We start from the raw sequence: 57,671 nt of genomic DNA, 5'->3' as shown, positions 1-57,671 counted from the left end.
TATCGCTACCGAATTGAGGTTCCATCCAAACTTACTGACAAGGGGCTGATTAAATAAACTCCATGTATAAATTGTTCCAAGGCCAATTTGAACAATGATTGTACCTAGAACAATTAGTAACGGATTTATAGAATTTTGTTTCATACTAACTGTCCCCTTCTTTTATCATGACATGAATTTTCACAGTTAGTATATCCATCATAAATTGCAAGATACTGTACGGAAAATGGTAATTAAGTTCATATACACAAAAAGACACTCCATTATGAAGTGTCTTTTTGCAGGTTATATACAGATATATTTCAAGAAAGCTTTGTTAAGATAAGACATTTTCAAATGCTTATGTATATATATTACCAAATAATTTCTTACATGTGATGGGACTTAAGATGTATTTTTCATTCATTATATAGTCGGATAAGGAATTAATATTCGATTTCATCAAAGTCCTTCGGCTGAGGTACAGTTTGCATATTAGCTGCGTCTTTAGGATCGCTATAAATCGCATTTTGTTCTGTATTTACATCTTTAATGTCTTGTTTTTTGTTTTTATTTATTTTATCTTTCATTTTCTTTCACTCCTTTTCATTATAGGAGTAATTATGCCCTATTACTGTTACGAAATGTATCAGCGACTAAATTGCTAAATTCACGTAAATAATATAAATAATTATCACCGCCGTAGTTGTATCTTTTATTGTACATTTTCGCAACAACTACATTATATTCAGGTATTACTAAAATAGTCGGTCCTGTAATTCCTAATATTTGATAAGATTCTTTTGGAACTCGTTCACCAAGCTCACTTAAAAGCGCAGGTTCATTTTGAACAAACCAAAATAACCCGTTTTGTGGTAATTCATTATTTATAAATGTAGGACTCTGCAAACTTGTCGCAATTTCTATCACTTCTTTTGGAACAATTTGTTTACCGTTTATCACACCTTGATTTAAATGAAGATTGCCCCAATAAGCAAATTCTCTAGCTGAGACAAACAGATTTTTTTCAGTACCGTCATCTATTGTACCAATTTCGCTGATTGCGATTTTATTTGGATCATCAACAACTGCAACTAAATTGTCATCTTGCTGTATTCTCCATCCTGTTTCTTGGAAATTAGCAGGTTTAAACACACGCTCTTTTAACAACTCAGGAAAACTTTTGCTATATAGCTGATAAATAAGATGGGTCATCATTCTTACATTAATATCTCTATAAGCCCAAGATTGTCCAGGTTCAAATTCACGAAAAATTTTTCCGTCATTCGTTTCTCCTAAACCGTGCGAATGAGTTACTAAATGTCTTATAGTTGTTTTACCAAGTAATACAGGATCGAAGTCTTTAAAATACTTTATCGCTTCATCATCACTAGAGTTTATTTTCCCCTCGTAAAGCGCATACGCTATCATTAATCCTAAATAACTTTTTCTCGCAGAAGCAACGTTGAACTGTGAAGATGTGGTTACTTTTTTATTACTCGATGTATTTGAATGATAGCCACTATAATGCTCTAGTACGATTTTGTTATCTTTTATAATACAAAGTGCTGTTGCAGAACTATGATTTTTTTCTTTAATATTCTCTACCCAAGAAATCAACTTATCATATGTATACAAATAATTCCTCCTTAATACGCATAAAAATTACAACTTGAAAGAAAAGTGCAAAATAGTTCTCACACCTTTCTTTCAAGTGAAATAGCTTTAATTTTCAATACTTAAATGATCCACCAGTTCCAGCAATTAAAGCAACCGAAACATCCTGCACAGCCTACACAACCTCCGCAACGTCCCGCACAACCACCACATCTTCCGCCACATCCTCCACAGCGTCCACCACAACCTCCGCATCCGCCGCAACGACGTGCATCGTCTTGAATGTAGTAGTATGGATATTGACTTTGTTGTGGATCCCAATACACAACATTACCAGTTTGATAATCATTAAGGTTCAATGATTGTAGTTCTTGTTGAAACTGATTCATTATGAAACCCCTCCATTTATAAATATAAATTCCGTCCAAATATTGAAGTTGATAAGTTTTAATAAACAAAGTAGAAACAAATGGCTATATACTTAAATGCGTACATCAACAAAATATGAACTTACACTAGGTGATGTACCTTGTTTTTTAGCCTATTTTCTTAATCTCTTTTTACTGGACGAATTTACTATTAATAGAGGTTTTTAAAAATTACTTATCCAACAGTTTAGTAGTTCATCACTTAATTTTCTTTCTAGTAACTCTTTAACTAAAGGTGCTGGCATGATTTTATAAGTATGTAAAGCTTCTTGATTATAATCTATCCAGTGAAATGCTAAATGAGATTCTTTAGATTTTGGTACGAAATCAATATGTAACTCTTGTGAATCTATCTCAAAAATATGATTGATTTCATGGTGAAGAACTTCTCGATCTTGCCATTGGTTTTCTATGACTCCTAAAAATTGTTTTATACTACAATTTACTCCGAGTTCTTCTCGTAGTTCTCTTATTAATGCATTCTCAGCTGATTCGCCAACTTCAACATGGCCACCAGGTAAAAAATAATGATGGACAATATATTCAGCCACTAACAATTTTTTATCCTTAATCATTAATCATTACAGCTCGTACAATATGATGAAATTTATTTTTCAATTGCTATTCCTCCCATTCATTTATTTTATATTTAATTAAAAAATTCATTTCACACCTTTACTACATCATAGTTAAACGAATAAACGATATACTTGCTCACCATCATAATCATGTCCCAATGATTGAAAACCATAACGTTCATATAGCTTCTTTGCAGAGATATTATCTTTATGTACGGTTAATCTAATTTCTTTACACGCCTTAAACGTATTTTTTATTAAGTATATACTTTCTTGTAATGCCGCTTTTCCATAACCGTTACCTTGCTGCTTTCGATCGATAATAAATCCGTTTATCCAATACATATCAGTTGTTTCTTTTACAACAGCATGCATAACAAAACCAACCATTAGATTGCCGTTGTATATCGCAAATGGTTGGTATTCTACAGCGTCTCCATCTGGTTTTATATATACTTTAGCAAGTGAAACTGCTACAGATGGAACAAATTTCGTCTGATTATCTTTAACTTGTAGTTTTAAAGCATCTTCCCAATTCTCTCTCGTAACAACCTTTAACTGGACATTCAATATTTTAAACTCCTTTATTAAGAATATATTTACATATTCAACGCAGTGAAATAATTCCCTGTTTCTTGATTATAAAAAACAGGGAATTATCACTTCTAAATAGAATTTATCCAGTTATATCGCTGTACTTTTCACTTCGAATATCTTTCTTTAATGATACATGCGCTATTAAAACTCCAAGTATAGTAATTACTCCACCAACTACTGAAATAAAAGTAGGTACTTCACCTAACCATACCCAAGCTATAAAGCACGCAGTTACTGGAGTTAAATATAGGGAGCTCGTCGCCTCAGCAGCACCAGCATGAGATATAATATACGCTAATGCAATATACGGAAGTACTGTTGGAAATAAACCTAAATATATAACGCTCAAATTAACTTCAAGAGGAGCTGCTAGTATTTCTTGATACATTCCCGGTAAGAAAATAAGCATACATACAGTACTAGACAAAATTGTATATATGGTAAATGGTAAGAATCCGTACTTTTTTAAGTAAGATGATTGGAAAACGAAAAATAGGCTTTCTGAAATCGCTGCTAATAATATAAATAATCCCCCGCTATTAAATTGAATAGCCCCCCCTTGACTAAATGATATGAAAGCAATTCCTATAAAACTAATTACACCACCGATCCAACCATTTAATTTCATTTTTTCATTCATAAAAACAGAAGCAAGTATTGCCGTTACTATAGGTGTTACTGAAATAATTAAACTTGCAGATCCGGCATTTACTGTTTTTTCGCCGTAGTTTAATGCAATGTGATAAATAGTAAACCCTAAAGCACCAAATATAAAGATTGCTGGAATATCTTTTAAACCCGGTAGTCGTAGTTTGTATATACAGGAAAACACTAGAAGTATAAATGAAGCGATTAATAAACGTAGTAAAGTAAGATGCTCAGGTGTGTAAGATTCAAGACCCATACGAATCGCCGGAAAGGCAGTTCCCCAAATTAGAATTGTAAAAGCATGAGCACATATAATTCGATAATTCCATTTTTTATAATTCATATTTTCTCTCCCCCTTCAAACCAACCATTTGATAATTACCAATTATTTCTTTTCATCATATTTAATAGTTGATACAATGTCTTCAACCAGTTATTTATCGTAAAAACCAACCACTTGGTATTTTTAAAGTGAACGAGGGAGTTTTTTTATGACAATTAATAAAAAACCGCCTAAGTATCGGCAGATAATAGACTATATGAAAGAGAAAATTGAAAATGGAGAATGGCCAATCGGAAGTAAAATTCCTAGTCAAAGGCAGTTAGCAAAATTATTTCATGTAAATCGAAGTACTGTAATAACCGCACTAGATGAACTTATGGCAGATGGCTTAATTCAAGGTCAAATCGGAGCAGGAACAATTGTAACAAATAATACATGGTCATTATTAGCAACAAATCCCCCGCCTGATTGGAATGAATATGTAAAGGCTGGTATTCATAAACCAAGCAAGTTAATGGTGCGAGAAATAAATGAAGCAGAAGCAAATAAAAAACTTATCCATCTTAGTAAAGGTGAACTTGCGCCTCAGCTTTTCCCGCTAGAAACTATGCAGTCCATATTGACAAGCGTATGTGAGGAATTAGATTATTTTGGATACGAAGAACAAAAAGGTTTTTTACCGTTACGTGAAGCAATAAGTAAATACGTAAAATCATTCGGAATACATGCATCACAAAGTTCTATATTAATCGTCTCTGGTGCGTTACAAGCATTACAATTAATATCAATTGGTCTTTTGCATAGAGAATCAACCGTTTTACTTGAACAACCTTCTTACTTATACTCACTTCACGTATTTCAATCAGCAAAAATAAATCTGTCTGGTATATCTATGGATAATTACGGTATATTACCTAACGAGTTATTAAAACGAATAAAATATAGTCAGAAGAAAAACATTTTATATTCAATCCCTTGTTTTCAAAATCCAACAGGGATCTTAATGTCTGAAGAGCGAAGAAAAGAAATATTAAATATATGTGAAAAGGAACAGTTACCTATTATTGAAGATGATATTTACCGCGAGTTATGGATTGATGAACCACCTCCAGCTCCTTTAAAATCGAAGGATAAACATGGACATGTATTATATATTGGTAGTCTCTCCAAAACACTTACCCCAGGACTTAGAATTGGATGGATTATCGGACCTGAACCAGTTATTGATAGATTATCAGATATAAAAATGCAAACAGACTATGGATCGAGTTCATTATCTCAAAGAGTTGCTGCTGAATGGATAAATAAAGGTTTTTATGAAGAACATGTAGCGAACGTAAGAATTCAACTAAAAGAACGAAGACAAATAATGATACGAGCTTTAAATAAGTATTGCGCAGACGTTGCATCGTGGGATATACCTAATGGTGGAATTTTTATATGGCTAAAGGTCGTACCTAACATTCCGATGAAGAAATTATTTTCAGAGGCACTATCAAAAGGAATTCTTTTAAACCCAGGACGTATCTATGAAGAAGAATCCGATCAGTACATTCGTTTATCATATGGATATGCTTCTCCAGAACAAATCACTAACGGTATTAAATTGTTGAGTGAATTAATTCGTAAGCTAATGACATAACAAAAACTCCTCTTTTTTCTATAGAGGAGTTTTTGTGTATTTTATTTACCACAATCTCATTTCCTGCCCCAATAAAATCAGTTCTTCATAAGGATCTCCGTCAATGTGTAATACTTGAGCAAAAGCAGGTTCTGTTTTTAAACCTTTTTCTTTTAAATGAATAACTTCTTCCCTTATATGAGGATGCTGCATTAATATCATGTGCTCTACTATCATATGTCTATATGCATTTTGATTACGCACTGGCTTAGGCTGAGCGAATAATTCAAATTCAAAGCCTTCAAATTCAAAATTTACTTTTATCGATTCTGTATTTTTAATTTTTTTCTGTTTTATTTTGAATCCTTCATAAGAACCATATAAAGATCTCATTTCCTGTTCAAAAACATCAAAGTTATGTACTTCCATTACTATATCTAAGTCAGATTGAAGAGTATCAACTCTTATAGGGATTGTCCCGCAAAGAACGGGACTATACAAAACTAAATCCTCCATTATGTTTAATTTATTCAAAACATCATATACCTTTTGTTGCTTGGCATTCCCTGATTGTAAATATGTAATAGATGTAAACATGGAAGTCTCTCCTTCATTTCACGTAATACTTGACTCACTAAAAATTTGTCCGTTTAAACTCGTTCTAGGAGTACCTTTACTTCAATATATTAAGGTGAATAAACAATATGTTTCAACTTTTCTCCTACATTGCAATACTATAAAAATAAAAAAGGAGGAATTATTATGAGCATTTTTAACATTCTTTTAACCATTCACATATTATTTGGAACAATATGCTTAATCACCGGTATTGTAGCAATGGTTACTCAAAAGAAGAAAGGAAAACATACGGAATGGGGCGAAATATATCATGCATCCTACGTTGTCATCACCATTACTGCAATTATATTATCCATTATAAACTGGGATAAAATTGCATATTTATTTTATGTTGCAATTTTATCTTATGCATTTGCGATTTATGGTTACCTTGCAAGAAAAAAGCGTTGGAAAAATTGGCTCCATCACCATATTAGAGGTATGTTAGGCTCTTATATTGGTGCTGTTACCGCACTATTAGTAAACATCGGTATTCATATTCCTATTATTAATTTACTACCGCCTATATGGTTTTGGTTTTTGCCGACATTAATCGGTATTCCTCTCGTAGTCAGTGTATCAAAAAAATATAAAAAGCGTAGTTAAAATTCATTACATTTTCGTTACTTTCTAACTAATCTTATGAAAAATAACACTCAATATCATATTCTTTCACGTTTGGTTCATTAAACTAACAAAAAGAATCCAATATGTTTATTGGATTCTTTTTAATTTCTTTATCATATTTCATTTCAATTTCAGTTCTATGTATACAAAGATGTTACCATCTGGATGACGAACTATCATTTTCTTACTGGTGGGTACTTGTATTGGTTCAGTAATCATTACACCATTATAGTTTAAGATTATAATAATTAATGTAAAAGCAACTTTTTATAATTCATTCATTTTGCTCCTTTCATAAAAATTCGTATTCGAATCCTCCCGTATTAAATATAAGATATAAGAAATGTACCTATTTCTATAAAAATATTTCTTTAAATCACTCTTTGCACCCTAAAAGAATAAAAAATGATATAACGTTGTCGGAATGAAAAAAGTGGTATATAATAAATATTAACATTACTAGTAATTATTTTAGGTATTCCTAGAATAAAGGAGCGATACATATGAAAATTACTATTTATTTCGGAAGTCATGAAGATCAAGATGTTCGTACAATGGACTGTCATTTAGATGTAGAAGATACAGAAGAGATTGTTTCTGTATCATAATATAAATAATTGGGATGAACCCTCTTCCCTACAGTGTTTAAGGCACCTTTTACAGGTGTCTTTTTTATTGTTTTTTCGTCAAAAACCCTTTACTTTAGAGCGTTTTAATAGTAAAATATAAATATACGAACAAACGTTCTTTTAATTTTAATTGTACATGAAGGGATGATTTTTACAATGGCTCAAGCAAAGCGCAGAGGAAGAAAAAAGCAAACACCTATTATTTCAAATACAGGCTTTATCGGCTCTGTCTTTATTGATACATTGGAGTTACAAAAGAAATCCTATTATTTCGCCCGTAAAAAACTTCAAATTGTTCATCACGTACTAGATGCTCTCTCTGGGGCAACAAGTTCTCTATTTAAAGAACATAATATTTCAGCATATATGTCATGTGTGTATTTACATAAACAAAAGAAAATCGGCTTTGTTCTTTCAACGAAACCATTTGAACAAAGTGACGGTGTTGCTTATTTTGTAAATTATTTAATCGAAAAGAATTTTTACGGTAATCATGACGAAGACGTAGAATATCAAGAAGTATTTAATACTGGTTTTATCGGTGTAGTATTCGCCGATTTATGTAGTATAGATCGTTTTAATTTCGAATTTGAAATGGGTATGTTAACAAAATTAATGAAAGATATGATTATTCCAGTTAAAGAACTCTTTTTACGTCATAATGTTCCAGCCTATATCTCCACTTCTCATTTAGAGGAACAAAACAAATTAGGTTTCGTTCTATCTGTAAAACCGTATGATGAACGTGCAGAAGCAGATTTATATTTTGAGGCGTATTTAAAAGAGCGCGGGTTATTTATTGGTGATGAAGAAAATGATATTGATAAGATTGTTATTAGAAAAACAGCAGAATTACGATAGCTAAGCGCAGGATAATGATCCTGCGCTATTTCGATATTATTTAATTACCTTCAACACTATAACCTTTTGAATGGATTTCTAAATTCAACTTATTTGAGTAAGCCTTATTCAAAATAAGAAATACGATCCCTCCTCCAATTGGAAGCGTGTAGGCTGGAATATAATTTAATAATAGACCTGATAATGCGAGTGCTATCGGCTGCATCATTTTACCTATACTTAATCCAATACTAAGCACCCTTCCCCTATATTCATCTGGAATCTCTTTTTGCATAAAATAAATTAAAGGGATATCCATTAATGCTATCATTAGTCCTAAAAAGAACATAATAGCGCAATACATATTAACAAATACAATATTATTCACTTCAATACTTTTAAATAGAACAGGGACACCTGAAACTATCATAAAAATTGCCAGCATAAAACTTATTTTTTTCAATAGATAGGAATAAGAAAAACGATCAGTTATCTTTTTTACTAATATTGCACCAACTATCATACCTATCGGAAAAGTCCCTTGAATCATACCAAATTGTTTAGAACTAAGATTGAGAACTGTATTAATAATGTATGGCAATGGAACAGTTACAGCAAATCCTAGGAAAAAATTAAGTGAAATTAAAATACTAAACGTATTTTTTAAGCTTTCCCGCTCCATTAAGTAAGTGTATCCCTCCTTTATATCTTTAATAAAATTAATTTCTCTAATTGAACATTCCTCATTTATGTATTGCTCGCACAACTTAAAGTTTATAAACAATATGGATATAGCAGAAAGGATAAATGAAATACCGTTAATCATTATAAAAGTTTTCATATCAAAGACTGCAAAAACAAAGCCCCCTAACATAGGCCCTAGAATTAAAGATATAGAGTCGATAATTTTACTTATAGAGTTAAGACTCATTAGTCTCTCTTTAGAGACGATATTTGGTTTTGCAGCCTCTAATCCTATTCCAAAAAATGTTGTAAATACTGTCATAAGAAAGGTAGTAGTATAAATGATTAATAAGTTTAACCCATAATAGCTGTTTAATATATAAACCGTTATTAATAAGCATCCGCTTAGTACATCCATACAAACGACGAGTTTCTTTTTATCAATCTTATCAGCAATTACACCTGCAAATGGATTCATAACAATCATAGGAATCGTTCCTAAAATAAGCGTAATCGCGAAATTTAAAGCAGATCCAGTTATTTGTAAAACATATAATCCTAATGCGAAACTATAAATAGAGCTACCGGATATTGATACTGTTTTTGCAATTGAATATAAACAAATATTTCTTCGTTCTTGGTTGCTTTTTTTATTTTCTATATGTAATCGTAAACTTGCCATAACTTTTCCCCCTGCCTAATTTGTGTTACGTACATTGTAAGTTCTTGGGTCAACCCAATCGCAATATGTACTATTTGAATAGTTTTAAGGGAAAATAAATAAAAGATGGGGTTAACCCCATCTTTTTCCGAAAAATGAATATGTATAAATTTCTTCTCCTTGAACAAAGAAATTCTCGTACTTTCCGCCTCGTTTCAAATAATCTGAAGTACTTTCATCAATCGATTGAAACTGTAGATTTTGTATTTCTTTCGTTACTTTTGAAATTGTAAAATTTGCCCGAAAGTTATTTGTAATTTGGCTATTTGAGCTGAAATTTTTAAATAAAATAAATAAACTTAATAAATAACAATCCGTTTTAAAAAGCGGATTTAATTCGTGAAGTAAAAAATTCTCATGCTCAAAACTATAATTGCTTGTACCAGAGTGATCAATTACAATATCAACAGACCGATTTTGAATAGGGATGTTCAAAAAATCCGCACAGATAAAGAGAATATTTCTTCTCGGATTTCTTCTCGCTATTACATCTTTTAAAAATATAAGTTTATTGAAATCTCGATCCACTGCAATGTATAGGCAATCTTCTGGTAGTTCTTCATAAATGTTTCTCAAAAAGAATCCAAGTCCCGAACCTATATCCAGTATTAATTTGTTATTTAAATCTAATTCTATTAGTTTCTTTTTCGCCCATTCACCTTCTCTATGCATATTTTCCAAATATGCATTATCAGTTTCATAAATATAATCCGAAATAGTATCTTCAAGTGACGTTTGCTCATTTGCTTTGAATAATTTATCAGCAGTTATAATTCCTGAAGTAATATTGTATTCTTTACCACAATTACAAATTAACTTCCCCTCTGTAATTTGATTGTTATTAATAATTCCATCTTGAAGAATTAGTTTTTCATTACACTTAGAACATGTAAGTAAATGTAATACACTTAAATCTACCCCTATAATTGAATTAGAAGTTTCATTTGTTAATGATAAATCATGTAACACTCTCTTTAATTTATCCCGTTTCTTCTCCAAAATTTCTATTTCCTGTTCCATCTTGTCATATTTCAGTTTAAATAATGATTGGTAAAAAGTATCTTTTTCGTAATTCATAGATTTCGCTAAATTTTTATAAAAAAATAGTCCTTTAATTTCATTCAAGCTAAATCCTAGATCTTTGTAATGTAAAATAAGTTCTAAATCTGTTTGACAATACTCATCAAAAAAATAGTGTCCTCCCTTTTTTTCAGGAATAATGAGACTGAGATCCATATAATGTCTAATCGTATCAATACTTATGTTATTTACTTCTCCAAACTTACCGATTTTCATAATATCCCTACCATTTAAATATTTTTTTATATAGATTTCTATTTTTATCTTTAAAAATCCTTTCACCTTTTTTATCAACATTATTTACGGAATGAAAAAATGGTATTATTTATATTGGTGTGCCTAATAATATAACATGTAAATTTTGGTTTTATGCATGTCAAATTATGAGTATCAAAATTATTAAACCTCAATAGATTTATTATTTTCTACTTAATGAAATGTACCTATAAATGGACATTATAGCATTACTTTATTGAACTATTAGAGTAGGATTCTGTAGAAGATTACATAGGGGTAAAGTGATATGTTCTGTATTTTAAAGGGAACCTCCTTTCTTAGTTCTATCGACCTATGCATTTTTTTATACATTCCTATCCTGGCACGGTTTTAGGGTTCTTTTTTGTTGTTGAATCAACAAAAAACTGTATTAAATCTTGCATACTCCTAAGGGTCACTATATATGTGTTAAGTAATAATACAATTGTTTAATTACAAATAAAATTGTTACATTTACAATAAAGGTGTTTAAAAATGTCAGTCATTTTATTCGGTTAAAGGGACAGTTTCTTGAATAATAGAAAGGGATATTCATAAGTAAATCGAAGTTAATTCAGAAGCTGTTATTTAGTATAGCATCGGGACGTACTACTCAACATTAAGGAGGAAATCGATTATGAGTGACACACAGACATTACGAGGATTAACCACAGTCAGTTTTTGGACGGATGATCTAGCAGCGGCAAAGAAGTGGTACGCCGAACTGTTGGGCATCGAACCTTACTTCGAACGTCCAGGATATACCGAGTTTCGTCTTGGTGATTACCAGCATGAGCTGGGGCTGATTGATAGCCGCTATGCGCCCGATGGTCCAGCGACCGGACCGGCCGGTGCTGTAGTGTACTGGCACGTCGATAATGTAACAGAAACTTTCAAAAATCTGCTGTCTATGGGAGCGAAAGAATACGAGGCACCCACAGAGCGTGGCGAGGGTTTTATTACTGCTTCCGTGGTCGATCCCTTTGGGAACATCTTAGGGATTATGTACAATCAGCATTATTTAGAGGTTCTGGGTTCGACTAGAAAAACGTAACTTCACAGTTCACCGAGGCTTGGTAAGTTGCACTGTGGAGGATAGCGATTATTTATGCAGATATGCAGTTGCAGCTGTCTCGAGTTATGTGATGCTTACCTCAATTGTTCGAAATTCTGCTACTACTCTGGAGACGAAAAGAACAAGAAAAGTGAAAAGGGTTTCACGAGGTAATAGTAAAGGACTATTTTAGAATAGAGCACGTTTGTACAATAACACTTAGATTTAAACAACTTTATTGTTGCATTTTTAAGTGTAGTAAAGTATTTCACATCAAAAATTAAAAGACTTTATTTTAACCCCTTCTTAAAGTCAGAACGGGGTTATACGTGTTTTAGATATTAAAATTAAATAACGTTATTGTCATTTTACAATATGAACGCTACGTATTCGACTTTCTCAATGACCAACATTACTTAACGTGGTAAAATAGTATTCGGATGGGAATCCAATGTTATTAAAATTAAAGTGGTTATCAAGTCGGAGGAAGGCACCTTAGGGTGTCTTTTCTTTTTAAAATATATAAGCGCACCATCCCTTTCCTAATAGAGGCCTCCCCTCATACCTCCTTACAGGGAGAATGATAAGGCTTTTTTATTTACCCAATTACCAAGCTCTCATATGTTTTAAATAGTTACAATACATGTATTGCTTCAATAACATATGATTATTCTTAAGAATGTCATTGAAATGTACCAATAGATGTTAGTGCAGCAAAATAAATTGTGTTATGATGTGAGCAAATATAAAGCTATCTAACGGAGGGATTCATATGCCGCATGTTGTGTTTCGTGGAATTACTACTGAACAATTAAAAAGCATAAGCAAGCCATTAGTAGAAGAGCTTGCAGAGATTTGTGAGTGTGGTACGGATAATTTTACCTTAGAACTACCAAGTTCTACGTTTGTATTCAATGGAGAAGAAATAAAAGCGTTTCCTCTTATTGAAGTGAAATGGTTCGAGCGTGGACAGGAAATTCGTAATCGATTTGCCAAGGCCATTACTACATATGTAATGAATTTTGGACTTCCAGAAGTAGAGGTTGTATTTACGGTTTTCACAGAATCAGCGTATTATATTAACGGGAAGCATTGTGCAAGTTAGAGCTATTTGAAAGATTTTTGTAACATTTATAAGGGGTAGAACCACATCGCTATCAAGCTAAGCTTATGTAACTTCAATATATAAGCGAGATTGTTTCTTTTTTCGAAAGTCTATATGTAGATGCTTTAAAGATTTGCATACAAAATAAACCCTGATGGGTTTCCTTTTTTGAATTAAGCCGCTTGATTATCAGACACAGTACAATTGTAAACGACACCTAATATATCAAAGACTGTTTTCTTCTCATACCTATGAGATTTTCGCCCGTTTTGCTGTAGGAGGTTGAACAGACGAATTAGAATCTTTGATAGCTCTTGGGTGTCTTTCTGTATAGCTTGGAAAAGAAGAAGGAGTTTGTCCTGGTTGAAGAGAGTTCATTACAACCTCCATATCTATCTGGATATACTCTGTACCTTCCTTGATTCGGCCATCTTGAAAATAATCAGGGTTGGGATTTTTTTGATACATACGTGTATTTGATTTAATACGAGAGATATAGTAAGCCTTTTTATCTTGTATATGTTGAAGATCTTTCAAGTGAAAATAACCTAAATCACGGATACATAAATCATTCGCTGTCACAGTTGGGACACACAGGGAACCATAGGTTCGATCATGTTGTTTACCTGGACCTGTATGAATATGAAGGAACTGTCCACTTAATAAATCATACTCAAGCTGAATCTTTATTCCCGCTGTATGACTGCATCCTCCTGCACCTGGATAAACGAATGAAAAAGGATCTGGAAGTTGAAATGCAGTTGTATCTAGGATGCGAATACCCTCCTGGTAGCTTCATGAGATGTAATAATTGGCGTTTAAACTTAATTTCCAGTAAATAGCCTTTTTCAACTAACAGAGGCGTTAATTTAATATCCAAGTATTGTTCTAATTCTTCAGTGTTACCTTAATCTGTGTGCCAATTTCAATATTTTTTGTATATCCGAAAAATTATAACATATCATTAATTTATGTAAGACTATCACTCAAAAATCACCAGTCCAAAAAGGACGCTTGTGAGAACGTCCTTTTTTATTCCTTTAGAAGGTAGGTTACCTTGTTTAAAATAGCTTCAATTTGTTGTGCATTTTTACTATACATTTCGCTTGCTGATTTTGACTTTGTTTCTAAGGAAAATAGTTCAAGATCAGCATGACATTTTTTTAAAGATGCTAATAATAAAGGTTTGTTTTGAGGAGAAGGCATTTGTAGTTTGTCATTATAAATGTCGATAGTAAGTTGTCCGTATGAATCCACTTGACCGAGAAAGACATTTTCAATAACAACACCGAGCTTTTCTAGTTCGGAATGCAACCAAGCGCGGTTATGCCCGCTTGCTGAAAGAGGTTCATCTAGTACATTGCCATCCATAATAACAGTTTGTGTTTCCTTTTTATTTGGCACTTTCAAGCCAATATCTTTTGCTGTTAGTGGTTGAGATTCTTTCTTTAATAATACATTTAATTCTCCGCTTGGTTCTAAGACAGCAAATTCTACTTCGGATATACTAAAAGCTCCGTTTCCTCTGAGAAGTTCAAGTAATTCATCACTGGTATACTTTTCTTTCTTTAAATTATCCTCAAGTATTTTTCCATCCTTTATTAAAACTATAGACTTACCTTCAAAGAAATCTCTCGCGGCTTTGTTTTTTAAGGAAAGAATTCCTACGAAAAAAGGTACCGAAGCGAAAATAAGTATGGCAAAGACGCCATGGAAAATTTTTTGGTTTAACCCCGTAGATACTTGAGCGGCGATACCACCAATTGTCATTCCAGCTACGTACTCGAAAAAGGAAAGTTGAGAGATTTGCCTTTTTCCTAAACATTTTGTGATAGTAAATAAAACAATTAATATGAATATAGAGCGGAGAATGACAAGTGCCCATTCGGGTAGGTAAGACATAGTAATTTCCTCCAGTCTACTTAAAACCCTTTATATTGAGGTTCTTCAGGTTCTAATACAGAAACCCTATCCTTTAAATCAGCAATGCATGTTTTTACATTTTTCTGGTGCCGTTGGAGGTACATTGTTATCACTAATTTAAATAAGTCATTTATTTAGTAATCTCTACCATAATTTAGTAGTTTTTTGCTTTATTAAAGTGGATTGTAACCACCAATCAAAAATATTTTTTATCCTTATTAACCTAATTAGCTAGAAGAAAATAGAAAATAAGATTACTCAAACATACAAACACCACTGTAAGTGGTGCTTGTATGTTTGAGTAATTATTTATTGAGGTAACATATAAACCATTAATGTTCTATTAAGTTGGATAAAGGGATTTCTTGTTCATTATTAGGTTCATTAAGAGGATATATTCTAGCTGTTTCATTATTTTCAGCCACATTTTGAATATAAATTGGAATTCCATTATACGTTACATTAGCCATGACTGGTGAAGCGGCAATCTCTTGTGCTCTTTGTTTGTTCATTATAATGACCTCCTTTTGATTTGTAACAGTCATAATATTTACTTCAAACCACTTAAGTATTCTTATTACTTAATAATAAGTAAACAGGGAGCAAGTTTTAATAATTAAGGGATTGGCTACATTTCTGTAGTTTATTCCAAAATATATCTCAAGAAAAAGTTACTTTAGTAAAAAAATGTGAAAGATTATGTACTGAGATTTATCAAAGATATCGTCAGAAATGTTTCAAATCTACAAAAAATATTTTTCTATATACATTTATAATCCAGGTAACAAAAGAATTAAATAAATATGAAGTATTGCCAATAACTATACTGGTTAAGATTCCCATAAAGGCACTTCCTATGATATCAAATGGATAATGATGCCCTAGCCAGATACGTGAGAACCCTGTCAAAATTGCTAAAAACCACATGATCGATCCAAATAAACGTTCACGAAGTAAGACAGAGGTTGCTAAGGCAAATGCTACGGCGGTATGTTTACTAGGAAATGAAGAATTATTCTTTGATGGAATAAGTAAACGCACACGGTGTATAACAAACGGACGAGGTTTAAAATAAAAGAACTGGATAAAACGGTTTATACATAATGAAAATACTACTGATACCCCTGCAAATAAAATAATTTTTTTGTAAGAATTGTTTCTAAACCACATTAAGGCTAATAAAAAAATGTACAGGAATCGAGTCTTTTGTGAAATAAATATCATAAATGTATCTATGGTTGAATTACGACCAGCTAGACGATTGATAGCCCTAAACATTTTGTAATTCATGCAGACGCTCTCCTTTGTTTTTGAAATGTTTATATAAATATAATGCCCTCACAAAAAAGAAATATGTAGTGTGCATGTCCTTTCTTATTATTCTACTCGGTATAAATAGATAAATAATATATAGTTGCAAATCGAACATGTTTAACGTGATAATGCTCCTCCTACTGGTTATGTACATTTTTAGTTTAGACACAAAAATTTATAGAAAGCACACTTCCCTATATTCTCTTCGCATTCTTAACTTGACATTGATATAGAGCTACACCTTTTAGAGCAGTTTACGCAGGCTGTAAATGTTATTCTTATTTAAAAATAATAGTTAAGTTTAGGTACGCGAATCATGCTGTGAATATAGCTATTTTCTTTGTGAATATCTACTAGGCAAGATCACTTTCCTTATTAAAAAAGCTGTTCTTAAGTGTAAACTAAGGCAAACAGTTCTAAATACTCTGTATACGAAACTACGATTTTTCAAATACTTTAAGTAGAAAGTCTTTCAATAGGAGTGAAAAAAGTGATAAGAGACAAAAGTAAAATGATTCATCTATTTTTATTATTAATTTTTACCACAGTTTTTATATGGTCCGTTATTAAGCCTGCAAGATACTCGACATGGGCAGCGGAAGCTATTCCTGCCGTTCTCGGTCTAATCATTATAATTGCAATATACAATAAGTTTCGCTTTTCCACTCTCTCTTATATCATAATTGCAATACTAGCCATTATAATGTTCATCGGTGGTCATTACACATACTCAAAGGTTCCACTTTTTAATTGGATAAAAGATGCTTTTGATTTAAATCGGAATCACTACGATCGATTTGGACATTTGATAAAAGGTTTTTTTACAATTGTGATAAGAGAAATATTATTACGGAAAACTCAACTAACCGAAGGTCCTTGGTTAGTTACGATTAGTATAAGTATTTCGCTTGCTATTGCTGCATTATACGAAATCATCGAATGGTTAACTTTTAAAATAGCAAAGGGAGGAAAAGGGGCAAAAGACTTTTTAGGTATGCAAGGCGATATATGGGATGCACAATGGGATATGTCACTTGCCTTAGTAGGGTCGATTCTTGCGTTACTCACCCTTTCGACATTACATAACAGATTATTAAAAAAGAAGTCATAAAGTTCCAATCTAATAATACATAACTTTTCATCTCCTTTTTGAATTTTTTATAAAACTATTTTGCACATTTCAGTAAAAAACACTTAGGTAATATTAGGAGGTTCCGATTTAAAAATCAAGAATTATTAGTATAAGTTGGCATCATAAATTTCTATAAAATATCGCATCATAAATTATGTGAAATTGAACCTAGTGTTTCTTTTTACGATTTTTTTACAGGGGGACAAAAATGAATATTCTTAACTTTTTGATTTCATTATTCAATTCTAAAAAAATAACCCAACAAATGTTTGAGTTATTAGGAAATAAAAAGAAGAATAATAAAGAATGGATTTGGGCTTCTTTACTAGGATTAGGAACAGTTTTGGGATTATTAGCAACACGTAATTCAAGTATGATGAGACCTATGAAACATACGTTCCAAGGTTTTCAAAATAAAACAAGAACATTTATTCCATCCAAAGTAAACTTGGCAAATATAGAGTTTGCTGATGAAATTAAGCCTATCACACAGAAGAAACAAAGTAATCCAAACTAGTAACTGTTACTATTAAAAGACAACAACCCTATAAAAAGCAGATAGCCGGTTTCTTGTTTTACAGGAAATCGGCTAATCTGTTTTAATACGTAAAATTTTCTTTTTTGGATATGGTGATCCGAATTAATTTTTCAACATCCCCACTTGTTAATTGTTATGTATCTTCCTCTAACTCATACCTTCATTGTCCATTAGGTTCATGGGGTACTTTTTTAAATCTTCACTTTTAGAAATCCCCTATTTCCACAATTTCATTTCTAATTGATTTACTGCTAATCATAATTTTTTTAAGCTAGAAACAAAACTTATACCGTTATCCTTTTTGAAAATATAAATTTCAAATCCCCTTTAGGATTTGAGATAATACTTTATGATTTAAGAACTTCTTTAAGCACCTTAGAATGAGTACAAACAAACTGCTCAATCATTTGATTTAACTCTGTAGCCGCTTTTGTTGGTATTTGATGTTTTGCACCAGTAATAAATCTTAATTCATTACATGGCAATTCTTCATGTAGTAAGTTTGCATGACTATAAAAAGTTTTGTCATTTTCTCCATAAACCAACAACACAGGTAGATGAATGTCTTTAAGTTGATTGGTACAATTATATTGCAAACTGTAGCGATAATATTGTTCAATATTTTTGGCATTACCTTTCCGAGCTTCTCGAAACATTTTTTTGAATAATTTATTTGTATTTGAATTCCCCTAAGAAATGGAAAATGCTAAAAATGAAATTGCTCTTGCTTTCGCCAATTGGACACCAAGAGAAATCTTATTTTTTAAATAGCCTTGACGCACTTCTGACATTCCACCTATTAGAATCCCACCTAAACTATTTTCGGGATATGTTAATAAAAATTCCAAGGCAACTGAGCTTCCTGTTGAATACCCACATACAAAAGACTTTTTTATTTCCAAATAATCCAGTAAACTCTTCATATCTTTAGCAATTAGTGAATACGTAATTGGCTGACTTGAACTCTGACTGTTGCCATGTCCTCTAACATCAAAAGCGATTACTTTAAAATTTCTAGATAATTCTTCTAGTTGATATTCAAAATTTTCACAAGTAAGTGTAGGTGGGTGGATAAAAATGATAGGCGTCCCTTTTCCTTTTACTATGTAGTAAAGGTTACACCCCTCTACATCTAACTTTGGCATGTATTCAATCACCTCAACAATTTATAATCTCTTAGTAAAAGCTACTTATTTCATAAGTATTTCACCCTTAATAATTTGTATAAAAAGAAAGAAATATACTCCCTTTCTCTTTTGTTAAAGGATTCAATATCCATTTCCCTCTTCACAAAACATAAAATGTTTAAAAAAGTTCATTTAATCAACGAAACATTCTAAACATTTAAGACAGATATATAGCTGTTTCGCTAGTCACTTTTGGAATAAAGCTTTTAATATTTTTTATTCCTGCATAGCTCTCCTCAACTCGCTTATACTATAACTGTAACTTAAGCTTAATGAATTAAAGAGAAAGCGGATTTGTTTCTTTGATATAAAAAAGGCACTTACTGAAAAAGTAAATGTCTTTTTTGAATGAATTAAAATCAAATAGCGTACATACTTTGCATGAATTACTTACGTTTTTCTGCTTGTAGACTGTTTCCCTTTGCGTCTGTCATTTTGAACGAATTGTCTTTAAAGGAATCAACCTTGTAGTCTACTGCTACTTTTAACTGACTTGTATCAATCTTATTCCCGTTTTTTACAACTTCTTTCGCCGTTAAAGATACTTGGTTTTTTTCTTGAGTGTAGAACCAGCTTCCTTCCATATGGTTTTGCTCATAGGGTGTTTTACCTTTGTCATCATAAGCGATATATGTACCATCCTCAAGAAACTCAACTGCTTTGATGAATTCAGAACCTTCATAGCTGCCCCATTCCCCTACTAACTCTTTACCACTTATTGATAGTTGCACATCTTTATTACTAAGAGTAGAAGTATCAGAAGTTGAAAGACTATCAGTTTTAGAGTCAGAGTTATCCTTAATTTCATTCGTTTTACCTACTATCGCATCTTGAATTGGCTTGTAACCAGATACCCAAAGTTCAGAACCTTTTTTTAGTAAGTCTTTTGAATTTACTGCTTTATCCTTAAGTTCTTTCTCGTCTGCTTTCTTGTCTGATGTTAATATTTCTTCTTGAATCGAATATGCTTCTTTATAACAATCTACTGCTTTTAATATGTCTTTATGGGCATCTCGATACTCTACTGGCGGTTCAATAGTATCAAACTTCTTAATGATTTTCTGTATATCCTTTACTTGTGCTAATATTTTCTTAGATACTTCATTATCACTGGTTGTTCTATCCTTTGCTGTTTCAGACTTTTCAGTGACTTTCTGCAAGAATTCGGTAGATATAGCTGTTATTCGATCAGGATACTTGTCTTTCGATAACTTCTCTTTTGTTTCTGCTTTTGATTCCACTTTTTCTTTCGGCTTTGCATCTGTTTTCTCAGATCCACAACCTACTAATAGCATAAATGGTACTGCAAGCGTAACTAGTTTCTTTACTTTCATATTAACCCTTCCCCCTTAAAACTAAAAAGATACATACCTATGCATATAAAAAGATATATCTTTTATATGCTGTTGGTTAAATTTGGATGAACGAATATTATTTTATATTGAAAAAATAAATACGTCAAAATTATTTTACAAAAATTATAAAAATCATATGATTTATTGATTGCTGGCAATTTATATATATATTAGTAAGCTAATGAAACAAAGCCCCCCTAAAAAAGAAAAATGTGTTTCTATCTGTAAATTTATAAGAAGGATGACGGTTTTATTTCTATTTGTATGTGTGATTTCCTTTAGAATTTTAAAGATTCTCATCCCCAATACCTTACAAGTTATTGCTACAGATCTTGGTTTTGTACAAAAAATCGCTAACCCCCCTTTCATACGCATGGAATATACAGGGATTTATAACTTAATATAGAACATAAAAAGGAGAAGTTTATATTGTAAATAAAGGGACATACATATGGAGTTAGAATCAGTTGTTAAAGCAATTTTTTGTTAGAAAATTTAATTGGTAACGTTAACAACAGTAATGGGGGAGTAGAAAATGAAAATTGCAATAGTCTGTTTCGATAACTTTACTGATATAGATGTTTTTCTACCATGGGATTTATTAAATCGTGTACGTTTAGTTGGCGGTATTTCTGATTGGAATGTCCAACTATTAGGAACGGAAAAAACTCATATTTCCATGTCTGGTTTGCGTATTCCGATGACAGGAAGCCTATCTGATATTCCATCTGCTGACGCTGTAATATTTGCAAGTGGTAAGGGTGTACAAGATTTATATAAAAATCAAGAATATCTTCATAGCATTCATGTAAATCCTCAAAGACAATTAATAGGATCTATGTGTTCTGGTTCACTACTATTAGGAGCTAAAAAATTGTTAACTGGCAAAAAAGCAACTACATATCCATCCGCAGTAGAACAACTTAAAGAATTTGGTGTAGACGTTATTGAAAAAAGTTTCGTAAATGAAGGAAATATTTCAACTGCTGCGGGTTGTTTTGCTGCTCAAGAACTCTCAGCTTGGATTATAAGAACCCTAATTAATCAAGAAATGGTTGATATTGTACTAGAAACTGTTCAACCAGTAGGCAAAGGGTTATATTTTTAATTTCAAATCAAGTCAAGGGATTGCGCTTGCTCCCTAAAGCGATAAAATAAAATTTTTGTTTCGAGTTAACACAAATTTCGTTCTAAAGCGCTATAAAACTTCCACCTGATGGCGGCGTGGTGTGCACCATTTTTAAATAAAAAAACCCGCGAATTATTCACGGGTTTTCTTCTTAATAACTAATTGCTATTGTACCTTCACCTGCATGAACCGCAAATGAAATTGGTAATGGATACAGTTTAAAATCCATTTCTGGGAATGATTTTTTAATATCTGTAATCCATTCTTCAGCTCCATCTTTATCGTTAGCATGGAACATATGAAGTACTCTTGGTAACTCTTTTTCAAGTTCATTTTTAATGTATTCTCGACATTTTTGGATTTTGCGAACTTTCTTTTCAAGTAAAAGTTCTCCACCTTTTACTTCTAATATTAAGTTGACACTTAATAAACTTCCAAGTAAAAATTGAACTCCCTTTACACGTCCACTTGCATAAAGGCCTTTTAAACTTTTCGGGAATACGTGGAAAGGTCTTCTTTTTTCATCTACTAATGTTTTGTGTATATCTTGTAAAGTCATACCATCATTGTATAACGATTTCGCTTTTCTAATTAGTTCATCCATTGGATAGCTTGTTGTTTCACTATCTAATACCGTTAATGGGAAACCTGCCATTTCTGCAGCTAATTTCATGTTTTGATAGGTTCCACTTACTTTTCCGCTAATAGCAACTGCAAATCCCTCTTCATATTCTTCTTTGCACTTCGAAAATAAATCTACCATTTCCCCTATGTTAGGCTGTGATGTAGTGACAGTTTTACCTTCGTTCAAAGCATTATAAACGCGCTCACGCACACCTTCTTCACAATCTTTGTACGACACACCATCAATAATAACTTCAATTGGGATAACAAAGTTATCTCCTTCTGTTGTAAAACTCGCAGTTGTACTATCAGTAATCCAAGCAACACGCTTCATGTTGTTCCTCCCTTAATTCAATTCCTCTTTTCTAATTTTTCTATATATTTATGTTATGAAAAGAGAATATCCCTGTAATAGTAACAGGACTTTATTGTTTTGGCTATAGTAGATAGATGATAAATGTGAATATTTCTTGTCTTTTTCACAAATTAAAAAGAAAATCAAGAAATTTGCTCGATTTTCTTTTTATCATACATTATTTAAAAGTTTCATTATCTAAAATCACAACATAATCATTTGTTAATCGTCCGGCTTCTTTCGTATAACTAACAAGTCTTTGTACATTATCACAACTAAGTTTTGCTCCCCATACAAGTAGTGGTACACCAATAAAGTCAATATGAAATCTTCTAGAAAACAGACCGCCAAAAGTCATTGGTAAAGGCACTGTTGGTGATGTATTAGAAAAAATAATCTTTTCATGACTTTGATAATGCTTTTGCAGAATTTCTCCTAAATGCTTCATCGCAGGTACAACGACTTTTGATGCGCCGCATCCAATTGTATAAACCGGGTTACCATTTTCATCTATTCCATGAAAAATAATTTTCCCCATATCTTCAGTTTTCAATTTATTAAAGTATTCTACATTTAATATTTCTTCTTTTGTTAGCTTGCGATCCGTTGGTAATTTATTTAAATGATAAGCTGCAGCGAGTGCAGTTGAATGTGTTCCGCCGAAATCTGTGTAAATGAATATCATATTATCATCCCTTGTTATAAAAGTTCAATGTTATTTAGTATTACCGTTCACAGCATTGATAAACAAGTGATGAATGTATTTACACTTTTTTGTTAGTTTATTATATATTTTTCGATTATACTACCATCTATTAATTACGTTACATAATGTAATAGTTATTAGTATTATTTACAAAAGTAAACAGACGTATTTTTGACTCGTACGTCTGCTATCATCTTTATTCAAAACAAATATATCCTTTAACCCGTATGAATTGTTAACTAAAATACTTTTCAAAACAAAAACAATCATGAACCCGTTTAAATTGTTTTCTTATGTCTTCTTTATTTTCACCTGTATAATGAGCAAATGTTTGAACTGGATATAACTGATCTATATTACTTTTCATTACACCTTTCATCTCGTCAGTATGATCGCTATATACGTGTAAATAGGAGTCTACGTTTACAAATCCGTTCTTTTCATACCATCCATGAACCCATAAATTGTCCCTAGTCCATGCTTCCAGGCGATTTAGGTTATGTTCTTTTACTAACTTTTCTGCTTTATATAATAGTTGATCACCCATTGTCCTTCTACGAAAATCCGGATGAACTGCAATATGCCAAATCATACCGCCAAGGCCAGTTCCTCTTGAACAAACTGTACGTTCTTCTAATTCATATTCGATATCTATTAGACCCACAATTTGATTTTCATATACAGCTACTAATTCAATAGCAGGATGTTCATATTTTTCTTTCTCTCTAAACACATTATCGTAATAAGCTGTATCTAAAAAAGATAACACACGACAACGTACCCAACCGGTTTCATCCTCTTTTTTATACGCTCTAATTTCTATATCCATATAATTAAAAAGCTCCTTCTATTTCTTTCATTAATTTTTCGGGTCCCGCCCCTTTATTTGACGGAATAACTAATGTAATTCCTAAGTCTGGATATACGGCTGAGCGAAAACTGACGCCTGGATCATATCCCATTACATGATATTTAAATACCTTGTTATCTCTTGTTTCAATCCATACTCCATAGCCGTAAGACTGATTCTTATTTACTTGAATGTGAGGAGTTAAAAGTATTTTTGTATATTCTCGGCTTATGATTTCATAGTTAAATAACGCTTCCCAGAACTTCAGCATGTCTGGCGCAGTAATAAAGGCTCCACCATCAGAACCACCTTTTATCGGAATAGAGTAAGCATTTGTTCTCCATGTCTGGCTAATTTCATCTTGTATATATCCAATTGCTGTGTGTCTTGGTAATCTATCTAAAGAAAAATAGCCAGAATCATTCATATCGATTGGTTTAAATATGTTTTTTTCTATATACTCCGTAAATGTAAGTTCTGTCTGTTCTTCGATTATTAATCCAAGTATGATAAACCCTGCATTATTGTAGTGAAACTTACTTCCTGGTGCAAACATCATATCTCTGTTTTGAAATAATGGTAAAAAGTCTTTTAAACTTTTTAATAGATACATAGGAGTTTCTTTCCAAAGATCCTCAAAGTTATCCAAAATACTTTCATCAAAATAATCTGGAATACCCGAACTATGCGTCAGAAGGTGATGTATTGTAATATCTTCATTGAAATTTGGGAATTCAATACTTAAACAATCTTTTAACTTTGTATGAAAAGTAATTATACCCCTTTCAACAAGTTGACAGATTCCAATTGCTGTGAAGATTTTACATCCCGAGGCAATTCCGAATCTAGTTTGTAGTGTATTGTTTATACATTCATTTCGATTTGCATAACCAAACGCCTCTTCATAGACTAAGCTTTTTTCCTCTTTCACTAAAATTACCCCTGAAAAATCTATATGCCGATGTATTTCTTTTACAATATTGTCTATTTGATCTTTTGTTTTCATTATAAAAATCACCCTTGTTCATCAATATTGTTCACCCTTCTTATATTTCCATGTATAGGAGGGTGAACCCTCCTATATAACACCGTAAATTCTAAAACTATTTCGAATGTATTGACTCAGAAGAATGCGCCTTAGAATGTGAAGGTAATAAAGTAAACACACACAATATGATAGTAATAAGTAGCATTACTAAAGATCCTATAATAACTACAAGTTGTATAGAAATAAATTGGGTTGCAACTCCAAACAAAATCGTAATTAAAATGGTGATACCTGCAATAAATAAGCCATATATGCCCCCAATCCGTCCCATTATATGGACAGGGACATTATTTTGATAAAAAGTGTTAAACCCTGTATTTGCATACGCCATAGAGAAAGATAAAAGAAAGAATCCAATTGCAGCCATTAAAAACTCATTTGAAAAAGCATAAATTATATAACCGATTGCGATGAATACTGATCCTATTCCAATTAAAAATGAAGGTGTTAATTTTTTTGATAAAATTGTATTTGTTATTGCTCCTAAAATAAAGCCGGCTCCAGCGATACTAACTAAAAAGCCATATTCACTATCTGTTAACAATAAAACTTCTTTTGCAAATGACAATTCAAGTGAATCAGTAGCGGCCACTAAAACCATCATTCCTTGAAATAAGAAGTACACAAAAACGATATATAAAGATTTTTTACTGAAATTTAAAACGATGTTCCAATCTTTTTTTAGTACAGCTAAAGATAACTTATCATTTGAGGTAATAATATCAGGTTTTTTATCAAGATTAGGTAACAGTAATGTAATTACTCCTGATAAGAGAAATGCTATAGCATTCATATATATAGCAAACTCTGATGTATTTGCTATTAACAATGCTCCCGCTATCGATGGACCAATTACAGAAGCACCAGATCCTATTAAACTACGCAATGAGTTGAAACGTTGTCTTTTCTCAATTGGAATTAATTTAGTCATATATGTCATAGCAGTTGGTTCATAAATCGCACTGGCCATACTTATAAAGAATACGAACACATAAACCATCCAAAGTGATGGAAGTAAAGGTAAAATAGCGATAAATACCGCGCGATATATATCGAGGTGAATCATTAACTTCCGTTTATTTAAACGATCAATCATACTTCCTGACCAAGCGTTTGTAAATAAAGCGGCTAATGGTTTAATTACATATAAAGTAGCAACTGCTAAGGCTGAGCCACCCATATGATAGACAAGTACATTCAGTGCTATTAAGTAAATCCATGCCCCTAAATTCGCAATACCAACTCCGAACAGTAGTAATAAAGGATATTTCCAATTTTTAAGTAAGTTTTTCATTTTAGGCCCCGCTTTCCAAATTGTTTTAAACCAATAAAAAAATCCCACCCCCAAGACTTTTAGTCTTAGGGACGAGATTTATCATCGCGGTGCCACCCTAGTTTGTTAATATGTCACCATATTAACCTTATCAGGTACTGCATTTTGATTCATGCTTATACCTTATCTCTATAACGGGAGCTCCCGTCACACCATCCCCTAATAATAGGTTCCGATGCGCTGCTCAGAGGCTTGGTTCAATAAAGAATTTTTACTCCTTTTCAGCTAAATGGAGCTCTCTGTGAAAAATTCATTTTATTTACTCTTCTCTTCACCGCATTTATTTTTTCCATATTATCACAATTACTTTTAACTGTAAATAAAAAATAATCAGATATTTAGTGATACGTAACTGTTAATTCTCTTATTTATTATTTTTTTCTAAAAATTACGGTGCGTGAAATTACTTACATCTATAAAAAAGAGCCTATTGTATATAGACTCTTTACATTGCCCAAATTAATTTGTATTCGCCTCTGCTAACGGTTGTAATGGTGGTTCTAATTCTAGTTCTAATATATCGCCTTCTTGTATATCTTGTCCCTTTTCAATGCTTTGACTCGTTACATAGCCTGTCCCTGAAGTTTTTAAATCTAATTTTAATAGTTTAGAGAAATACATAACATCACGCATGGACCAACCTTTTAAATTTGACATTTTGGGGTTGCTTCCTAATAAAAATATACGATCCCCTTCACTCATTACTTCACCAGACTGCGGATATTGTTTTTTGATTTTTTCTTCTCCTAAAATTATCGGCTGGAGTTTCTCTTTTTTTACACTATTCTCTACTGCATCTATTGATTGGTTGACATAATTTTGTACTTTTAATTGAGATCGTTTCGTTGCATCTGTCATTTGTTGTTCTGTAAATGGTTTCACTTTTAAATATTCAAGGCTATTTTTGATAACTGGTTTAAATATTTCAGCAAGCGGCTGAGCTCCATACTCGTCTCCCTTTAACTTTGGCTGCTTAATAGCTAAGTATACAATTAACTCTGGGTCATCAATCGGAGCCATACCTAAAAATGAAAAAATATAATTTTCTTTCCCTTCCATATATCGTCCATTTTCAGGATTCGGAATTTGCGCTGTTCCTGTCTTACCTCCAATTGGATAACCATCCACTTTATACATTGTACCGGTCCCTTTTGAAGACGTAATAACACGTTCCATTAAGTCTCTTACCTTGTTCGCTGTCTCTTTTTTTATCGGATTCCCAATTTCTTTCGGTTGATTTTCCATAATAACTTGTTTGTTTGTTGGATTTACAACTTTGTCAACGATATATGGTTGCATCATTTTCCCATCATTTGCTATAGCAGTAGCAGCTTGGATTAATTGAATAGGAGTTACTGTAGAACCTTGTCCAAAAGAAGTTGTGATTTGTTGAATTTGTGTACTTAATAATAAAGTATTTTTACTTTCACCAGGTAAATCTATTCCGGTTTTTTGGTTAAATCCAAATTTATTCATATATTGCTTAAATTTATCGGGTTTTAATAACTGATCTTCTAAAATAGAAAAAGCTACGTTTGATGATCTTTCAAAGCCTTCATCAAATGTAATAGATCCCCATCCAAATCCACCATTATGATCTTTTATATCCGATGAACCAACGGAATATTTTCCGGATTGAAAATATTCTTTCCCGTTGTATACACCTTCATTAATTGCAGCAGCTAACGTAAATATTTTCATTGTTGAACCTGGTTCATATGCATTTGCGATTGGATCATTTAAAAAGTATTCAATATCGCCTTTATTAGGATTAAAACTGGGTTTACTAGACATTGCTAAAACTTTCCCTGTCTTTGGATCCGCTATGATTCCTACTAACATGGAAGGATCATAGTGCTCTTGTGCCTTATTCATCGATTCTTCTAAAAAACTATTAATTTGTTTATCAAGCGTAAGGTAAACGTTATTTCCATTTTTAGCGGGTTCTATTTTCCCTATATCATTTGTAAGCGGGATACCTCTTCGTGCTCCTACATATTCTATTTCCCCATTTGTCGAGCGCAAATATTTATCCAAACTTTTTTCAAGTCCAAATTTCCCTTCTGTATTTCCTTTATCGTCTGGTCTAGCAAAACCAAGTATATAAGATGCAAAATCTTCATTCGGATACACTCTTGCTTTCTCTGACATAAAAGATACACCCGGGATTTTTAATTTTTTAATTTGTTCTTTCTTTTCTCTAGATAAATTCCGACCAACTTTTCCAATTTCAACTTGCGTACGCCCCTCATGAAAATTTTTTAGCACATCTTCTTTATCAATTTCAAGCGCATCAGCTAATTGCCCTGCGGTTTCATCTTTATTTTTCACTTTATCTGTTCCTTTTAAATTCACAACAACACGATACGTTGTGGAATCTTGGACTAGTACCTTTCCAGTTTGGTCATATATTGTGCCACGATTTGCTTCCAAAACACCATTTTTATTATGTTGTTCAGTTGCAAGATCCTTGACGTTTACATTATGCACGACCCCTACTGCTTGAATATAAAATATACGCAAAATCATAGTAAGAAACAAAATAATAAAAGCAACCATAAAATACCGCGCGCCTTTATTCGTTTGAAGTTTATGCATATTTCGCTCCTTTCTTTATTAATTGATACATGCACAGATGCGCTTTCAAATAAGTAATTTTTGCTTTCGATACTATATGTTTCGAAGTTTTCTTATTAATTCCTTTAAAACAATGTGAAACTAGTTATTGTTATTTTATTAAAATACTTAAAATACAGTACGTGAAATTTAAGAATATTCATTCTTTTTACTCTTACTGCCTAACACTCGAATTATTATTGCAAGCAATCTATTCACTTGTATACAACAAAAAATCCTCCTCTGGATTTCCAAAGGGGGATTTTTTTCCTAATCTATAAAAGGCTAGTTATAAAATTTAAGCTACATGGTTATATTTCTCTAAAAAAGGAATTCGTTTCGCTACGAGTGCATACACCTTGAAAACAAGTTTTGCAATTGGTTCAAATATACGTTTTTTCTGCAACAATAAACTGCTTGTTATAATTGTTATTACAGCTGCACCCATTACATCTAAAGGGAAATGAACACCTACATACAAACGTGATATACAAACTAAAACCGCCCATAAAAGTGCAATATATCTTAACTTTTCTCCTCTAAGAATAAAAATAAATGCAATCGATAATACAAGTACAGAATGATCACTAACAAAAGATGAGTTTTCTGCATGTGGTACTAATTGATTCACATCATATGATACAAAAGGACGTGGATGATAATATACTACATGAATAAAAACATTTACTAGTAATGCAATTATTACTGAAAGTGTCGTATACAACACTGTATATTGTTTTCTTATCGCATTCTCTTTCTTTCCGTTATGAAACCATAAGATAAACATGAATAGAATAGCCACATATGCAGCGCTATTTGTAATAGCAATCATTACCTCATCTAAGAGCGCAGATGTACCTGCTAAATTGTTTATCCATTGAAATACTGTGTAATTCACATTACTCTCTCCTTATAATTTCTTGTTTTACTTGAAATAAAGATACAAGTTTACTTGATTTACACAGTATACAACATTTACACACATTTAGATTTTCACTTTACTATTTTTCATTTGACAATTATGTAACTATTTATATGGATTAAAGATATATATAGTTGAAAAAGCTTTTAAATCAAATGATCCACAAACTATAAGTGTGTATATTACATAACATATCCATATAAAAACATTGGTTATTAAATCATATTTTTATTCTATACGTAGAGCGATATTACCGAACTGTTCTCCCTGTTCCATACGGCTCAACGCTTGAACTGCTTCTTCTAACGAATAAACTTTATCCATAATTGGTTTAATCTTATATTTCTCTATAAACTTAATCATTTCATTAAATTCCTCACGGCTACCCATAGATGTTCCCATAATATCAATTTGATTATAAAATAACGCTCTTAAAGGCAATTCTATTTTATCTCCTGAACTTGCACCAAAATTAACAATTCTTCCATTTGGTTTCAATACATCAAAATAGTTTAAGAATGTTGCTGGACCTATACTATCGATTATTAAATCTACTTTCTCTCCTTGTAAAATCTCTTCCCAATTTCCAGAACTATTAAAAGAAAAGTCTGCGCCATATTTTTCTGCAAACTTTCTTTTGTTCTCAATCCTTGAAGTAACACTTACTTTTGCGCCAATTGCTTTCGCAAATAACATGGCAAATGTCGCTACACCGCCGCCTATTCCCGGAATTAAAACATGTTCTCCACATTTCAATCTACCCTTTGTAAAAAGTGCTCTAAATGCAGTTAACGCCGATAAAGATAATACGCCAGACTCTTCCCAAGTAAGATATGACGGTTTTGCTACTACATTTTCAGCTGGCACAATCACATATTCAGCAAACGTCCCATCTCTCGGTCCACCTAGCACCTCTGGTAACTCTGGTACTTCGGCAATATTTTCCCATCCAATGCTAGGATTTATAATAACCTCGTTATTTAATAATTTTTTTGAAATACCTTCTCCGACTTCTGTAACAATTCCTGAACCATCTGACCCTATTACTAACGGCAGATCCATTTCTTTTCTATTGTTTATAATAAATAAATCCCTATGATTTAATCCTGCAGCTTTTAACTTTATTTTTACTTCACCAGCATTAGGATTTGTTTCAGATGAAAATTTATATTCTAATCCCTCTGCCCCTTTTTTATATTGATGTACAATTGCTTTCATTGCTTAATTCCCCCTTAATATTTTCAATGTACTAGAAATATCGAAATAAATAAACTAATCTGTCTCCAATAATTAGAAATAATGTATATCGTTATGACAAAATAAAAAATCCCTTCCTATAAATAACGTAGGAAGGGATTTTAAAAATTTTTCAGATAAGAATCTGTAATATTAAATTTTTTGAGTTTTGGCCAATTCTAATATCTTTTGAATAAACGGCGCTTTTGCACTTGTATATGAAACTCGATCAAAAGGATATGTAGCTGCAAGTTTCTCTTTTAATTCTCTATATTCATTACGTGCCCATTCATGTTTTGTTAGAAAGTCTCGAAATAAAAGATTATTTTTCCATTCGTCACTATTATAAATATAAACGTGCAAATGATGGGTACCCGCTCTCCATTTTCCCTTTCTAAAAAAGCGCCAATTAGTTGATTCCTTTGGTACATACTCATATCCAATTTTTAATAGATCACCAATCCACTTTTCGATAATTTGCAAATCCGTTACACCAATCATCATATCAATTAGGGGTTTCGCTCCTAATCCTTGTACGGATGTGCTCCCTATGTGTTCAATAGCAATACATTCTCCTCCGAATAAAGAAATAAATTTCTCCTTTTCTATTAAATACTCTTCATGCCACTCTTTTTCATATGGTTTAATAACGATTTGTTGTTCCATTTTATTCACCCTTCTATAAGTACTCATCATTATATTTATAAAATTCCATGTGAGTAACATAGGATTTTTACAAAATATGTCGAATACTGAAATATACAACTTAATTATAATAAATGTGAGGTATATTATGGAAGCTAAACCAGTTGAAATTCAGTTGAATCAAATAACATTCCAATTAAAAGAACATCATAATTTTGATTGGCTATTGAAATTAGGAACCGTATTTGCAGTTTTTGACCAGCAAGATTCAGGTAATATAAGTTTTGGTGTAGAAAAAAATGGGCATAAGAAATTCATTAAATACGCAGGGGCACAAACAATTGCATACGAAGGAACAATGAACGACGCTATTGAACGATTAAGAAATTCAGTTTCCCTATACGAGGAATTAAAACATGACTCGCTTATAAAACTAATTGAACATTTTCCAGTTCAATCTGGATATGTATTGATTTTCGATTGGTTTGATGGTGAATGTCTTCATTCGCATTGGAGTTTCCCGCCTCCTGAGAAATATAATAATCCAAAGTCTCCATTTTATAAATTTAAGCATTTATCTGTTATGAAACGAATTCAATCCTTAAATTCCATTTTTTCTTTCCATACGTATGTCGAAAAGAAAAACTATGTAGCAATAGATTTTTATGACGGTAGTATTTTATATGATTTTCATACAAATGAGACGAAAATTTGTGATATTGATTTATATTCTAAAAAACCATACGTAAATAAAATGGGAAGATTATGGGGTTCCTCGCGTTTTATGTCTCCTGAAGAATTTGAGCTAAACGCTATGATTGATGCGAAAACAAATGTATTTAATATGGGTGCAATGGCTTTCACAATTTTAGGGGGTGGAAAAGATCGCTCCTTTACAAAATGGGAAGCAAGTATGGATTTATATGAAATAGCGTATCGCGCTGTAAATGAAAACCGAACTGAACGATATGCATCAGTTGAAGAATTATATGAAGAATGGGTAAACGTGGCAGATACTAAAAAAATATAAACCTATATTATTTAATCAAATATATATATTATACTATAATCATGTATAATATATATGAAAAGGAAATTCAAAATAATGAGGCAAATATTATGGACTTTGTTTATATTAATCAAAACGTATTAAATAATCTTCTTTACATTTTAATTAGTATCTTTATTTTTTATTTTATATATGATAGCGGGCACTATTTGAAGAAATATAAAAAACTACTTATTATACTTTGTACGAGTATCCCTCTTATTTTATGTATGCGCTATCCTATCTATATGGATGAAAATTGCATTCATGATTTAAGACAAATACCAGTTATAATAGGTACACTTTATGGTGGCTTCCCTGTCGGTATCATATTGTTTGCTATTTTATTAATTACAAGATTTTCATTTTATGGATTTAGTATGTTAACAATACTAGTTTATGGCACAATGTTTATCATTACAGCATTCGCATCCGCAAAATTTAATACGTATAATAGAAAAATCAAAGTAGCTTATACAATGTTTTTAACATTTTTTCTAGGAATATTTACAACTGTAATTGTATTAACTTTATCAGATTTTGAAGTGAATAATTTGTACATTATTTATTTCATAATATTACCAACTACTTTAATGTTGTTTGTAGTTTATTTTAATGAAGTTTTAAAAGATGCAGTATGTATGCGATCGAAGTTGATTAAAATGGAAAAAATGGAAATTGTCAGTCAACTAGCTGCCAGTATATCGCACGAAGTAAGAAATCCCTTAACTGTTGTAAAAGGATTTACTCAACTTTTAAAAACACCAAATTTAACTCCAGAATCAAGAGACGAGTATATTAAGCATATACTTGAAGAATTACATCGTGCCCAAGGAATAATTGATGATTATTTAACGTTTGCCAAACCTGCTTCAGAAAAATTAGATGAGATTTCAGTAGAACAAGAGTTAAATCGAGTGATTAATATGATCTTACCTTTATGTAATATGAATACAATACATATTACAAAAGATTTCTCTACGGCAACAATAGTTGGAAATAAACAGCACTTTCAGCAATGTTTTTTAAACTTAATAAAAAATGGTATTGAAGCAATGCCTAATGGTGGCACTTTAAATATCTCCTCATCTATTAGTAATAATAAAGTTATAATACGAATTGAAGATAGCGGAATTGGTATGTCACAAGAGCAAATAAATCGATTTGGCGAACCGTATTTTAGTACAAAAACGAAAGGTACAGGTTTAGGTACAATGGTTGCTGTTAAGATTATTGAAACGATGCAAGGTAGTTTAAAAATCCGAAGCGTTGTTAATAAAGGTACCACTTTGACAATTACATTCCCAAAATGTAATCAGAACTCATCTGAGAACAAATAAAAAAGGAGCATAATTGCTCCTTTTTTATTTGTTTCGATACATAAGTATCTTTTATGTTTTTTTAGTTTACATTTGTGGAGACTAATTAAAAATTAGTACCCTCCGCCCCAGCAGCTGCATCCAACGATAATTAACAAAATAAATAATACAACTAATAAAGCGAAACCTCCACCAAAACCACAAGAACCACCGTAACTCATATTTTCTCCTCCTTTTGGTTTGAAAACTAATAGGTAGTTGATCATTTTAACTGGTTCGTATTATACATTATGTAAATATCCCTTTTTTGAGCATGTCTATATAAAAATAAGTAAAAGCACTCATTTGAGAGTGCTTTAAAATGGATACCAAAAGTTTTGAAATACATGTAATTTTAAATATACTGCAACAATTAAAATAAAAATACCTACAAATAAAGCAAAGAAATCCCCACTTTTCGCTTTATTTGTATAAAACCACGTACGTGTATCTTTCTTTCCAAATCCTCTTAAATCCATTGCGTTTGAAACGGTATCAATTCTCTCTAGAGAATGAATAATTAAAGGCCAGAAAATTAAGACACGGTTTTTCATGCGAATCCATAAACTTGCTTCTCCTTTTTCAAAAGCTACTCCTCTCGCCTCTTGCGCATGTTTAATAACTTTATATTCGGACTGAATATTAGGTATATAACGTAATGCAATATTTATTGCATATGTAATCTTATAATGAATTCGAAATTTACTTAAGCTACTCACGAATTCGCTTGGATCAGTCGTATAAATAAAAATAAGTGTAAATGGTAATAACGTAAAATATTTTAATGAAAGTGTAGCTGCATAAAATAATGTTTCATATGTAATTGTTGCATATCCAATATGCACAAACGAAGTATATGATTCGGTTAATTCAGATCCATGGGTTGGTGTAATAAATAAAATCATGACAGAATTTAATAAACTGAATGTAAATATAACACTAAAAACAATAAAAATTTTACGGAGTGGAATTTTAGCAACTATAAGTCCCATACATCCAATCAAAAATACAACTAGCAATACGCGAAAATCAAAAAATAAAAAGGTAAACGTCATACAAAAAATAAATAATAACAATTTCACTGCTCCATCCATGCGATGAAAATATGTACTATACATCTTCCTCCCTCCTAATAACATCAAAATAAAGTTCTATAAACCTTTCAGGATATGCAATCCCACTAAATTTAACTAGTTTGAATAAAGAACTTTCCCTTAGGTTCGCTCTTTGTAACGTTTCTGGATGCCCTAACACAATAGACGCGGTATTATTCGCAATAATTTTCCCTTCATGTAAAACTATCGCTCTGTCTGTATATTCCAATGCGAGATTCATATCGTGTGTGATCAAAATAAACGATATTCCCTTTGCAGCTAATTTTCTAATAAACGACATAAATTGTTTATAATGATAATAATCTTGTCCCGCTGTCGGTTCATCTAACATGATAAGTTTCGGATTTGTTGTTAGTACAGATGCAATCGTTAATCTCTTTTTTTGTCCATAACTTAACGCCTGAATTGGCCAATTTCGAAATGGATACAAACCACAAACTTTTAACGCTTCTTCCGCTCTAAGCTTAATTTCTTCCTTTGAAAATTTTTTTAATTTTAATGAAAACGAAACCTCTTCCATAACAGTAGGTTGAGTAATCACATGATTAGGATTTTGCATCACATAAGATATAACCTCACCGCGTTTACGAATAGACCAAGAATTAATATTTACTCCATCAATTAAAATCCTATCATTTTTTGTTTTGTTTATCCCTATAAGACTATGAGCTAATGTTGATTTTCCAGCTCCATTATGGCCTAAAAGTGCTACTATTTCCCCTTTATATATAGAGAAATTCACATTATCTAATACTTTTTGTTTATTAGAATATGAGAATGACAAATTCTCTACTTTCAATAATTCTTTTTTTGTAGGAGTGTCTTTACAAAAAACTTGCTTCTCCATCCACTCATTTATTACGCCACTAACACTTTTCCTATGAAGATTTTCAAGTGGGTATATTACGTCATTATTACTATCAAAATGTAATCTCTTTAATACTTCTATATACATAGGTTCTCTTAAGCCTATAGATGGTAATATATTTGACGCTAAAATCTTTTCAGGTGTCCCAATCGCAACAATTTCACCTTCATCAATTAAAATGATTTTATCTAAATCCAGGTTTAACATTTCTTCTATTCGATGTTCAATAATTACAATTGTTTATGTATATCTTTAATTAGTTGTATTGTATGTATGGCGCTTAGCGGATCTAAATTTGCTAACGGTTCATCGAACAATAATATATTAGCATTTGTTGTTAACAGACCTGCTAGAGAAACAGTTTGTTTTTGCCCTCCTGATAATTCATGTGGACTTTGTTTATGAAAAGCATGCATCTTCACCTTTTTTAATGAATCCGAAACAATCTTTTTCATATCATCTTGATTTACACATTCGTTTTCTAAATAAAATGCTACATCTTCTTCTACTGTAAGGCCAATAAATTGAGCGTCTTGATCTTGTAAAATTGTTCCTACCTGTTTACTCTGTTCAAAAATACTCTCTTTCCTTGGATCTTTTCCGGCAATTAAAATATTACCAGTACTAATTCCTTCATAAGAAAATGGAATTAGCCCATTGATACAATGAGCTAACGTTGATTTCCCTGAACCACTTCGTCCAGCAACTAGTACTTTTTCTCCAGGATATATATGAAATGAAATGTCTTTTACAGTAGGCTGTGCTGTATGCTCATATTGAAAGCTGAATTGTTCAAAAGAAATAATTGGTTGCATGTTAACATCCCTACTTTTCAATTTTTAAATGTGTATGTTTCTTATTAGATTTAGCTAAACCTATTGTAATTGGCAATCCAAGAACTAAAAATACAATAACATCAGCAATTGTTGCTCCTAATACTTGTATAACAATTTTGTCAAACGGTTCTCCCATCACAATAATATCGAATGCCCCAGCAAATATAATAGCTATGACAATTCCAATTAACCCAGTAATGGCTAAATAAGAAATATCTCCCTTATTATACGTCCCGTTTTTCACACTAAAGCCAACTCTTTTTTGAATGAGTCCCATTGCAAATCCGATAATGCCTGAGCTAATAACCCATCCCCACCAAATACCCCATCCAGCGATCGTATCTGTTACGGTATGACCGATAAGACCTATTAACAGTCCTGCAACTGGACCAAATAGAGCTCCAAAAACAGTTAAAATAGCTAATGCGGGTTTAATAAATGTATTTGGCGCAATAGAAAATCCCCAAAGTCCTAATATCCCATATAATGCTGCCCCAATTCCGATTGCTACTACTAATTTTGTTGATAATTTGTTCATTACAATTCCCCTCTCATATTAGTCAACTTTTATTACTCTATATTTATTTTGAAAATGAATTATGCATCGACACTCCCTTTCTATACAACAAAAAATGACCTCTTATATAAGAGGTCATTTTCTTTCACGTTCAAGAATCCTCTTATCTTCCAAAAAACACATCGTGTCCTCTGCGGAATTAGCACCTTCCTATAAATTTATATAGGGGTTGCTGAGGTTTCATAGGGCCGTTCCCTCCACCTCTCTGGATAAGTATTAATTTGTAATTCGTATTATGGCACTAAGAATTGTAAATTTCAATACTTTTCTAATTATTTTTTTATTTAACGGTACATTCAAATCATTGTATTCTTATCGGAATTATGAAATAATAAGTTCAAAATAGTTACGGGAGGAATGCACGATGAAAGTAATCGGTTTAATTGGTGGACTAAGTTGGGAATCTACATCGTTATACTATAAACATATTAATACACTTACACTCTCTCAATATGATCAAAATGCAAAGCTTGTTTTATATAGCATGGACTTTGGTGAGGTAACTACTTTATTACAAAATCATCAATATGAAAAAGTGAAAAACGAATTAGTCACAGTTGCAAAAAAAGTTGAAAAATCTGGAGCTGAATGTTTATTAATGTGTTCTAATACGGTCCATTTATTTGCTGAAGAAGTAGAAAGTGCAATATCCATCCCGCTTCTTCACATTGGTGATGTAAGTGCTAAAGAAATGGTAGAACAGAATATAAAGCGTATCGGACTATTGGGTACAAAACAAACGATGGAACAAGACTTCTATAAATCACGTCTAGCAAACTATAACATTGAGACAATCATTCCAAATGAAGAGGAAAGAAATTTTATTCATCACGTTATTTTAAATGAATTAAGTAAAGGAATTATTTCAGAAACCTCAAAAGAAAAGCTATTACAAATTACAAAATTATTAATTCAAAATGGCGCAGAAGGAATATTACTAGGATGTACTGAAATCCCTTTGCTTATTTCACAAAACGACCTTACTGTTCCTGTGTTTGATACTGCTTTTTTACATGCAAATACTGCTGTGCAGTTTGCGGGATAACAATATACAAGCATAAAGGTAGAACCTCTATGCTTGTATATTGTTGACACTATTTACTTAAAAGAGATTCAATAACTGCAATGGCTTCTTTTGGACCACCACATTCTAAAAAACTATCATTAAGTTTTCGTATACCATGTTTATACTTTTCATTTGAAAGTACGTTTGTTACCGCTTCTTTCAAAGTTTGCACATTAACATACTCTTTTAATAACCGATGCGCTGCTTCAAGCTCAGTTAACCTTTGTGCTATCATTGGCTGATCTTTATCATGTGGAATTATTACAAATGGGACTTTAAAATATATAGCATCGTGTACGCTATTCATGCCGCCATGTGTAATAAAAACATCTGTTTCACTTAATATTTCTGATTGGGGTACGTATGAAGCAATTATAAAATTGTCTGGCGCTTTTTTAATTTTAGAACGATCATTTCTATCACCAATTGCCATTACAACTATCCCATCAAAATCTGAGAAAGTATCAATACAAGTATTAAAGAATGGTTCGAGTCCTTCAAGTAGTGTTCCCATTGAAATGTAAATAACTTTCTTCTCTTTAAGCATTTCAAATGGAAACTCTACATTTGTTTTACGATTTGAAATACTCGGCCCAATAAAAATGTTATTTTCTCCAAACGAATTGCTATTAGGTTGGAAATAACGACTTGTGTACACGAGAGAAATATCTCCCTTATTATGCATAAATTGAAGATTATTTTTAGGTTTTACGCCAAATTCATGCTCCATTTGATATAGTAACTTTTCAGAAAGTTCATCGGGTTGGAATTGTATTTCTGCATTTGGATGAAAAGGTAACGTCTCTAAAAATTCTGGAGGAATTAAAAATATAGGAGAAGAAACTACACCTGGTATTTGTAAATACTCCTTTACTAACTCTCCAGCACCAAATATATCATAAATTACAAAATCAAAAATTATGCTTTCACATAATTTTTTCGTAATTTTTAATATATATAAAGAAGTTTGAACATGTACATGAAAGAAAGAATTCAACCCATATGAAGTTTCAGTATCAATAGAAATCTCCTTTAATAAATCTGGATGGGTATAAACAGTAGCTCCCAAATCTTCAATTCTGCCTTTAAAATGTTCTGTTGTAATATAATGTACATGATCACCCCGTTCAATGAAGGCTTTGACTAAACTTAATGTAGGATTTACATGTCCCTCTGCTGGAAAATTAACCATTAAAATATTTAGCACTTCTTTCTCACTCCTTACATTTCAATTCACTTATTAAGCATACTGTAATTATTACCGTCAATCTTCCCCTAATAGTCCCAATAAACTTGCTACTTTAGATTGATAAATAATTGTCCGTCATTAAATTAAAAAAGGCATCTACATAAGTAGATGCCTAACCGTGATAAGGAGTGTTCTGTGAGGTTAGAATAAGCTTTTCAGCTTGTCCTATGCTATCAATATATGATTTATTTTATAAAACGTGAATAATTGATAGAATGATTTTACCTCTCTATCACCCATTTTGAATCTATCCCTAAATAAGACGACTCTAGTTTCTATAACATTTCATATATTTTAATCTTCTTTAGAGCTATCTATTTTTGTAGTTTCTCCAGTCAATCACTTATTTTTCAATTCAAAATAAGCATCTAAAATTTCTTTTCCAATATCAGAATTAATACCAGATTTATCATTAATAACCCACGGTACAACTACAGAGAATGCTACTTCAGGATTATCATATGGTGCATATCCTGCTAACGTTAAATTATAACATTCTCTTCGCTCACCTTTTTCATTTCTTCCAATATCACTTTCTCCACCGTATACTGTCTGTGCAGTCCCTGTTTTACCTGCTGGTTTATAAGATGCTTTTTGGAACGCCCTTACACCTGTTCCATCACCTTCTTGGAACACTCTTCTAAATCCTTCTTTTACTTGATTTATATATTCCACTTTCATATCTATTTTATTTAAAACGATTGGTTCTACTGAATGCACCACTTTCCCAATCTCATCTTTTTGCGACGTTTGCTCTCTTACCTCTTGAACAATTTGTGGCTTCATTCGATATCCACCGTTTGCGATTGTTGAAATATACTGTACAAGCTGAAGTGGCGTATAGGTGTCATACTGGCCAATTGAGTAGTCTAGTAAGAAACCAGGTTGATTATCTTTTTTACCAATTTGTCCAGCTGTTTCATTCGGTAAATCGATACCCGTTGGAACACCTAATCCAAATTGCCTGAAATAATACCTCATTTTATCAAAGTACTCCTGTTTAATATTTAATGAACTATTTTTCACATAATCCACACCTGCAATTTTTAATGCTGTATGAAACATATAAACGTTTGAAGAGACTTGTAACGCTCTTAAATCATCAACATTTCCAAACTCTTTCCAAGACTTTTTTTCCTTAGTTCCTTTAAACTTCATAGGTGCATCATAAAAATAAGTACCTGGTGTTATAGCTTTCGTTTCAAATCCAGTTAAAACTGTTGCACCTTTAACTGTTGATCCGAGCTCATAAGAACTAGTCATTGTGCCTAAAGCATAGTCTTCAACTTCTGTTTTTCCGTCTTTTTCTACAAGTCTTTTCCCAGCCATGGATAATACTTGTCCGTTTTTCGGATTCATCATCACCACGAAAGCACGGTCTAACATGGATTCTGATCCTTTATATGCCTTTAATATTTTTTCTATACTTTCTTCTACTTTTTTCTGTAATTCCATATCTATTGTTAAAGTTAAATTCTTACCGCTCTTTCCCTCAGAAACTGTTTCCGTTCTAATTGTATTACCTTGTTTATCTGCAACGCTTCTTACTTCTTTTTTTGTACCATGAAGTGCATCTTCGTATTGCTGCTCGATATAACTTTTTCCAACTCTATCATTTCGGCTATAATCACGTACCAAGTAGTAATCTAATCGTTCACTTGGTAATCCTTCATCGGAATTAGAAACATTTCCAAGAACAGATCGGAATAATCCATCATTTACATACACTCTCTCCCAATCAACCGATACGTCTACACCTGGGAAATTCGCTAAACCTTCACTAATTATAGTGAATTCCTTTTCACTAACATCTTTTTTAATAATTTGAGGAGCCATTTGATAACCAGAAGTCATCTTACTTTTAATAGCTAACACCTTTATATCTTTATTTGTTAATTCCTGAAGATTTTTATCTGTTACACGCTTCCTTTTTAACTCTTCTATTTTTTTATCTAAATTTTCCCCGGTAATATCTTTATCTCTGAACTTATTTATTTCTTTTTTAGATACTAATTTTTCGGTAAGTTTCGGATTTAATTGCATCCAAAAATCTTTCTTATCCGTTTCAGTTAGCTTATTTATATCTTCTTGCGGCATTTCAATTATGTCTGCAAGTTGTCTTGCAGTTTTTAATATCTCTTCTGATTTTACACCTTTCATCTTTGTATATGTAATTGTACGTAAAGATTTATTATCAACTACTGGATTCCCTTCTCGATCAAATATTTTTCCGCGCGGAACAGAAAGACTTACGGTTGCATTTTCTCTCTTCTCTATTTCATTTTTATACGTTTCTCCATCGATAATTTGTACTTTACCTAACTGTATGATCATGGCAGAAAATAATAAAAATACACAAAAAAATAAAATGTTTAACCGCATCGGTATTGCTCTACCTCTTGTTTTCTCTTGTTTTTTCACTTCGTCTTAATCTCCTCCTTACAACATTTCAAATAATATTTGGTTTCTATATTAAAAGTAACGTGCGACTTCCATACATTACCTTGTACAAATATTAATATAATGTTTAAAACTTAATAGAAATTAAAACAAATCTAAAGAAAAGGTAAAGTTTACTAAATTAAATGTAAAAATACCCAATACCCAAAAACTAAGCTTTTGGGTATTGGGTATTGGGTATTTAGTAATTTAAGAATTAATAATTGGACGCATTGATTCGAATCTATCATCATAATTTGATAAAGATTTTTTACTCTGAGCTTTTGGCAAATAAATATTCACTGTTGTCCCGACACCAACCTCACTCATAATACTTATTTTCCCTTGATGACTTTCAATAATTTTATAACTTAGCATTAATCCGATACCAGTACCTTTTTCTTTCGTACTATAAAATGGCTCACCTAATCTCTTAATTCTTTCTTCAGGTATCCCTATTCCTTCGTCAATTACATGAATAATGACACCCTCATCGTTTATCTCTTTTATATGAATTGCAATTTTTCCACCATCCGGCATAGCTTCGATTGAATTTTGCAAAATATTAATAAATACTTGTTTTAATTGATTTTCTGAGCATTCAAGGATTATATCTTTGGAATCTGTATATAATTCAACTTGAATATTTGTCATAATTGCTTTTGTATTTATTAATGATACGACATTTTTAAATATTTGATAAATATTTTTCTTTTCGGTACTTATTTCATCTGTTTTAGCAATCGACAAAAACTCTTGCAGAATTGCTTCTATTCTTTCAATTTCAGAAAGCATTAGATCAAAATATTTTTCTTGATCTTCTATATTAATTTGGAATAACTGTATAAACCCTTTAATGACTGTTAATGGGTTCCTTACTTCATGAGCTACACCAGCAGCTAATTGACCGATTGCTGCAAGTGTATCTGATTTATTTAGCAATTCTTCTGTCTTTTTCCGCTCTGTAATATCCCGTACAATAATCATAATTTTATCATGCAATAACGGTAAACATCTAGCTTCAAAGAAATCGATACTTTCATTAATTGTAAGTGGATATTCAATAATTGTATTTGTTCCTTTTTCTTTCACTTGACAAATTGCTTCTTGAAATTTTTGTGCTACTGTAGATGGTAATACTTCGTAAAACTTTTTTCCCATAAAAGCTTCTGCGGGTACGTAAAATTTTGTAGGGGATCCTGCTTTATAATCAATAATTGTTCCATCATCTTCTGTTAAGAAACATAAATCTGGTAAAGCCTTAAAAATTAATTCCAATTCAGACGTTTGTTGTTTTAATTTCTCTTCTATTGCTTTTAAATGTGTAATATCTACCCCAACAGCCCAATAACTAAATCCACTTACAGGAAACTGTTCTGATATATTGGACCACATTATCGTTTTAATTTCACCATTTTTACATGTTAAGCGCATTTCCCAATCTCTAAAGTTCTTTCCGCGAGTCAAAAATTTCTTTTGTATCTCGTGACGATAATTATGATCAGGATACAGTAATCGAAGTGCGTTTGGATTTCCAATTACCTCTTCTGCAGTATAGCCTGTCACAATTTCACATTCGCGATTCCACAAAACAAAATCTCCATTATAATCAAGTGCATCAACCATAACAGGCATGTTTTGTAAGATTGTATGTAGTTCCTCCTCTTTTCGAGAAAGTAACGTTGTATTTTTACTTTGGAATCCTTTCATTACTCCATCTATAATTAGATTTGAAAGCATTTCAAAATATTTTTGACAATTGAAAATTTCACTTTTGTTTGACCATACTACAAAAGATCCTAAATATTGATTGTATATGAAAATGGGGATTTCAATTTTGGGAAGTTTACATATTTTCGTCTCATTTATTCCAAAAGAAAATATACATTCTTTTTCAGCATCAAGAAGTTGATGTGATATGTTGGTTAATTGATAAAATTGTTCTGCCATGGTTTCTATTGTACTCACATCAATAAGTTCCATTAGCCGCGCATTCATTCTTTTTTCACCTCAATATGTAAAATTAATACAAATTCAAAATTTATACTTCTCCATTATACGAAGAATGTGCCATTAGGTATATAGCTGTAGAATAATTATTCGAACAAATTTTATTTTTCAATTAAAAAAGAGAGGGATTCACATATAAAATGAAACTTTAATCAGTATGCATTTTGTTCATCACATATCAATTCTGATTTGACGAACAACATAAATCGCGCCGACATGCATACTTATAATTTTGATGTTAGAGTTTTACGCACCGATTGTTGCAGTATAAAAATACAAAAAATATAAAGTTCATAAAATTTTCACAATTTTTATGAAAAATATAAACATTTATTCCAATATATTCTATATAATAAAATGTAATAAGGCTTCTATGAATCTCATAGAATACCTTACCCCTAATAAAAAGAAAAAAGAATCTATGTAGATTCTTTTTTCTTTTTTTATTACATTACATATTTATATAAAGCATGTGCAACACCATGTTCTTCATTTGATAAGGTTTCGTATTGACACATCGCTTTTATTTCTTCGACTGCGTTCCCCATTGCAATTGATATATTTGCTTTTTCCATCATTGATACATCGTTTAGCCCATCACCTATCGCTACAGTATTTTCAACTGGAATATTCAGGTGTTCTGCTAAAGTATATAATCCATTTCCTTTTTGGGCGTCTCGGTGATTAATCTCTAAATTATGCCAATACGAAGATGTAATGGCTAAATCAGTATTATGCAGAAACGTTTCTTTTAACTTTTTTAATTTTTCTATATCATAAGAAAATGGCAAAAGTTTATGCACATGTATATCTGTTTCTACAATCGGTTTACAGCTTTCGGCACTATGAAATGCTGTATGTTCAAGGTATAATGCTGCAATCGTTTCTAACTCTTTCAAGTCGATATTTTCATTTGAATTCTTCACATATTCGATTTCATTACGTACACTTTCTACTCCATATTCCGGCACGTACACACCTTTATCAGTATAAAGCTGATAATATAACCCATTTTCTTCAAGATAGTGCACAATCTCAAGTGCTTGCATATTTTGAATTGGATATCTCTTCATCATTTTTTTATCTTTATATATAAGCGCGCCATTTTCGGCAATAATTGGACACTCTAAATTAACTTCTAACAATAATCGCTCAATGTCGACGATAGAACGTCCAGTACAAATTGCTACAACATGACCTGCTTCTTGACATTTTCGAATTGCCTCTGCATTCTCTTTACTAATCATTTTATTCCCCGAAAGAAGAGTTCCGTCTAAATCAATTGCAATTAATTTCATTATTTCTTCACCACTTTCTATATATACACGCGTTCATATTAAACGAAAGGTATCGTTTTCATACTTATTTCGTGAAGTACTCCTTATTTATAATTTATGAAAAGCGTTTCAGGTCAAGAAATAATTATAAATAAAATCCAAAACTTTTTAAAAAAAGCTTTGGATTTTAAACTATGAATTATAACTAATATATTTTGTCTCACACATGTACACATTCTTTTCTTCAGTTGGGACGAATACTTTAAACTTTTCCAAACGTTTTCCGTAAACATGAATTGTGATAACGCTTTCACTTTTTCCTATTTCAAGAATATGACAATCAGCTGGTGGAATTACTTTATCTGTTTCTCCTTCTCCCAAATAAAGATTTCCTGTATGTGTTAAATACACAAGTGAATTTTCAAGTTGCTTCGTTTGTATAAAGTTCTGCACCATTATCCTTCCTGTAAAAACGCCTTCTACTCCCCATGTACCATCATGATCATGTAAAGGTGTAGATTGGCCGTCTTTCCATACGAGAGCTAATACTTCGAAACGCTTTAAAGGGTCTTCATATAGCAAGTGTCGTGCATATTGAGCCGAATTCGCCTTCTGTTTCTCTATCGGAAGCCATGTTTTCTTTTCTAAAAGTTCTTCTAGTAACTTTTCAATGCCACACACTATTTCTTCTTCGAATAAACAATTTTCCATAAGATCTGTAACACCTTTAATAAACTTTTGAAATGATTTACTTCCATTACAAGTCAACATAAGAATCCTCCTCTACATTTTATACAATTCCATATTAAGGTAATTTTATAAAACTCACAATTGAGAAACAAAAAACAAGATGCAAATATATACATCTTGTTAAGATTTTTATTTAGCTTCCAATCGAATAGGTAAATGTTTTAATGTTTGTTCATTTTCCAATATACATTCTTCTAAACAGAAGGATGAAGATAACTCTATTTTTTCAAAAGTCTTTATAAAAGTACTTAATGCAATCTCAGCTTCTAAACGTGCAAGTGGTGCCCCTAAGCAAAAGTGAGGGCCCTTACCAAAGGTTAAATGCTTTTCATTTCCTATTCGGTGTATATTAAATTTAGATGCTTGTGAAAACTTTTTCTCATCTAAATTTGCTGCGCTTACCCATGCAACAATCATTTGATCCTTTTTCATAAAAGGTCCAAATATATTTGTGTCCTCTGTAATTCTCCTAGCTAATGTAACTGGAAAGCGATAGCGTAATACTTCCTCAATTGCTTTCGAAATTAATTTAGGTTTTTCTCTTAATTCTTTATATGTTCCAGGTGAGTCCACTAAAAAGCAGTAGAAACTATTAATAATTAAATTTGTAGTTGTTTCATTACCAGCGGCTAATAAACCTAAAGAAAAAGTAACAATTTCTTCATCAGTTAATCTTTCGCCTTCATATTCCGCTCGTATTAAATCTGAAATAATATCGTCGATTAAATGATATCTTTTATCTTGAACGATTGGAAGAAGATATGCTTTAAATGCATTTAACGCAATTCCTTTTTCTACATCCAAATCGTTAAATTTTTCTTTACTATACGGCATAAATAAAATATCCGACCATTCTTTAATTTTTTTACGGTCAGTTGTTGGCACTCCTAATAAATCGGATATGACGGTAACAGGTAAAGGTGCAGCAAACTCTTCAACGATATTAACTTCACTATATTTTCCGATATGTTCTACAAGTTCATTTGCGATAGACTGTATTCGAGGTTTCCATTGTTCTAAACTTCTTGGAGTAAATGCTTTAGAAACAATAGAACGTACATTGCGATGTTCTGGTGGATCAGTAGAATTGATGTTTATCCTAGTTTCTAAAGGTGGGATTGCAAATTGTCTTCGTTCCCTTCTACTTGAAAATAAGCGATAATCCGATAAAACTCGATTTACATCATCATATAAAAAAACATTCCATACATCCTGCTCCTCATCATAATGAACCGAATGATTATCCCTCATAAATTGATACCACTCATATGAATTCCACAATTCTTCTTTTGTTTTCAGCTTTGAAATTTCATGAACTAAAATCACATTTTCAGGCGAAGCCATAGTTCTTTCCTCCCTTTTCTTTTACAATAAAAGTGATAGGTCGGTAGTTCAAAGTTGTATAATCTAACATATGTTATTTTAACATATATTAAAGGAGATTTTTCATTGAATAACTTGAGAAATATATAAGGAGGATTTTTATGTATGTTGATATTTTATTACTGGCAGAATTAACTTCAGGGCCAAAACACGGTTATGAAATAAAGAAAAATATCCAAAATCGGTTAGGAGAGAATTTTGAATTAAATCATAATATGCTTTATCCTTCTCTTCGGCGTTTTGAGAATATGGGGGCTATAACGAAAAAAGTACATACACAAGTCGGAAAACCAAACCGAAATATGTACGACATAACAGAAACCGGAGAAAAAATGTTTTCTGAAATGTTACGCGAGTTTCCCGAAAAACTCGCGACAAACAATGCAGAGTTTCTTGTTCGTGTCGCGCTTTTTGAAAAACTTGATTGCGAAGCTAGAAAAGAAATTTTAACAATGCGCCAAGACATACTACATAAACAGCTTACTGCTATTCAATCTTTAGATATTACCTCCTCTTTTATTACAGAAATCATTGAATTTAGTAAATCACGTATTGAACATGAATTACTCTGGATTACATCACTTATGAAGAAAATATGAAAAAATAACAAGAAAAGTTAAAAATAATGAATGAAAATGAGATTTATTATCAATACTATAATTAATAAAAGGGCAACCACGATTTGGTTACCCTTAAAAAAATTTATACTTCTGGATCAAAAGTTTTGCAATCTGTTTCTTCCGTTGTAGATGCTTGTTTACCTTTATGACTTACAACATAAATTGCATCTGCACTACATTTATTGCCGTTAGCCCAAAATTTACAGTTGTTTACTTCACATAAAACGTCTTGTGCCATAGTATCACACCTCCTTGTTCTATTATCATTAACAAAATTCGGAGGTATGATACTCTTTGTTATGCATTTTTTATTCCCTTTTTAGCTTTCTTAATGGCTCTATATTCCCTTGTACAATAGCACTTATATTTTCAGTTATTTTTTCAATATCAAAATGCCACCATTGAATTTGCAATAATTCTTCTATTATTGTATTTGTAAATCGTTCCTTTATTTTATTTGCAGGGTTTCCACCAACAATTGTATATGGTGCGACGTCTCTAGTCACAACAGATTTAGCTGCTATTATTGCACCATTCCCTATTTTTATTCCAGGCATAATCGTTGCATCCATACCGATCCAAACGTCATTTCCTATAACTGTATCACCTTTGTAAGGTAAATCAGACAAATTAGGTGTATACTTCTCCCACCCATTTCCAAATATATTAAATGGATATGCCGAAAATCCATCCATCCGATGATTCGCTCCGTTCATAATAAAGGTAACTCCATTTGCAATACAACAAAACTTTCCAAGAATAAGGCGATCTCCAAGAAATTCATAATGATGTAATACTCGATCTTCAAATGTTTCTCCATCTTTCGCATCATAATATGAATAGTCTCCAACAAGTATATTAGCTTTTGTTATTGTATTTTTTATAAAATGGACGTTTTGATTTCCTTCAATAGGGTATTTAACATTTGGATTAGGATTCATTTTGTATAGCACTTCCTTTACCACTTATTTCACTTTCTATTGCTATCGTTGGCTTTAAATTGTATATAGGTAAAATAAACAATAATCCAATTATAAAAAGGAAAGCCGTTCCTTCATACATCATACTTAATGAAAACATCTCCTTTAATGAGCCAGCAATACTCATCGTTACTACCATTGAACCTGTGAATAGTGGACTTAAAATACCATTTACACGACCAATAAAATCAGTATCGCTATTTTGAATGATGAGCGTATTAATACCAATTTGGATACAAGGAAGAGCTAAACCGCTAAAAAGTTGTGCTGTAAGTGTCACCCATAAATTTGTCGAATAACCTATAATACCAATACCAATCGCCTGACCGAGCATCCCTACAATTAACATCTTTTGCGGAGCAACATTCTTCGCAAATACCATCGCTAAAGCTCCACCAACAATCATCCCTGCACCATTGACTGTCAGTAACCATTGTAAACTCTCTTTTGACAGCCCTAACTGCTCCGTCACAATAAATATACCTAATGGCTGAATTAATCCTATACCTAGTCCTGCTGCCATAAAACAAAGCCCTAGTAAAGTTAATGCTTTTTTCTTTTTCACGTATTTAATACCGTCCAGCATTTCCTGTAATAGAGTGATTTCTTTCTTCTCATTATCATTCTCAAGATCTTTAGGAAGAAATAACAACACAGCTGCCGCAAGTAAAAAAGCGATACCTGTTATGATGATTGAAATATAAATTCCAAAACTATGAAAAATAAATGTTCCAAGAATCGGTCCTAACACCATAAAAATCGCAAATATTGTTTGATATATAGACATCGCTAATTGGATTTGTTCCGTTGATAAATGTTGTTTAAATAATTTCATTCCAGATGGTTGAGAAAACTGCGAAAGGATTGCAGAAATAAGCGTGACAAAAAACACAATTTTCCACGTACCAAACATAAGAGTAATTAATACAGCAAATACTGAAATAGAACTTAACATTTCACACCATATCATTGTCTTCTTTGGCTTCCACCTATCAGCAAAAGTTCCGCCAATAAAGGAAAAGATGAAAATTGGAGCAAACTCAGCAACTGAAATCATTGAAATAGCAAAAGCATCACCTTTTGTCATTTCCATTACGTATAGTAATACCGCAAAGTTTCGAACCCATATTCCTATTTGCAAAAATAATGCTGATGCTAGAATTCCTTGCACAAACCGATTTTTTAATACTTGCGATACCCCGGTATTTTGTTTTGTTACTACATTTGTCGACATAAAAAAGCCTCCTATTTCATGTTCTGAACAGGAGGCAGCACAAATCATATGAAAAGACTATATTTTCACAGAGCGAAATACATCCCTTTTCTATAAATGTACATACTAATCCTATTCAGAAGAATATTTCGTTTTTTAACGAAGATCTCTTGCAAATAGAATTAGTTGATCATTGGGATGTATTCACCCTTCCGTTTCGAATTTAAATTACACATACATACTCTATGTAAATCATTTTCAATGTATGCATGTCTTACAATAAATATTCTAGAATGCTAATTGTAATTCCTCTAAAGAACGCATTAAATAATTACCTTGCCATTTGATTTCATCACGGTTATCTTTTATTTGTAGTTCAGGCATTCGCTTAAATAAAGTAGTGATAGCAATCTTTGCTTCTAACCTAGCAAGTGGAGCTCCTAAGCAAAAATGGCTACCATGTCCAAAGGCAATATGACGATTATTTTCCCGAGTAATATCGAATATTTCTGGTTTTTCAAATACTGTTTCATCACGGTTTGCCGAAGCTAATGCAATGACAACCATATCCCCTTTTTGAATTGTTTGGTCGTGAATTTGAAAAGGTTCATCTGCCCATCTTGAAGTCGTTACCTCAACTGGAGAATAATATCGTAATCCTTCTTCAATAGCTGCATCAATTAATTTTGGATTTTCTTTTAATAACTGTAATTGATTCGGATTTTCAAGAAGTGCTAATACTGTATTTGTTATTAAATTTACCGTTGTCTCGTGTCCTGCCACAATTAGTAACATTATCATTGAATATAGTTCCCGAGCGCTAAGTTTATGCCCTTCACTCTCTGCAAGTATTAAAGCACTAACCAAGTCTTCTTTCGGCTCTTTTCGTTTCATATCAACTAAATATTGAAGATATGTAATAAACTCAGATAGTTGCTTTTCAGTTTCTTTTATTTCTTCTGGTGTTTCTGGATAAGCAATGACAGCATGAGACCAAATTCTAAATTTCGCTTGATCCTCTTTTGGAATGCCAAGCATTTCACTTATCACAATGATCGGTAAAGGAAATGAATAATCATCAACAAGGTTTAATGAACCTTTTCGCTCGACTTCGTTCAATAAATCATCTGCGATATGCTGAATTCTTCCTTCCAATTGCGCGATCATCTTCGGTGTGAAAACTTTTTGTACAAGTGATCGTAAACGATTGTGGTTTGGTGGATCTGAATTTAACATGTGCGTCGTTAAATGATCACCATTGTCAACAGTAAGAAACACATTCAATGTATCTTGAGAAAAGACATTGGCCGGATCTTTTTTTAAGCGACTATCTTTTAAAAGTGGCAAAGCATCTTCATATCTTGTAATAAGCCACTCTGCACCTAATTCAGTTTCATTCACAAATAAGATAGGTTGCATTTTTCTAGATTCTTTATAGATTTCATACGCATCTTCTTTAAACTGAGCTGAAGCTAAATTAATACCATCCTCTATTCTTAGCCCAACTTTATTTTTCATTGACATTGTATTCCCTCACTCTCATTTGTTTTTGAAAACCAACCAACATATGCATTATACTCTAATAAAAACGTGAAAATTGTTAATTTTTAATCAAAATCTTACTTCGTATATTGAAAAATAAAAAAAGTGAGAGAGTAAAATAATTTTACTCTCTCACTTTTTTTATGCGAAACACATAAAATTACTAATTTGTTGATAGCGGTAACTTACTTTACGACGACGACCACCTTGCCAAGTGTAACCTGATACTCCGTTTCTTCTCACTTCAGTCGGAAAGAACCATAAGTCTCTTCCGAAAGTTCCAGGACGATGTAAACGTAAATATCCCCATCTTCCTAAACAGTTACACATCCATGATTTCATATTACCTGCTTGTGCTGGAGAAGCAAATGTAGATGGTAATGATGGAGCTTGTGACGGTGGTGGTGACGTTGGAGCATCTTCCGCATCATCTGGTCTATAATCTTCTTGTTCCATATTTCTCACTTCATTTGTAGATTCATATCCGTAGTTTTGTGGTTGATAATACATCGCTTGATCATATGGATAATTTTGTTGGTTATACATATTAACAAATCACCTTCTTTTCATTCAGTACCTTTAACATTCATATGTGATATGCCCTCTAAAGGAAGCTTATGTTATAGCCCAACTTCAATTTAAAAACCTCGTATTCTTAATAATACGAGGTTTTTAAACATAAAATGTATTTATTATTTCCTTAACTTCACACTATAAAAGCGCATTTCATCTAGTGAACCTACAAATTCAAATACTTCTTGTTTAATTAATTCCTTTAAGCGATATTCTAAAAACGTATCGCCAACTAACTGCTCTACAAGACCAAGTGCTTCACCAATTACTCTCGGAGCTTTTAGAAATTCTTGATCAGCACCTACACTTTTCGCACATTCAATTATAAATTGATCAAAATAATCTTCTTGTACAGAATGCACTTCATTGTCTGTCCAAACTCTTAAAAATTCCGTACTTTTCGATAGACTATCCCACTCATGTTCAAACTGCATACGTTTCTCCACAGTTAAATAAGGCAATTCTACAAAACTTTTTTGAATTAGAGCTAAACTTTCAGGCGCTAATTCTCCAGTTCCACGAATATCATACTCTTGTTTTAATATTTCTTTACTTGCTTCAGACGTATTAATAACTCGAATGTTTTTCTTATCTTTTAATTGTGTCAATACAAAACATAGACCTACATGTTCATGTGCGTTATTTGCTTTCCAAATTGTAATAGGCGTTTCACTAGGAATAGTGTGTAGTTCTTCTATAGTTTCTATAAATCTTGGTAAATACTCATCTTCAAAATAGCTATCATAAGCGGTTAAGTTGTTTAATAACCACTCTTTTCTTGCTAATTGACCTTCATTTGTATGTAATTGATGTATTGGCCCAATTGAAAAGAATTCAGAGAATGAAACCACACTCTCCTCGAGTAACCCTTCCTGTTTCAACATATATTTTAAACAACCGGCTGTTGAATCATCAAAAGCGATATGAATGTGTATACTTTCTCTTATGTTCTTTTCCTGAGTTGTATCACTCGTTAATTGCTTAGGAACACTCGTTAAATTTTTTATCATATCTTCGTTATAATTCCCGTCTAATACATCTAACTGTATTAGAATACTTTGAAGTAAGTGTTTTGCTTCATCTTCATACATATCCTCAACAACGTTTTTAATTTTATCTATCACGTAAATCCCTCTATTCATTTCAAAATAACGTAGATTATAGTGTATCATTTTACTATCGTTCTTTAAAAGCTTTTTAGTCAAATCATTTCTTACACTGATTTATGCAGCTATCTAAGTTTTTAATAAAATCTTTCTCCATCTCCTCCTCAAGCTATAGACCTAAAATATTTTTTCGCTTCCCCGTTATCAATCACACGAAATCACAATAGTTGCTAAATAAATTTTAAATACTTTGTAAATCTTTTTATTTAAATGTATAATTATATAGAAAATAAAAACTACAGGAGCAATATTAATGGAGAAAGTACTTACTACTTATAAACATTATCTAAAAAATTGGAGATTTATATTTATTTGTATATTACCTGCTGTGGCTTTCTTATATACACTTGATGTTATCTTTGAACTACTGTTTCACCAAAATTTCTATTTGTCTAATTTAATTATTGCTATCATTTTATTCTTAATATTTATTAACGTAAAAGATAAATTTAAAATCAAAGGTTAAAGAAAACTATAATTGAAACGAAACCGTTGTAGAGCTACATTTTTCATAAAAAATAAGAGCACCCTGCTATTGGATGCCCTAGTGTGATTAGAGGTTTTTTCTGAGTATTGATTCGGACACGAAGATCTTGTCCTATTACATACTATATGCTTGTACTTATTATATTGTGCATAAAAAAACACAATATCCAGATGCCAGATACATACATACACATTGGATAACTAACTCGCTATAAAAGGCCTTCCTACATTATTACTAATAAAACCTGCTCATTCTTACATTGTAAAATTGCTTTATTTATAAACAAAAAACATCCCCATGGATGTTTTTTCTCTAATCACCTTTAAACTTCCATAAACTTAGCAGGTACACCAATTTTTTCAACTACAGAAGATATATTAGTAGGATTAATCATTACATTTTCAATACAAACTAATTTATTTTCTAATAACCCTTTCTCTGTAGTAATAAGTTCTTCAAATCGTTCTAAAGTCATTGAGAATTTGTGCTCACTTCCACCATTCATACTGACTTTTACATACTTCATAGTGTCACCGCCTCTCTTAATTATCTATAATTCGATAAGAATACGCTTACATCCTTTTTTATTAAAGTATGGTTTATCACATCCCATAACACGTTTAAAATGACTTTAAGAAAAACAGCCAATCTACACCTCTTATTCTTTTTATTAAAATTACAATCAAACGTTTCTAGCATTCTACATCTTTAGAAAGAATTATATAATAGTATTGATTAAATATTAGGAGTGTTATTAATGGCTGATATAATTCGCCTCTTAATTATCATACTTATTGCTATTTTTTTGTTTTCATCTATTATTATGGAATTTAAAAAGCCTCAAAAAAGTATGTTTTGGTTCTCTATTGAAGTCTTGTTTCTGCTTGGAATTATACTTTTAATTAAAGAATTTTTTATCAAATTTTCCGCATAAACCCTTTAGTAAAATATAATATTTTATCAGTAACGCAGGAAAAATTATAATTTTGAACTCTTTTCACTGAAGTTAAGAATGTAACTTCCAATAATTATCCTTTATTTATAATTGCTTTATTAGCTTCTTCTAAGTCATATTGGTTTATTAACATTAAGACTAAAACAAGCATGCCTTGTCATATATTAAAAAAAAGATAAGGGATGTGAAAGCATTGAATAACAATCAATTTGTTTTTTATGTAGTAAAAGGTTCGGCAATTAAAAAATTTATTATTATCGATTTAATTGCTGGAACAGGAATTTATTGGACCGTAAATTTCATTTCTTCAAATGCATTACTCGCAATTATTAGTTGTATTTTTGGGACAAAGAAAATGAAGAAAATACATCATTCATAGAAACCAAAAGTATATCCCACTTCTTTCCTTTCAGTTATGTCCCTTTTATATTCCGCGTAATTGTGTACTATTCATTATCTTCTTGACATGGGAAAAGAAGCGTGAAAAGTTGGCTCATTCATTAGATTCTCTAGCAAACAACACTTTTACTTGTCTGCTTTTGTATGAGATTTTTCGTTTTACATATACTACTTTTGAACCTGCATACTAATGCAAGCCATTTTGGTGTTTTGGATTTCCCTTCCTCGGATAAGTATTTTTTACTTATCCCTTTTTTGTATAGACATGTATATTTAGGGTAAAACTAATTACAAGCAGTTTTTCTGTTTATTCGTAGTTCTTTATCAAAAGACTTTTCTCCTTTTAAGGACAGCAGATACGACTGCTTGTCCTTTTTTATTTACATTTCACCCGACATTTTTTGACCAATTCTAAGCATTCTAATACGGATCCCAAATAGTCGCTGTTTATATTCATTCAAAATAAGCATTTTCTGATACTTTCCTTTTTAAGTTACACAACATGATAAAAATGGACTTATACATTTGAATCAATGTTTCCTATCTCAGAAGCTCTTCTAAATAACTAAAAAAGAACACCTTAAGTGAGTGTTCTTTTTTCTTTATGTAAGCGAACATACAGATAATATTAACCCTCCAAATGTCACTGTTCCTAGTACTCCTAATACAAATCCTGTTAAACAAATACAATCAGCAAGACAAATAGAAGATTGCGATAATGGAACAAATGACCTACTTGTGCTCGATCCATAATGTCTTATTTTCTCATAATTTATATCTAACATTAAATGTAGAGACGATATACAACCCTCAATAGTTTGAAGAGATTCATTTTCTAATCGCTCCAAAAACTTGTTATGTAAAGCAAGGGGAAGAGGAAACTGTTTATCTAAGTTCATATTTTGATAAATTAATTGTAAACGAGTTAGCATACAATTTTCCTTTTTTTCAGATACAACTGTACATTTCATATTATTAAATTCATTTAATAATAGCGTCAATTCATCCCTGGTGCCGTATAAATCCCTAGCTATTCTTCTCTTTAGTTTGTATGAATGAATAATAGATTTAATCTCAATCATTTAATTACACTTCCTAATTAAATATTATTTATCCTTATAGATAAACAGTACTTTTAAACCATATTAAAAATACACTCAAACACTTTAATTTACTATCGATTATCATTACATAAACCTTACATTATTGTAATAATTTTTTCACTGCTTACCAACTAGAAGCAATCCATCCTCTTAATTAGAGTTGTATACATCGCTTTACTTTGTAATACAGTATTAAAATATTGTTGGTTATATTTTTGCAATAAAATGTAACCACACAAAATAAGCGGCTTCTGATTGCACAGAGACCACTTATTTAATACCCATATATTTATATATTCACGTTATAATTGCTAATAAGAAGGATAAAGATAGAAATGCACAAAGTGGTATAAATAAAACGGTATCCATTCTAGCAAAAT

At 31.7% G+C, this 57,671-nt stretch carries 55 protein-coding genes, 4 pseudogenes, 1 riboswitch and 1 other annotated feature (2 of these 61 cut by a window edge); of the genes and pseudogenes, 15 read left to right on the top strand and 44 right to left on the bottom strand.

All coding sequences use genetic code 11. From position 1 onward, the window contains the following. From V7S50_RS14620 to V7S50_RS14590, 7 genes and pseudogenes are all read right to left on the bottom strand, one after another. On the bottom strand, positions 1–144 hold the start of the coding sequence (locus V7S50_RS14620; RefSeq protein WP_063223474.1) for an L-lactate MFS transporter. Its footprint begins 1,065 nt before the window's first position; 144 of the gene's 1,209 nt are visible here — the first part of the coding sequence; its start codon is at positions 142–144; its stop codon lies off the left edge, out of view. A 281-nt stretch (positions 145–425) separates the two neighbouring features. Continuing rightward, positions 426–569 (bottom strand): hypothetical protein, encoded by a 144-nt coding sequence (locus V7S50_RS14615; RefSeq protein WP_242253481.1) that lies wholly within the window; start codon positions 567–569, stop codon positions 426–428. A gap of 31 nt (positions 570–600) precedes the next feature. Continuing rightward, positions 601–1,617 (bottom strand): serine hydrolase domain-containing protein, encoded by a 1,017-nt coding sequence (locus V7S50_RS14610; RefSeq protein WP_242253480.1) that lies wholly within the window; start codon positions 1,615–1,617, stop codon positions 601–603. Positions 1,618–1,718: 101 nt separating this feature from the next. After that, positions 1,719–1,985 (bottom strand): heterocycloanthracin/sonorensin family bacteriocin, encoded by a 267-nt coding sequence (locus V7S50_RS14605; protein ID WP_001071382.1) that lies wholly within the window; start codon positions 1,983–1,985, stop codon positions 1,719–1,721. A 203-nt stretch (positions 1,986–2,188) separates the two neighbouring features. After that, positions 2,189–2,642 (bottom strand): annotated as a pseudogene (locus tag V7S50_RS14600) (NUDIX domain-containing protein). Positions 2,643–2,713: 71 nt separating this feature from the next. Beyond that, positions 2,714–3,172 carry a GNAT family N-acetyltransferase gene (locus V7S50_RS14595; protein WP_242253477.1) on the bottom strand — a complete coding sequence of 153 codons (459 nt, stop codon included), beginning with the start codon at positions 3,170–3,172 and terminating at the stop codon, positions 2,714–2,716. 106 nt (positions 3,173–3,278) lie between these two features. After that, positions 3,279–4,190 (bottom strand): DMT family transporter, encoded by a 912-nt coding sequence (locus tag V7S50_RS14590; protein WP_242253476.1) that lies wholly within the window; start codon positions 4,188–4,190, stop codon positions 3,279–3,281. Between the two features lie 148 nt (positions 4,191–4,338). Here V7S50_RS14590 and norG point away from each other — a divergent pair, with 148 nt between their 5' ends. After that, on the top strand, positions 4,339–5,772 hold the full coding sequence (gene norG, locus V7S50_RS14585; protein ID WP_242253475.1) for an efflux pump transcription regulator NorG: 1,434 nt from the start codon (positions 4,339–4,341) through the stop codon (positions 5,770–5,772). Positions 5,773–5,817: 45 nt separating this feature from the next. On the opposite strand, the gene V7S50_RS14580 is transcribed toward norG, so the two are convergent. Continuing rightward, the gene (locus V7S50_RS14580; protein ID WP_242253474.1) at positions 5,818–6,348 is read right to left on the bottom strand and encodes a DUF4269 domain-containing protein; all 531 of its coding nucleotides are present in this window, start codon (positions 6,346–6,348) and stop codon (positions 5,818–5,820) included. A 165-nt stretch (positions 6,349–6,513) separates the two neighbouring features. On the opposite strand from V7S50_RS14580, the gene V7S50_RS14575 reads away from it, so the two are divergent. Further along, positions 6,514–6,975, top strand: coding sequence for a DUF2306 domain-containing protein (locus V7S50_RS14575; protein ID WP_063223482.1), 462 nt, complete (start codon positions 6,514–6,516; stop codon positions 6,973–6,975). A 794-nt stretch (positions 6,976–7,769) separates the two neighbouring features. Continuing rightward, positions 7,770–8,486 carry a hypothetical protein gene (locus V7S50_RS14570; RefSeq protein ID WP_242253472.1) on the top strand — a complete coding sequence of 239 codons (717 nt, stop codon included), beginning with the start codon at positions 7,770–7,772 and terminating at the stop codon, positions 8,484–8,486. Positions 8,487–8,526: 40 nt separating this feature from the next. Here V7S50_RS14570 and V7S50_RS14565 read toward each other — a convergent pair whose 3' ends face one another. Together V7S50_RS14565 and V7S50_RS14560 are read right to left on the bottom strand one after the other, a co-directional pair. Beyond that, on the bottom strand, positions 8,527–9,831 hold the full coding sequence (locus V7S50_RS14565; RefSeq protein WP_242253470.1) for an MFS transporter: 1,305 nt from the start codon (positions 9,829–9,831) through the stop codon (positions 8,527–8,529). Positions 9,832–9,942: 111 nt separating this feature from the next. Beyond that, the gene (locus V7S50_RS14560) at positions 9,943–11,166 is read right to left on the bottom strand and encodes a methyltransferase domain-containing protein (protein WP_242253468.1); all 1,224 of its coding nucleotides are present in this window, start codon (positions 11,164–11,166) and stop codon (positions 9,943–9,945) included. A gap of 676 nt (positions 11,167–11,842) precedes the next feature. Here V7S50_RS14560 and V7S50_RS14555 point away from each other — a divergent pair. Together V7S50_RS14555 and V7S50_RS14550 are read left to right on the top strand one after the other, a co-directional pair. Beyond that, a complete protein-coding gene (locus V7S50_RS14555; protein ID WP_242253466.1) occupies positions 11,843–12,259 on the top strand; it encodes a VOC family protein in 417 nt (138 codons plus the stop codon). Positions 12,260–13,031: 772 nt separating this feature from the next. After that, positions 13,032–13,364: a DUF1904 family protein gene (locus V7S50_RS14550; RefSeq protein ID WP_242253465.1), complete on the top strand. Its 333-nt coding sequence runs from the start codon at positions 13,032–13,034 to the stop codon at positions 13,362–13,364. A gap of 173 nt (positions 13,365–13,537) precedes the next feature. On the opposite strand, the pseudogene V7S50_RS14545 reads toward V7S50_RS14550, so the two are convergent. From V7S50_RS14545 to V7S50_RS14530, 4 genes and pseudogenes are all read right to left on the bottom strand, one after another. Next, positions 13,538–14,144 (bottom strand): annotated as a pseudogene (locus V7S50_RS14545) (IS4 family transposase); the annotation flags it as partial. Between the two features lie 252 nt (positions 14,145–14,396). After that, positions 14,397–15,266, bottom strand: a complete 870-nt coding sequence (locus V7S50_RS14540) for a DUF421 domain-containing protein (protein ID WP_242253463.1) — start codon at positions 15,264–15,266, stop codon at positions 14,397–14,399. A 353-nt stretch (positions 15,267–15,619) separates the two neighbouring features. After that, the gene (locus tag V7S50_RS14535; protein WP_242253462.1) at positions 15,620–15,799 is read right to left on the bottom strand and encodes a small acid-soluble spore protein H; all 180 of its coding nucleotides are present in this window, start codon (positions 15,797–15,799) and stop codon (positions 15,620–15,622) included. Positions 15,800–16,013: 214 nt separating this feature from the next. Then, the gene (locus V7S50_RS14530) at positions 16,014–16,577 is read right to left on the bottom strand and encodes an undecaprenyl-diphosphatase (RefSeq protein ID WP_242253460.1); all 564 of its coding nucleotides are present in this window, start codon (positions 16,575–16,577) and stop codon (positions 16,014–16,016) included. A 514-nt stretch (positions 16,578–17,091) separates the two neighbouring features. Here V7S50_RS14530 and V7S50_RS14525 point away from each other — a divergent pair. Both V7S50_RS14525 and V7S50_RS14520 read left to right on the top strand, forming a co-directional pair. Continuing rightward, complete coding sequence (locus V7S50_RS14525) at positions 17,092–17,712, top strand: DUF2238 domain-containing protein (protein ID WP_336376444.1); 621 nt, start codon at positions 17,092–17,094, stop codon at positions 17,710–17,712. A 229-nt stretch (positions 17,713–17,941) separates the two neighbouring features. Further along, entirely contained in the window at positions 17,942–18,250 is a 309-nt protein-coding gene (locus V7S50_RS14520) for a hypothetical protein (RefSeq protein WP_242253457.1), read from the top strand. Between the two features lie 368 nt (positions 18,251–18,618). Here the strand turns inward: V7S50_RS14520 and V7S50_RS14515 are convergent. Together V7S50_RS14515 and V7S50_RS14510 are read right to left on the bottom strand one after the other, a co-directional pair. Then, a pseudogene (locus V7S50_RS14515) lies at positions 18,619–19,416 on the bottom strand (alpha/beta fold hydrolase). A gap of 428 nt (positions 19,417–19,844) precedes the next feature. After that, positions 19,845–20,792: a DUF3994 domain-containing protein gene (locus tag V7S50_RS14510; protein ID WP_242253456.1), complete on the bottom strand. Its 948-nt coding sequence runs from the start codon at positions 20,790–20,792 to the stop codon at positions 19,845–19,847. A 556-nt stretch (positions 20,793–21,348) separates the two neighbouring features. Here V7S50_RS14510 and V7S50_RS14505 point away from each other — a divergent pair. Next, the gene (locus tag V7S50_RS14505) at positions 21,349–21,921 is read left to right on the top strand and encodes a DJ-1/PfpI family protein (RefSeq protein WP_098557408.1); all 573 of its coding nucleotides are present in this window, start codon (positions 21,349–21,351) and stop codon (positions 21,919–21,921) included. A 172-nt stretch (positions 21,922–22,093) separates the two neighbouring features. Here V7S50_RS14505 and V7S50_RS14500 read toward each other — a convergent pair whose 3' ends face one another. The 9 genes from V7S50_RS14500 to V7S50_RS14460 form a co-directional block, all read right to left on the bottom strand. After that, entirely contained in the window at positions 22,094–22,900 is an 807-nt protein-coding gene (locus V7S50_RS14500; RefSeq protein ID WP_242253455.1) for a DegV family protein, read from the bottom strand. Positions 22,901–23,099: 199 nt separating this feature from the next. Beyond that, entirely contained in the window at positions 23,100–23,606 is a 507-nt protein-coding gene (locus V7S50_RS14495; RefSeq protein ID WP_242253453.1) for a DUF3189 family protein, read from the bottom strand. 256 nt (positions 23,607–23,862) lie between these two features. Then, a complete protein-coding gene (locus tag V7S50_RS14490; protein ID WP_242253452.1) occupies positions 23,863–24,456 on the bottom strand; it encodes a GNAT family N-acetyltransferase in 594 nt (197 codons plus the stop codon). Between the two features lie 4 nt (positions 24,457–24,460). After that, positions 24,461–25,483 (bottom strand): serine hydrolase domain-containing protein, encoded by a 1,023-nt coding sequence (locus tag V7S50_RS14485; RefSeq protein WP_242253451.1) that lies wholly within the window; start codon positions 25,481–25,483, stop codon positions 24,461–24,463. A gap of 97 nt (positions 25,484–25,580) precedes the next feature. Next, complete coding sequence (locus V7S50_RS14480) at positions 25,581–26,819, bottom strand: MFS transporter (RefSeq protein ID WP_242253450.1); 1,239 nt, start codon at positions 26,817–26,819, stop codon at positions 25,581–25,583. A gap of 64 nt (positions 26,820–26,883) precedes the next feature. Continuing rightward, positions 26,884–27,142, bottom strand: a binding site (T-box leader). A 175-nt stretch (positions 27,143–27,317) separates the two neighbouring features. Continuing rightward, positions 27,318–29,456 carry a penicillin-binding protein gene (locus V7S50_RS14475; RefSeq protein WP_242253449.1) on the bottom strand — a complete coding sequence of 713 codons (2,139 nt, stop codon included), beginning with the start codon at positions 29,454–29,456 and terminating at the stop codon, positions 27,318–27,320. A gap of 316 nt (positions 29,457–29,772) precedes the next feature. Beyond that, positions 29,773–30,372 carry an undecaprenyl-diphosphatase gene (locus V7S50_RS14470; RefSeq protein WP_242253447.1) on the bottom strand — a complete coding sequence of 200 codons (600 nt, stop codon included), beginning with the start codon at positions 30,370–30,372 and terminating at the stop codon, positions 29,773–29,775. A gap of 252 nt (positions 30,373–30,624) precedes the next feature. Then, the gene (locus tag V7S50_RS14465) at positions 30,625–31,614 is read right to left on the bottom strand and encodes a zinc-binding dehydrogenase (RefSeq protein WP_242253446.1); all 990 of its coding nucleotides are present in this window, start codon (positions 31,612–31,614) and stop codon (positions 30,625–30,627) included. Positions 31,615–31,785: 171 nt separating this feature from the next. Further along, entirely contained in the window at positions 31,786–32,298 is a 513-nt protein-coding gene (locus tag V7S50_RS14460) for a GrpB family protein (protein ID WP_242253445.1), read from the bottom strand. A gap of 127 nt (positions 32,299–32,425) precedes the next feature. Between V7S50_RS14460 and V7S50_RS14455 the strand changes: the two genes are divergently transcribed. Next, entirely contained in the window at positions 32,426–33,307 is an 882-nt protein-coding gene (locus tag V7S50_RS14455) for a protein kinase domain-containing protein (RefSeq protein WP_242253444.1), read from the top strand. 89 nt (positions 33,308–33,396) lie between these two features. Further along, positions 33,397–34,665: a sensor histidine kinase gene (locus V7S50_RS14450; protein ID WP_063223498.1), complete on the top strand. Its 1,269-nt coding sequence runs from the start codon at positions 33,397–33,399 to the stop codon at positions 34,663–34,665. 92 nt (positions 34,666–34,757) lie between these two features. Here the strand turns inward: V7S50_RS14450 and V7S50_RS14445 are convergent, their stop codons facing one another. The 4 genes and pseudogenes from V7S50_RS14445 to V7S50_RS14430 all read right to left on the bottom strand — a co-directional run bounded on the left by V7S50_RS14445 (position 34,758) and on the right by V7S50_RS14430 (position 38,040). Beyond that, positions 34,758–34,865 (bottom strand): YjcZ family sporulation protein, encoded by a 108-nt coding sequence (locus V7S50_RS14445; protein ID WP_000120182.1) that lies wholly within the window; start codon positions 34,863–34,865, stop codon positions 34,758–34,760. A 135-nt stretch (positions 34,866–35,000) separates the two neighbouring features. Continuing rightward, complete coding sequence (locus V7S50_RS14440) at positions 35,001–35,801, bottom strand: energy-coupling factor transporter transmembrane component T family protein (RefSeq protein ID WP_242253443.1); 801 nt, start codon at positions 35,799–35,801, stop codon at positions 35,001–35,003. Beyond that, a pseudogene (locus tag V7S50_RS14435) lies at positions 35,794–37,481 on the bottom strand (ABC transporter ATP-binding protein). Before V7S50_RS14435 ends, V7S50_RS14440 begins: the two are co-directional and overlap by 8 nt. 10 nt (positions 37,482–37,491) lie before the next feature. Next, on the bottom strand, positions 37,492–38,040 hold the full coding sequence (locus tag V7S50_RS14430; protein WP_001038201.1) for an ECF-type riboflavin transporter substrate-binding protein: 549 nt from the start codon (positions 38,038–38,040) through the stop codon (positions 37,492–37,494). 139 nt (positions 38,041–38,179) lie between these two features. After that, positions 38,180–38,295: riboswitch (SAM riboswitch) on the bottom strand. A 148-nt stretch (positions 38,296–38,443) separates the two neighbouring features. Here V7S50_RS14430 and V7S50_RS14425 point away from each other — a divergent pair. Beyond that, entirely contained in the window at positions 38,444–39,124 is a 681-nt protein-coding gene (locus V7S50_RS14425; protein ID WP_242253441.1) for an aspartate/glutamate racemase family protein, read from the top strand. Positions 39,125–39,173: 49 nt separating this feature from the next. Here V7S50_RS14425 and V7S50_RS14420 read toward each other — a convergent pair whose 3' ends face one another. From V7S50_RS14420 to V7S50_RS14395, 6 genes are all read right to left on the bottom strand, one after another. Further along, on the bottom strand, positions 39,174–40,352 hold the full coding sequence (locus V7S50_RS14420) for a macrolide family glycosyltransferase (RefSeq protein ID WP_242253438.1): 1,179 nt from the start codon (positions 40,350–40,352) through the stop codon (positions 39,174–39,176). Between the two features lie 381 nt (positions 40,353–40,733). Then, entirely contained in the window at positions 40,734–42,815 is a 2,082-nt protein-coding gene (locus V7S50_RS14415; protein WP_242253436.1) for a peptidoglycan D,D-transpeptidase FtsI family protein, read from the bottom strand. A 228-nt stretch (positions 42,816–43,043) separates the two neighbouring features. After that, positions 43,044–44,831 carry an ATP-binding protein gene (locus V7S50_RS14410; protein ID WP_063223505.1) on the bottom strand — a complete coding sequence of 596 codons (1,788 nt, stop codon included), beginning with the start codon at positions 44,829–44,831 and terminating at the stop codon, positions 43,044–43,046. Between the two features lie 458 nt (positions 44,832–45,289). Then, positions 45,290–46,141, bottom strand: a complete 852-nt coding sequence (locus V7S50_RS14405) for a Cof-type HAD-IIB family hydrolase (RefSeq protein WP_063223506.1) — start codon at positions 46,139–46,141, stop codon at positions 45,290–45,292. A gap of 171 nt (positions 46,142–46,312) precedes the next feature. Continuing rightward, entirely contained in the window at positions 46,313–46,891 is a 579-nt protein-coding gene (locus V7S50_RS14400; protein WP_242253432.1) for a cysteine dioxygenase family protein, read from the bottom strand. Positions 46,892–46,999: 108 nt separating this feature from the next. Continuing rightward, entirely contained in the window at positions 47,000–48,214 is a 1,215-nt protein-coding gene (locus V7S50_RS14395; RefSeq protein ID WP_242253431.1) for a cytochrome P450, read from the bottom strand. Positions 48,215–48,354: 140 nt separating this feature from the next. On the opposite strand from V7S50_RS14395, the gene V7S50_RS14390 reads away from it, so the two are divergent. Further along, the gene (locus tag V7S50_RS14390; RefSeq protein ID WP_242253430.1) at positions 48,355–48,852 is read left to right on the top strand and encodes a PadR family transcriptional regulator; all 498 of its coding nucleotides are present in this window, start codon (positions 48,355–48,357) and stop codon (positions 48,850–48,852) included. A gap of 103 nt (positions 48,853–48,955) precedes the next feature. Here V7S50_RS14390 and V7S50_RS14385 read toward each other — a convergent pair whose 3' ends face one another. The 6 genes from V7S50_RS14385 to V7S50_RS14360 form a co-directional block, all read right to left on the bottom strand. Further along, positions 48,956–49,111, bottom strand: a complete 156-nt coding sequence (locus V7S50_RS14385) for a DUF1540 domain-containing protein (RefSeq protein ID WP_000046091.1) — start codon at positions 49,109–49,111, stop codon at positions 48,956–48,958. Positions 49,112–49,181: 70 nt separating this feature from the next. Continuing rightward, positions 49,182–49,814 carry a Vat family streptogramin A O-acetyltransferase gene (locus V7S50_RS14380; protein WP_242253428.1) on the bottom strand — a complete coding sequence of 211 codons (633 nt, stop codon included), beginning with the start codon at positions 49,812–49,814 and terminating at the stop codon, positions 49,182–49,184. Next, positions 49,804–51,087: an MFS transporter gene (locus tag V7S50_RS14375; protein ID WP_242253426.1), complete on the bottom strand. Its 1,284-nt coding sequence runs from the start codon at positions 51,085–51,087 to the stop codon at positions 49,804–49,806. Before V7S50_RS14375 ends, V7S50_RS14380 begins: the two co-directional genes overlap by 11 nt. 267 nt (positions 51,088–51,354) lie before the next feature. Then, a complete protein-coding gene (cypA, locus tag V7S50_RS14370; RefSeq protein ID WP_242253425.1) occupies positions 51,355–52,590 on the bottom strand; it encodes a cytochrome P450 in 1,236 nt (411 codons plus the stop codon). A 159-nt stretch (positions 52,591–52,749) separates the two neighbouring features. Continuing rightward, a complete protein-coding gene (locus V7S50_RS14365; RefSeq protein WP_242253423.1) occupies positions 52,750–53,154 on the bottom strand; it encodes a hypothetical protein in 405 nt (134 codons plus the stop codon). A gap of 146 nt (positions 53,155–53,300) precedes the next feature. Continuing rightward, positions 53,301–54,305: a DUF1835 domain-containing protein gene (locus tag V7S50_RS14360; RefSeq protein WP_242253421.1), complete on the bottom strand. Its 1,005-nt coding sequence runs from the start codon at positions 54,303–54,305 to the stop codon at positions 53,301–53,303. Positions 54,306–54,600: 295 nt separating this feature from the next. Between V7S50_RS14360 and V7S50_RS14355 the strand changes: the two genes are divergently transcribed. Beyond that, positions 54,601–54,813, top strand: coding sequence for a hypothetical protein (locus V7S50_RS14355; RefSeq protein ID WP_063223515.1), 213 nt, complete (start codon positions 54,601–54,603; stop codon positions 54,811–54,813). Positions 54,814–55,156: 343 nt separating this feature from the next. Here the strand turns inward: V7S50_RS14355 and V7S50_RS14350 are convergent, their stop codons facing one another. Further along, positions 55,157–55,360, bottom strand: a complete 204-nt coding sequence (locus V7S50_RS14350; protein WP_063223516.1) for a hypothetical protein — start codon at positions 55,358–55,360, stop codon at positions 55,157–55,159. A gap of 231 nt (positions 55,361–55,591) precedes the next feature. On the opposite strand from V7S50_RS14350, the gene V7S50_RS14345 reads away from it, so the two are divergent. Together V7S50_RS14345 and V7S50_RS14340 are read left to right on the top strand one after the other, a co-directional pair. Further along, positions 55,592–55,768: a hypothetical protein gene (locus V7S50_RS14345; RefSeq protein WP_162840209.1), complete on the top strand. Its 177-nt coding sequence runs from the start codon at positions 55,592–55,594 to the stop codon at positions 55,766–55,768. A gap of 214 nt (positions 55,769–55,982) precedes the next feature. Continuing rightward, positions 55,983–56,168: a hypothetical protein gene (locus V7S50_RS14340; protein WP_242253420.1), complete on the top strand. Its 186-nt coding sequence runs from the start codon at positions 55,983–55,985 to the stop codon at positions 56,166–56,168. 622 nt (positions 56,169–56,790) lie between these two features. Here V7S50_RS14340 and V7S50_RS14335 read toward each other — a convergent pair. Then, positions 56,791–57,270, bottom strand: coding sequence for a homoserine dehydrogenase (locus tag V7S50_RS14335; protein WP_242253419.1), 480 nt, complete (start codon positions 57,268–57,270; stop codon positions 56,791–56,793). A 318-nt stretch (positions 57,271–57,588) separates the two neighbouring features. After that, on the bottom strand, positions 57,589–57,671 hold the 3' portion of the coding sequence (locus V7S50_RS14330) for a DUF3995 domain-containing protein (protein ID WP_242253418.1). The gene runs 334 nt beyond the window's last position; the window shows 83 of its 417 coding nt (coding positions 335–417); its start codon lies beyond the right edge, outside the window — the gene reads right to left on this strand; it ends in the stop codon at positions 57,589–57,591.

Origin of the sequence: Bacillus sp. CCNWLW194 (genome assembly GCF_037120585.1) — a bacterium.
GTDB classification, from domain to species: domain Bacteria; phylum Bacillota; class Bacilli; order Bacillales; family Bacillaceae_G; genus Bacillus_A; species Bacillus_A basilensis.
The sequence above is the reverse complement of the archived record's forward strand: the minus strand, read 5'-3'. Positions and strand labels throughout refer to the sequence as shown.

Excerpts from the sequence above, each read along its gene's own strand:
- V7S50_RS14615 (WP_242253481.1), bottom strand. The coding sequence starts at position 569 with ATGAAAGATAAAATAAATAAAAACAAAAAACAAGACATTAAAGATGTA.
- V7S50_RS14605 (WP_001071382.1), bottom strand. The coding sequence starts at position 1,985 with ATGAATCAGTTTCAACAAGAACTACAATCATTGAACCTTAATGATTAT.
- V7S50_RS14590 (WP_242253476.1), bottom strand. The coding sequence starts at position 4,190 with ATGAATTATAAAAAATGGAATTATCGAATTATATGTGCTCATGCTTTT.
- norG (WP_242253475.1), top strand. The coding sequence starts at position 4,339 with ATGACAATTAATAAAAAACCGCCTAAGTATCGGCAGATAATAGACTAT.
- V7S50_RS14580 (WP_242253474.1), bottom strand. The coding sequence starts at position 6,348 with ATGTTTACATCTATTACATATTTACAATCAGGGAATGCCAAGCAACAA.
- V7S50_RS14575 (WP_063223482.1), top strand. The coding sequence starts at position 6,514 with ATGAGCATTTTTAACATTCTTTTAACCATTCACATATTATTTGGAACA.
- V7S50_RS14570 (WP_242253472.1), top strand. The coding sequence starts at position 7,770 with ATGATTTTTACAATGGCTCAAGCAAAGCGCAGAGGAAGAAAAAAGCAA.
- V7S50_RS14565 (WP_242253470.1), bottom strand. The coding sequence starts at position 9,831 with ATGGCAAGTTTACGATTACATATAGAAAATAAAAAAAGCAACCAAGAA.
- V7S50_RS14560 (WP_242253468.1), bottom strand. The coding sequence starts at position 11,166 with ATGAAAATCGGTAAGTTTGGAGAAGTAAATAACATAAGTATTGATACG.
- V7S50_RS14555 (WP_242253466.1), top strand. The coding sequence starts at position 11,843 with ATGAGTGACACACAGACATTACGAGGATTAACCACAGTCAGTTTTTGG.
- V7S50_RS14550 (WP_242253465.1), top strand. The coding sequence starts at position 13,032 with ATGCCGCATGTTGTGTTTCGTGGAATTACTACTGAACAATTAAAAAGC.
- V7S50_RS14540 (WP_242253463.1), bottom strand. The coding sequence starts at position 15,266 with ATGTCTTACCTACCCGAATGGGCACTTGTCATTCTCCGCTCTATATTC.
- V7S50_RS14535 (WP_242253462.1), bottom strand. The coding sequence starts at position 15,799 with ATGAACAAACAAAGAGCACAAGAGATTGCCGCTTCACCAGTCATGGCT.
- V7S50_RS14530 (WP_242253460.1), bottom strand. The coding sequence starts at position 16,577 with ATGAATTACAAAATGTTTAGGGCTATCAATCGTCTAGCTGGTCGTAAT.
- V7S50_RS14520 (WP_242253457.1), top strand. The coding sequence starts at position 17,942 with ATGAATATTCTTAACTTTTTGATTTCATTATTCAATTCTAAAAAAATA.
- V7S50_RS14510 (WP_242253456.1), bottom strand. The coding sequence starts at position 20,792 with ATGAAAGTAAAGAAACTAGTTACGCTTGCAGTACCATTTATGCTATTA.
- V7S50_RS14505 (WP_098557408.1), top strand. The coding sequence starts at position 21,349 with ATGAAAATTGCAATAGTCTGTTTCGATAACTTTACTGATATAGATGTT.
- V7S50_RS14500 (WP_242253455.1), bottom strand. The coding sequence starts at position 22,900 with ATGAAGCGTGTTGCTTGGATTACTGATAGTACAACTGCGAGTTTTACA.
- V7S50_RS14495 (WP_242253453.1), bottom strand. The coding sequence starts at position 23,606 with ATGATATTCATTTACACAGATTTCGGCGGAACACATTCAACTGCACTC.
- V7S50_RS14490 (WP_242253452.1), bottom strand. The coding sequence starts at position 24,456 with ATGGATATAGAAATTAGAGCGTATAAAAAAGAGGATGAAACCGGTTGG.
- V7S50_RS14485 (WP_242253451.1), bottom strand. The coding sequence starts at position 25,483 with ATGAAAACAAAAGATCAAATAGACAATATTGTAAAAGAAATACATCGG.
- V7S50_RS14480 (WP_242253450.1), bottom strand. The coding sequence starts at position 26,819 with ATGAAAAACTTACTTAAAAATTGGAAATATCCTTTATTACTACTGTTC.
- V7S50_RS14475 (WP_242253449.1), bottom strand. The coding sequence starts at position 29,456 with ATGCATAAACTTCAAACGAATAAAGGCGCGCGGTATTTTATGGTTGCT.
- V7S50_RS14465 (WP_242253446.1), bottom strand. The coding sequence starts at position 31,614 with ATGAAAGCAATTGTACATCAATATAAAAAAGGGGCAGAGGGATTAGAA.
- V7S50_RS14460 (WP_242253445.1), bottom strand. The coding sequence starts at position 32,298 with ATGGAACAACAAATCGTTATTAAACCATATGAAAAAGAGTGGCATGAA.
- V7S50_RS14455 (WP_242253444.1), top strand. The coding sequence starts at position 32,426 with ATGGAAGCTAAACCAGTTGAAATTCAGTTGAATCAAATAACATTCCAA.
- V7S50_RS14450 (WP_063223498.1), top strand. The coding sequence starts at position 33,397 with ATGGACTTTGTTTATATTAATCAAAACGTATTAAATAATCTTCTTTAC.
- V7S50_RS14445 (WP_000120182.1), bottom strand. The coding sequence starts at position 34,865 with ATGAGTTACGGTGGTTCTTGTGGTTTTGGTGGAGGTTTCGCTTTATTA.
- V7S50_RS14440 (WP_242253443.1), bottom strand. The coding sequence starts at position 35,801 with ATGTATAGTACATATTTTCATCGCATGGATGGAGCAGTGAAATTGTTA.
- V7S50_RS14430 (WP_001038201.1), bottom strand. The coding sequence starts at position 38,040 with ATGAACAAATTATCAACAAAATTAGTAGTAGCAATCGGAATTGGGGCA.
- V7S50_RS14425 (WP_242253441.1), top strand. The coding sequence starts at position 38,444 with ATGAAAGTAATCGGTTTAATTGGTGGACTAAGTTGGGAATCTACATCG.
- V7S50_RS14410 (WP_063223505.1), bottom strand. The coding sequence starts at position 44,831 with ATGAATGCGCGGCTAATGGAACTTATTGATGTGAGTACAATAGAAACC.
- V7S50_RS14405 (WP_063223506.1), bottom strand. The coding sequence starts at position 46,141 with ATGAAATTAATTGCAATTGATTTAGACGGAACTCTTCTTTCGGGGAAT.
- V7S50_RS14400 (WP_242253432.1), bottom strand. The coding sequence starts at position 46,891 with ATGTTGACTTGTAATGGAAGTAAATCATTTCAAAAGTTTATTAAAGGT.
- V7S50_RS14395 (WP_242253431.1), bottom strand. The coding sequence starts at position 48,214 with ATGGCTTCGCCTGAAAATGTGATTTTAGTTCATGAAATTTCAAAGCTG.
- V7S50_RS14390 (WP_242253430.1), top strand. The coding sequence starts at position 48,355 with ATGTATGTTGATATTTTATTACTGGCAGAATTAACTTCAGGGCCAAAA.
- V7S50_RS14385 (WP_000046091.1), bottom strand. The coding sequence starts at position 49,111 with ATGGCACAAGACGTTTTATGTGAAGTAAACAACTGTAAATTTTGGGCT.
- V7S50_RS14380 (WP_242253428.1), bottom strand. The coding sequence starts at position 49,814 with ATGAATCCTAATCCAAATGTTAAATACCCTATTGAAGGAAATCAAAAC.
- V7S50_RS14375 (WP_242253426.1), bottom strand. The coding sequence starts at position 51,087 with ATGTCGACAAATGTAGTAACAAAACAAAATACCGGGGTATCGCAAGTA.
- cypA (WP_242253425.1), bottom strand. The coding sequence starts at position 52,590 with ATGTCAATGAAAAATAAAGTTGGGCTAAGAATAGAGGATGGTATTAAT.
- V7S50_RS14365 (WP_242253423.1), bottom strand. The coding sequence starts at position 53,154 with ATGTATAACCAACAAAATTATCCATATGATCAAGCGATGTATTATCAA.
- V7S50_RS14355 (WP_063223515.1), top strand. The coding sequence starts at position 54,601 with ATGGAGAAAGTACTTACTACTTATAAACATTATCTAAAAAATTGGAGA.
- V7S50_RS14350 (WP_063223516.1), bottom strand. The coding sequence starts at position 55,360 with ATGAAGTATGTAAAAGTCAGTATGAATGGTGGAAGTGAGCACAAATTC.
- V7S50_RS14345 (WP_162840209.1), top strand. The coding sequence starts at position 55,592 with ATGGCTGATATAATTCGCCTCTTAATTATCATACTTATTGCTATTTTT.
- V7S50_RS14335 (WP_242253419.1), bottom strand. The coding sequence starts at position 57,270 with ATGATTGAGATTAAATCTATTATTCATTCATACAAACTAAAGAGAAGA.